Genomic DNA, 54,977 nt, shown 5'->3' with positions numbered 1-54,977 from the left:
GGCCATCAGTGCCTTGCGGTCGTCCGGGGGGATGGCGCGGCCCGTCTCCTCGCTGCGGGTGAGCAGTTCGATGTTGGTCCGCATCGAGGTGAGCGGTGTCCGCAGCTCGTGACCCGCGTCGGCGATCAGCTGCTGTTGCAGCTCGCGGGAGGACGCCAAGGACGCCGTCATCGAGTTGAACGACTCGGACAGCCGGGCGATCTCGTCGTCCCCCTCGACGGGGATCCGGACGGTGAGATCCTCGGTTCTCGCCACGTGCTCGACGGTCTCGGTGAGCTGGTCGACGGGGCGCAGCCCGGTGCGGGCGATCCACAGGCCGGCGGCCGTCGCGCCGAGTACGCCGATGCCGCCCACGGCGAGGAGGACCCAGGCCAGGGTGGTGAGGGGGTCGGTGACTTCGGCCATCGGGCTGGCGATCGACACAGCGGTGTTCTCGTACCGGGCCCCGGGTTCCCGGAAGATCTGGACGGTGAACACGCGCATGGCCTTGCCGCTCGTGTCGTCCGTGGTGTGCAGGGCCGAGGCCCGGGTGCCCGCGGCGACCGCCCGGTCCGCGGTCTGGACCGGGATCGCGGTGTCGCCCGGCGACGTACACACCTGGCCGTCGGTGGTGATGACCTGGATCGTCGGGCCCGGCAGGCTGTGCTCGTTCGCGGGCCCGCCGCTCTGGCAGTTGCCGGCGATGGAGAGCACCTGGCTCGGCTTCACAGAGCTGACCTGCTGCTTCAGGTTGTCGTTCAACTGCGTCATCAGCTGCGTGCGCGTGAGGAACCAACAAGTAACCGCCACCGCCGCCACCGCCACTGCCACCGCCACCGCCACAAGCAACGCCAGCCGCGACCGCAGAGGCAACCCGCGCAACCTGCGGAGCACCCCGTTCATTCGGCCCCGCCGGAGCGCAACACGTACCCCACACCCCGCACCGTGTGGACGAGCCGCGGCTCGCCCCCGCCCTCGGTCTTCCGCCGGAGGTACATCACGTACACGTCCAGCGAGTTGGACGACGGCTCGAAGTCGAAGCCCCACACCGCCTTGAGGATCTGTTCGCGCGTGAGGACCTGGCGCGGGTGGGCCAGGAACATCTCCAGGAGCGTGAACTCGGTACGGGTCAGCTCGACCGTACGGTCGCCGCGTGTGACCTCGCGGGTCGCCAGATCCATCCGCAGGTCGGCGAAGGACAGCACGTCCGAGTCGTCCACGGAACCGGCGGCGGCAGCGTAGGAGCTGCGCCGCAGCAGCGCGCGGACCCGCGCGAACAGCTCGTCGAGTTCGAACGGCTTGACCAGGTAGTCGTCGGCGCCCGCGTCGAGCCCGGTGACCCGGTCGCCCACGGTGTCGCGCGCGGTGAGCATCAGGATCGGGGTCGTGGAGCCGGTCGCGCGGAGCCGGCGTGCGGCTGTCAGGCCGTCCATGCGGGGCATCTGGATGTCCAGGACGACCAGGTCCGGGTGGTAGGCGGCCGCCTTCTCCAGCGCGTCGGCGCCGTCGACGGCGACCTCGGTGCCGTAGCCCTCGAAGGCGAGGGAGCGCTGGAGTGCCTCCCGCACCGCCGGCTCGTCGTCGACGATGAGAATGCGGTGCGGGTCGCGGTCGCCTTCGGCGGGGCTCATGGGCTGCGCTTCCTTAACGATGGGTGCGGGCAGGGCCGGTTCTCAGCCTCGCACGGCCGTGCGGCGGCCGCGTACGGCACGGCGCGTCGCCGTCGGCACCACCTCGGGGGCGCGGGTGGCGGCCGGGTGCAGGGCCGAGGCGACGGCGAGGGCGAGGCCCAGGTCGGCCGGGCCCGTGCGGGCTTCGGGATGGCGTGCGGTGCGGATCATGACGGGTCCTCCTGGTCTTCCCCGGAACGGGGACGGTCAGTTGTCGGCGCCTCCGGCGCGCAGCGTGTCGAGGTCGGCCTTGACGGTGTTGATCGGGATGGCGAAGCCGAGGCCGACACTGCCCGCGCTCGACGAGTCGCCCGACGAACCAGAGGATCCCGAACTGGCGGAGTACATCGCCGAGTTGATGCCGATGATGTTGCCGTTCATGTCGATGAGGGCGCCGCCGGAGTTGCCGGGGTTGAGGGACGCGTCGGTCTGCAGCGCCTTGTACGTCGTCGTGGACGAGCCGGTGTCGCCGTTGAACTCCTGGCCGCCGAACTCGAACGGCCACTCGCCGTTGCCGCCGCCCTGCTGCTGTTGCTGCTCCTGGCCGCCCTCGTCGGTGGAGACGGTGACGTCGCGGTCGAGCGCGGAGACGATGCCGCTGGTGACGGTGCCGGTCAGGCCTTCGGGGGAGCCGATGGCGACGACCTGGTCGCCGACCTTGACGCCGGAGGAGTCGCCGAGGGTGGCAGGGGTGAGGCCCGAGGCGTTCTTCAGCTTGATGAGCGCCAGGTCCTTCTTGGCGTCGGTGCCGACGACCTCGGCGGTGTACGACTTGCCGTCGTGCGTCTGCACCTTGATGGAGGAGGCGCCGGAGATGACGTGGTTGTTGGTGAGGATCTCGCCGGAGCTGGTCGTGATGACGCCGGAGCCCGTGGAGGAGCCGGACGACAGCGTCGCGTTGACCTCGACGATCGACGGGCTGACCGCTGTGGCGACGCCGGAGACGGTGCCCTTCTGGCTGCTGGGCACGACGTTGGTGCTGGTGGAGCTGGAGGCGGTGGTGTCCGAGCCGCTCAGTTCCTGGAAGGCGTAGGCGGTGCCGCCGCCGACGGCCGCCGCCGCGACCGCCACGGCCGCGAGCAGCCCGAGCGGGCCGCGCAGCCGCTTCCTCTTTTTCGGGGTGACGGGCTGTTCGGGCCCGTACGCGGCGAACTGGACGGTGTGCCCGTCGCCGTGGCCACCGTTGCCGGAGTCACCGCCGCCCGGCCACACCGTCGTACCCGGAGCGACGCTCACGGGCTGGTACGGCGGCGGGGGCGGGAACGCGCTCTCGGCATACGCGGACCGCTGCTGGGCGGTGCCGCCCGTGTAGCCCGCGCCGTCCGTGCCGTCCGTGCCGTCCGTGCCGTCCGTGCCGTACTGGGGATACTCGCCGCTTCGGCGGTAGCTCTCGGTCATGGCACCCAGCGTGTGTCGCGTACATGAGAGCCACCTGAGCGTGCCCTGAGAGTCCCGGCAGAACCCTGTTTGCCCGAAATAAAGAAGCTCCGGCCGGGCGGGTGGGAGGCGAACGGCGGGTGGCCGCCGGATGTTGTCGCGGAGGGTCCAGGACCAACACTTTTCGGACTCCTGTGAACACCGTGTGCGCAGTGACTCCTGATGCCTACGATCCCCGCCTCGAAGCCCACCGACTCATACCGACTCATCAGGAGACCCGAGTGATACGTGCCCATCGCGGCCGCTGGAGACGCACCGCCACGGCGTTGCCCACAGCCGCTCTCGCGCTGGCGCTGACCTGCGCCGGCGTCCTCACCGCACAGCCCGCGGGCGCGGCGGACACCCCGCCCGGACTGCCCGACGCGAGCACCGTCGCCGGATCCGTGAACCCGGCGCCCGCCGCCTCCGACCCGGAACTGCGCAAGCGGGTCGTCGAGGCCGCGAAGAGCCAGGCGACGCCGGAGTCGAAGCCCAAGAAGACACCGTTCATCATCGGCGGCAGCGAGACGTCGATCGCGTCCGCGCCCTGGATGGTGCAGCTCTCGTACTACGACGAGGCGGCCGGCGAAGGCTACTTCTGCGGGGGCACCCTCGTAGCCCCGAACAAGGTCCTCACCGCGGCCCACTGCGTCGCAGGTCTGGACTGGACGGCGAACGGCGCTGTCGTGGCCGGTGCCACCGGCCTGCTCGACGACACCAACGGCACTGTCGCGGGCGTCTGGCGTCAGTGGAACCACCCGAGGTACAACGCCGACACCACACAGAACGACATCGCGGTCCTCACCCTGGACCGCCCCCTCGAAGAGCAGTGGACGAAGCTGGTCCAGAGCAACGACAGCGCCTCCTACCAGGACGGCACCACCGCCACCGTCTACGGCTGGGGCCTGACCTCCGGCGCCGACGACGCCGACCTCTCGGCGACCTTGCGCAAGGCGACGCTGCCGATGGTCGCCGACGCCACCTGCGACAGCGCGATGGGGTCGGTCCTCGGCGAGGACGACTTCATCGCGGGCTCGATGTTCTGCGCCGGCACCCCGGCGAGCGGCACCGACGAGGGCACGCAGAGCCCCTGCAACGGTGACTCCGGCGGCCCGGTGATCGTCGGCGGCAAGGTCGTCGGCATCGTCTCGTGGGGCGTCGCCGGCTGCACCGCGAAGGGCGCCTACCCGGTCTTCACCAAGGTGTCCTCGTACGTGTGGGCGGCCCAGCCGCGCATCGACGACACCGACATGTCCTTCGACGGCAGGGCCGACCTGCTCGGACGCACGCCCTCCGGCGGCCTCTTCGAGCAGGACAGCAAGGGCACCTCGCTCGCCACCCGCGCCTACCAGGGCAGCGGCTGGCAGGGCTCCACCTGGGCCCTCCAGGCCGACCTGGACCGGGACTTCTACCAGGACGTGATCGTCCGCGAAAGCGCCGACGGCAAGCTCTACCGCAGCTACTACGACCACGCCACCACCGCTTACGAGTGGATGCAGATCAGCTCGGTATGGGGCGGCTACAAGTCGTACGCCATCCCCGGCGACATGACCGGTGACTCCCGCCCCGACCTGGTCGCGGTCGACGCGGACGGTTCGACCTACCTCTACCCGGGCAAGGGCAACGGCGAGTTCTACGGCAAGGTCAAGGTCGTCGACAAGTCCTGGAAGGGTGTCAGCGTCTTCGGCCGCGGCGACCTGACCGGCGACGGCAAGGCCGACCTGCTGGTGCGCAACAGCTCCGGCGTGCTCTACCTCTACCGGGGCACGCAGGTCGAGCACACCCCGTTCGCGGCCCGCGTCCAGGCGCGTACCGGCTGGAACTTCACCGCGAACGTGACCAACGGCGACGTGACCGGCGACGGCATCGCCGACGTCATGGCCCGCGACTCGGGCGGCACGCTGTGGCTCTACCCCGGCACCAACAAGGCGTCCAGCGACGTCTTCGGGGCGCGCACGAGCCTGGGCACCGGGTTCAACCAGTACAACCTGCTCTTCTAGAGCGGCCGGTCCCGCGGCTGTGCCCCGCCGATGGTCAGGCGCAGCCGCAGGACTGGCGGACGACCAGGCGCGAGGGGAACAGCTTCAGCCGCTCGCGCCGCGACCCCGCGACCCGCAGCGAATCGTCGAGCACCAGATCCACCGCGGCCCGCGCCATCGCCGAGCGGTCCGAGGCGACCGTCGTCATCGGCGGATCCGTCAGACCCGCCTCCTTCACGTCGTCGAACCCGGCCACGGCCAGCTCGCCCGGCACGTCGATGCGCAGCTCGCGCGCGGCCCGCAGCACGCCGATGGCCTGGTCGTCGGTGGAGCAGAAGATCGCGGGCGGCCGGTGCGGCCCGGCCAGCAGACCGAGCGCCACCTGGTACGCGTCGTAGCGGTTGTACGGCGCCTCGAACAGCCGGCCCTCCGTGGAGCGGCCCGCTTCCTGCATCGCGCGGCGCCAGCCCTCGACGTGGTCGGAGACCGGGTCGCCGACGGACGGGGTCTCGGCGGTGCCGCCCAGGCACGCCACGTACTCGTTGCCGTGTTCCAGGAGGTGGCGGGTGGCGAGCTGGGCGCCGCCCACGTCGTCGGTGACGACGGCGACGTCGTCGATCGACTCGGGCCGCTCGTGCAGCAGCACGACCCGCGCGTCCCATGCCTCGATCTCGGCGGCCGCCAGATCGTTGAACCCGTGGCTGACGAGGATCAGGCCCGAGACCCGCATGCCGAGGAACGCGCGCAGATAGTGGACCTCGCGGTCACCGACGTAGTCGGAGTTGCCGACGAGGACCATTTTTCCGCGCTCGGACGCGGCCTGCTCCACCGCGTGCGCCATCTCCGCGAAGAACGGCTGGCGCGCGTCCGGCACGATCATTCCTATGAGGTCGGTACGCCGCGACGCCATCGCCTGGGCGACCCGGTCGGGCCGGTACCCCAGCTCCTTGATCGCGGCCTGCACGCGCTCGCGCGTGGCCGGGGCGACCGGCCGGGGTCCGTTGTTGATCACGTAGGACACGACGGCGGTCGAAGTACCCGCAAGTCGCGCAACGTCGTCCCGAGTCACCTTGGCCACGCGCGGAGTCTACGCGGATGGACCTGCTTGTGGGCAGGGAGTGAGGCCCTTCCTAGGGCTCTGCCGTGACCGCCTCGACGCGCGCCCCGGCCGGCCTGTCCGCTTCGTCCGCGTTGGCGCTCTTCTCGGCCCTCCCCGCGGCCTCCTTCTCGGCCTTCTCCGCCCTGTCCGCGGCGTTCTTCTCGGCCTTCTTCTCCGGCTTCTCCGGGGTGACGAAGCGGTAGCCCACGTTGCGCACGGTGCCGATGAGCGACTCGTGCTCGGGGCCGAGCTTGGCGCGCAGCCGTCGGACGTGGACGTCCACGGTCCGGGTGCCGCCGAAGTAGTCGTAGCCCCAGACCTCCTGGAGCAGCTGGGCGCGCGTGAAGACGCGGCCGGGGTGCTGAGCCAGGTACTTGAGGAGCTCGAACTCCTTGAAGGTCAGGTCGAGGATGCGGCCCTTGAGCTTCGCGCTGTACGTCGCCTCGTCCACGGAGAGGTCGCCGTTGCGGATCTCCATGGGGGAGTCGTCGGCGACGATCTGCTGGCGGCCCATCGCGAGGCGGAGCCGCGCCTCGACCTCGGCCGGTCCCGCGGTGTCGAGAAGTACGTCGTCGATGCCCCAGTCGGCGGTGACGGCGGCGAGGCCGCCCTCCGTCACGACGAGCACCAGCGGACAGCCGGGCCCGGTGGAGCGGAGCAGCTGACAGAGGCTGCGGACCTGCGGGAGGTCGCGGCGTCCGTCGATGAGGATCACGTCGGCACCGGGGGTGTCGACGAGAGCGGGTCCCTCGGCGGGGGCCACCCGCACGTTGTGCAGGAGCAGGCCGAGAGCGGGGAGCACCTCCGTCGACGGCTGAAGGGCATTGGTGAGGAGCAGCAATGAACTCATCGCGCCCCACCTGCCTGGGTCGTCCTGCGTTCGTGCACGGTTCGCTCGCCCATAACGTCTGGTTCCTCCTCGGTCCCTGCGAGGACGTTTGCGGCACTGCTTCGTGGTGCTGGTGGTGCTCTTGTGCTGCCTGGTGGTGCTTGTGAGCTGCCTGGTGGTGCTTGTGGTGGGGCCCGCGCCCGGGGCCCCGCGCTTTCGTATACAACGCGCTTGAAAGCACAAAAGGACCCGGGGGCTGCATTGCCCGAGTCCTCTTCCCAGCAGAATAGCCCACATGACTTGGGGTCCGGCAGGTGACGAGAGCGGATCTTCTGTGCGGCGTATCACTGAACGGACACGGCGCGTGATGCTCCGTACGCAGGACGGAATCGCCATCGACGCGGCGTACCACCCGGGCGACGTGCCGGGTGAGGGCCCCGTGATCGTGCTCGCGCACGGTTTCTCCGGCGATCTGGACCGGCCGCACGTACTGCGCGCGGCATCGGTGTTCGCGCAGCGTGCGGCCGTGATCACGTTCTCTTTCCGGGGGCACGGGCGCTCCGGCGGGCGCTCGACGGTCGGCGACCGTGAGGTGCTCGATCTCGCGGCGGCCGTCGAGTGGGCGCGGGTCCTCGGGCACGCGCGCGTGGTGACGGTCGGATTTTCGATGGGTGGTTCCGTTGTGCTCCGGCACGCCGCGTCGCACAGGGGGCGCACGGAAGCGCGCACGGACGCGGTCGTCGCCGTCAGCGCCCCGGCACGGTGGTTCTACCGGGGTACGGCTCCGATGCGGCGGCTGCACTGGGTGGTGACCCGTCCGACGGGCCGGATGGTCGGCCGGGTCGGGCTGCGCACGCGCATCCACCCCCTGTCAGGAGGCGCCTGGGACCCGGTACCCCTGTCGCCGGTCGAGTCGGTTCCGTTGATCGCGCCGACGCCGCTGCTCGTGGTGCACGGCGACCGCGACCCGTACTTTCCCGTCGACCACCCCCGGATGCTGGCCGAAGCGGCGGACGGCGGCGCCGAGTTGTGGCTGGAGCCGGGCATGGGGCACGCGGAGCACGCGGCGAGCGACGCGCTGCTCGACCGGATCGGTACGTGGGCCGCCGCCGCGGGTGCCGCACAATAGGACGCCGACCGAACACGAGGAGAGGAGCCGCCGCTATGGCTCAGGGCACGATCCGCTACTGGGCGGCAGCCAAGGCGGCCGCCGGCGTCGCGGAGGAACCGTACGACGCCGACACCCTGGCCGCGGCTCTGACGACGGCCCGCGAGCGACACCCCGGTGAGCTCGTGCGGGTGCTGCGGCGTTCCTCGTTCCTGATCGACGGGGACCCCGTGGGGACCCGCGGTCATGAGACGGTACGGCTTGCCGAGGGCGGCACGGTCGAGGTGCTCCCGCCGTTCGCAGGAGGGTGACACCCGATGAGCAACGACCAGCAGTATCCGCAGTATCCGCAGCGGTCCCAGCCCAACGGGGCCAACGGGGCCAACGGGTCCCAGGGGTCCCAGGGGTCCCAGGGGTCCAATGGGTATGACCAGTACGGACAGCCGTACAGCGGGCCGCAGCACGGGCAGGAGCCCGACGCTCAGCATCAGTCCTACGCCCAGCAGCAGTACGGCCAGCATCAGTCCTACGCCCAGCAGCCTTATGCCCAGCAGCAGTACGGACAGCAGTACGGCCAGCAGCAGTACGACGAGGCGCCGCTGACGCAGCAGTGGCAGGCGCAGACCTGGGACACGCAGATGCAGCCCGCCCCGCAGCCGTACCTGCCGCCGCAGGGGTACGAGTACGAGCACGGGGACCAGGGCGCGCCGCTGCCGCCCCAGCAGCAGGAGTGGTCGGCGTACGACGCGACGCGCACCCCGGCGCCCGCTCCGGCGCAGGCGCCCGCCCCGGCACCGGCGGCCGAGCCCGAGCCGCCCGCCCCCGCGACGGCCGCGCCCACGACCGGTGAACCCACCTACGGGGCCGCCACCACCACCGGCAACGCCCGCGTCACCGACGCCCAGCGCGCCCGCGCCGAGGGCCGCTCGCCGGTCATCGAACCGGGCATCCAGCCCGCCGCGCTCACCGCCGTTCTCGGCCTGCTGCTCGCGGGCGGCGCCGCCGTCGGCCCGTACGCGCTGCTCGTCCCGCTGGTGCTGCTGCAGGCCGTCACGGCCGCGGGCTGGTTCCGGCTCAACGGCATGTGGCCCGCCCGCCAGGGCATCGCCCTCGCCTTCCTGGGTGGCGTCGTCGCCGACATCGCGCTGCTCGCGGCCGGCCGGGAGCACGGGCCCGCCGCGATCCTGGGCACGCTCGGCGTCTGGGTCCTGCTCACGCTCGTACTCCAGTTGCGCTCGCACGCCTCGCCGGACGAGCGGATGTACGGCCTGATGGCGACCGTCACCTCGGCGGCGCTCGCGATCGTCGCCACCGGTCACCTCGCGGCCGAGCCGGACGCGGTCACCGTCGGCGCGATCGCCGTGGCCGTCGCGGTCGTGGCCCGCGCCCTGCCGCTGCCGACCCCCGCTTCCGTGGTGGTCGCGCTGCTGGCGTCCGCGGGTGCGGGGATCGCCGTCGGCGGGATGACGGATCTCGGTGCGGGTGGGGCGCTGCTCGGCCTCGGCGCGGGTGTCTGCGCGCTCATCGGCCACCGCGTCGCGTCGTACGACTACCCGTCGCGCTTCGTCCACATGACGGCGGGCGTCGCGCTTCCGCTGGCCGCGGCGGCCCCGGCGGTCTACCTGCTGGGCCGCGCGCTGGCCTAGCCGGCTCATTGTCGCCGACCGCCGGCCGGTGGGGGCTGGTCGCGCAGTTCCCCGCGCCCCTGGAGCATGCGGCTTCGCCGCAGCCCCATTGGGGCGCGAGATGCGCGCGCCTATGAAATGGCGCACGCAGTGCGCATTTCAGGGGCGCGGGGAACGGCGCGAGAAGTCCCCACCGGGCCGCGGACGGAGAACCGGCCTCACCGGGGCAGCGCCCGCACCGAAACCGGCCCGCGCTGATCGACAACTTGGGAACAACCCCGCCCACCCCCGCCCCCCGCGGACGCGGCCACGTACTCTCGCCGCAGGAATCACCCCCGGCGGGGGGACGTGGAGCGCCGGGGGCATACAGACGTGGGGGAGCCTCAAGGCCATGCGCGCACTGCGAATACTGCTGATCTTCGTCGTCATCGTCGGCGGCCTCTTCGTGATCGCCGACCGGGTCGCGGTCAACTTCGCCGAGGGCAAGGCCGCGGACAAGCTGCGCACGAGCGAGGGTCTGGCGCAGACGCCCGATGTGAACATCAAGGGTTTCCCGTTCCTCACCCAGGTCGTGGGCGGCAGCCTGGACGACGTCGAGATCGGCATCCAGGACTACGACGCGAAGAGCGGCGGCGACAGCATCCGCATCGCCGACCTGAACGCCGAGATGCACGGCGTGAAGTTCAACAGCAGCTACAGCAGCGCCACCGCCGACTCGGCCACCGGCACCGCCCGGATCTCCTACGACGAGCTCCTGAAGGCCGTGAAGAAGCAGGACGTGGCGCAGGTGGCGCCGGGTGTGACCGCCGAGATCGTCGGCCTCTCGTACGGCGGCGGCGACAAGGTCAAGGTGGCGGTCACCGTGAAGACGCCGGTGCTCACCCTGCACCCGACCGTGCTCAGCGCCGTCAAGGTCACCGACGGCAAGGTCTCGGCGCGCGCCGACAACCTGCCCAAGACCGGCGCGCTCGACCTGGCCGAGGGCCGGATCCGCGCCGTCACCGACTTCCAGCAGGCGATCGACAACCTGCCCGCCGGCATCAAGCTGGACAAGGTGCAGGCCGTCAAGGACGGCGTCGAGATCACCGTGAAGGGTTCGAACCTCGACCTCGTCGGGTAGGACCCGGGGGACGGCGTGTCCGCACTGCGAGACGGCGCTGTCCGCACAGCAGAGATCAGCGGAGAGCGACGGAGCCCGTGCGGCCCCGGGGCCCGGCGGGAGCGGCTCCGGGGCGCGATCATTCTCATATAGTGGACGATTACGTCTCAGCATTCGACATGCCGGTGACACGGCCACCGATGCGTCCTTACGATCGGACGCATGAAGCGACAGGCGGACCTCACGAAGCGGCGGGCAGTAGACCTGTGCCGCGTCGCCGCCATGCTCTGTCGCACTGTCTGAGCGGGCCCCGGCCGTCCGGTCGACCCCCGCCTTCCTCGGACCCCTTGAGTCGATCGATTCGCATCCGACCGAGTCGACTCGGGGTCACCCCGCGCCCTTTCCGCGCACTGATTTCTGCATGCACCGCCGCAACTGCCCCGGAGGAAGACAGCATGAGCCGCAGCGACGTCCTGGTCGATGCCGACTGGGTCGAGGCCAACCTCGACAACGAGAACGTGGCAATCGTCGAGGTCGACGAGGACACGGCCGCGTACGACAAGAACCACATCAAGAACGCGATCCGCATCGACTGGACCAAGGACCTCCAGGACCCGGTCCGGCGTGACTTCATCGACCAGGCCGGCTTCGAGGAGCTGCTGTCGAAGAAGGGCATCGCCAACGACACGACCGTCGTCCTCTACGGCGGCAACAACAACTGGTTCGCCTCCTACGCGTACTGGTACTTCAAGCTCTACGGCCACCAGGACGTCAAGCTCCTCGACGGCGGCCGCAAGAAGTGGGAGCTCGACTCCCGCGACCTGGTCGACGGCGCGCAGGTCCCGGACCGCGCGGCCACGCAGTACAAGGCCAAGCCGCAGGACACCTCGATCCGCGCCTTCCGCGACGACGTCGTGAACGCGATCGGCTCGCAGAACCTGGTCGACGTGCGCTCCCCCGACGAGTTCAGCGGCAAGCTGCTCGCCCCGGCGCACCTGCCGCAGGAGCAGTCGCAGCGTCCGGGCCACATCCCGTCCGCGCGCAACATCCCGTGGTCGAAGAACGCCAACGACGACGGCACCTTCAAGTCGGACGACGACCTCAAGGCGCTCTACGCCGACGAGCAGGTCGACCTGGCCAAGGACTCCATCGCGTACTGCCGCATCGGCGAGCGTTCCGCGCTGACCTGGTTCGTGCTGCACGAGCTGCTCGGCCAGGAGAACGTCAAGAACTACGACGGCTCGTGGACCGAGTACGGCTCGCTGGTCGGCGTGCCGATCGAGCTCGGCGCCAACAAGTAAGCAACTGACCTTTCCTTCCTAGGAGTTACGTATGTGTGGAGCGAAGGCCGGCGGCCCCGACGCCTCGACGATCAAGCCCGGTGAGACCACGATCCAGGGCCAGGTGACCCGCGACGGCGAGCCGGTGACGGGCTACGTCCGCCTCCTGGACTCGACCGGCGAGTTCACCGCCGAGGTCCCCACCTCGGCCACGGGCCAGTTCCGCTTCTACGCGGCCGAGGGCACGTGGACGCTGCGCGCACTGGTCCCGGGCGGCACGGCGGACCGCACGGTCGTCGCCCAGACCGGCGGACTCGCGGAGGTCGCCATCGCCGTGTGACGGCGGCGCGGCGACGCGCATTGAACGGCTGAAGGGCCGCACCCCCGGGGGTTGGACGCCACTGGTACGGGGTGCGGTCCTTCGGCTTGCGCGGAGGCGTTCGGGCGGGCTTACGCTGGACTCATGTTGGCGCGGCGGAAGCATCTGTACTTCGCCATGATGGGCCTGTGCATCGGCCTCTTCGTCCTGGCCTGGGGCGTCGTGCGCCTCTGGTCCGTGCCCGCCGCCGTCGCCATGTGCGTGGTCGCCATGGTGATCCCCCCGGTCGCCGCCATCACCGCGAACCGGCGCGGCCCCGACGACCGCTGGTGGGACGATCCGTCGGGCGACGCGCGTTCCGACGAGTGGTGGGACGAACTGGACGGCAAGAAGCGCCGCCGCCAGTGATCCGGAGCTAAGCACCCGGGCGGCGGGACAGCACCGCGGGAAGCGTGGCCGCTCCCACCGCGAGCAGCGCGCACACGGTCGTCGCCGCGCCCGCCTCCACCCACGGGATGTGCGGCGCCGTCGGACCCACAAGCCGTAGCACCGACCACCACTGGCCGGCCAGGCTCAGGGCCGCCGCGCCTGCCCCGAGCAGCGTGCCGATGGCCACCACGAGCAGGGCCTCGGCCGCCACGAACGCGGTGACCTGGCGGCGCCGCGCCCCGAGCAGGGCCAGCGCGCGGCGTTCGGGAGCGCGGTCGGCCGCCGCCATCAGCAAAGTGTTGACCAGGGACAACACTGTGTACGCGAGGATGATCGCGAGGACTGCGAGGAGGCCGGTGCGGCTCGCCGAGCGGGGCTCCGCGCTCGTCCGCGCGATCCACTTGGCCTTCGTCACGGCCACCGCGCCGTGGCCCGCGGTGGCCTTCGCCAGCGCCGTGCGCACCGCGCCGGGCGAGGTCCCGCGGCGCAGTTTCACGTACGCGAGGGCCGGGCGGGCGGAGAAGGCCTGGCCAGGGGTGACGTAGGCGTCGGCCTGGGCGCCGTCGGCGAGCAGGCCGACCACTTTCAGCGCGGTACGGCTGCCGTCAGCGCGCCACACCGGGACCGTGTCGCCGAGCCCCCGCTCCCAGGTGGGCGCCACCACGATGGAGTCGGACGTGAGGGACGACAGGGAGCCGGCCGACAGGGGGACGTCGACCGCGGCGTCCAGGGCCTTCGGGTCGACCGCCTCCACCGGGCGCCGGATCAGCGCCGTCTCACCCTCCAGGGTGTAAAGGCTGGTGGACGCCGGTGCCGCCACGTCCACGCCAGGAAGGGCCCGCAGCCGGGCGACCAGGTCGCGATCGAGGCCCCCGTCGCCGCGCGCCGCGACGACGAATTCCGCGCGCACGGGGAGTGTGCGCAGCTCCTCCTTCGCGGCGTCGCCCGTCGCCGCCCCGCCGAGCAGCGCCGCCGTCAGACCGATCGTGACGAGGACCGGCGCCGCCGTCGCCGCGGTCTGGCGGGCCGACGCGAGCACGGTGGACGCGGCGACCTCGCCGGCCGCGCCGGGCAGCCTGGACAGGGGTGCGGCGAGGAGGCGGGCGACGGGGGCGGTGACGGCGGGGGCGAGTAGCGCCGCCGCGGCGAGCAGCAGCATGACCAGCGGCATCGCCGTCTTGTTGTGGGTGGCGGAGGCGGGGTCGGTGAGGGCGTTCACCGCCATGCAGATCAGGGCGGTGGCCAGGCAGCCGAGACCCAGGGCCCAGCGCAGCGGCGTCATCGCCCGGCTCTCGACCGCCGCCTCGCGCAGCGCCTCGGCGGGACCCGTGCGGCCGGCCCGCAGCGCCGGGGCCGCGGCCCCAGTGAGTGCGACGACGAGCCCGACCGGGAAGGCGATCAGGGACGGCACGGGCGAGCCGCTGCCCACCGTCCAGTCGGGGGCGAGGCCGAGCGCGATCAGCCGGTCGAGGAGCAGCGGTGCGGCCAGGGGGCCGAGCACCGCGCCGAGCCCGGACGCGCCGAGCGCGAGCAGCCATGCCTCGGCCCGCACCATGCGGCGCAGTTGGCGGCCGGTGGCGCCGACCGTGGCGAGCAGCGCGAACTCCCGGCGGCGCCGCGCGGTGGCGTACGCGAACGTCGACGACACCACGAAGACGCTGACGAACGTGGCGAAGCCACCGGCGATGCCGACGACCGTGTTGGCGTCGTTGCGGGCCTTCGCGTCGACGGCCCGCGCCGGGTCGGGTTCGGCCCGGTCCGCGCCACTGAGGACGCGCAGGTCCGTGCCGCGGACGGCTTCCCGCACCTGCTTCGGCGGCTGCCAGACCGCCAACGCGTCGATGCGCGGGGACAGTTGTGCCGCGCGGGTGTTCGTGTAGAAGACGGTCGGCTCGGGGCCGGACGCGGTGATGCCGACGACCTCGTACGTGGCCGGGCCCACCGCCGTCACGACGGTGACGCGCTCGCCGATGCGGGCCGCAGGAGCGCTGAGGGCGACTTCGGTGGCGGTGCGCGGCGCGCGGCCCGACATCAGGTTCTGCGGCGCCGCGCGGTGGGCCGGCCAGGGCCGGCCGGTCAGGGAGGCGCCGGACGCGAGCCGTCCCGGGATGATCCGGTCGACGACCGCGCCGGGCAGCCGGGCGGTGAGGGAGGCGGGTAGTGAGCGCGGTTCGGCGAGCGGGGCGTGGGCTCTGCCGACGTGCGCGGCGCGGACGGTGAGTTCGGCGTCGGGCAGGACGACGGTCGGTGCGGCGGCGTACCGCATCGGCCCGCGTTCGGGCGAGGTGATCGTGGACGCGAGTACCTGTCCCGCCGCGGCCATCAGGAACGTACCGAGGGCTAGCGCGACGAAGCAGCCGGCGAGCGAGGCCCAGCGGGTACGGAGGGTGCTCAGGGCGAGAGTCAGCATGCCGCCTCCAGGTGCAGCATGCGGGCCGTCACCGTGTCCGGGGTCGGGTCCGTGATTTCTCCGCTCAGACGGCCGTCCGCAAGGAACAGGACCCGGTCGGCGCAGGCCGCCGCGAGCGGATCGTGCGTGACCATGACGAGGGTCTGGGCGTACCGGTCGACGAGGGTGCGCATCAACCGGAGGATCTCCCGGCTCGTCGAGGCGTCGAGCGCGCCGGTCGGCTCGTCCGCGAACAGCACGGCGGGCCGGGTCACCAGGGCGCGGGCCAGGGCCACGCGTTGTTGCTGACCGCCCGAGAGCTGGGACGGCCGGTGCCCCGCCCGGTCTGCGAGGCCTACGGCGGCCAGGCCCTGGCGGACCAGGACCGCGTCGGGGCGGCGGCCCGCGAGCCGTAGCGGCAGCGCGACGTTCTGCGCGGCGGTCAGCGACGGCAGCAGGTTGAAGGACTGGAAGACGAACCCGATGCGGTCGCGGCGCAGCAGTGTGCGCCTGCGCTCGCTGAGCCGTGCCAGATCATGCCCCGCTACCAACACCCGTCCGGTCGCCGGGCGTTCGAGTCCGGCCGCGCACTGCAACAGCGTCGTCTTGCCGGACCCGGACGGGCCCATGACGGCGGTGAACGTGCCGTGTCCGAAGGTGACCGACACGTCGTCGAGCGCGGTCACCGGGATGTCACCGCCGGGATGGCGGTGCGTGACGTGGTCGAGGACGACGGACGCGCCCGCTGAGGTTTCCATGCCCGAGAGCTTCGTGCGCCGGGCCCGGCACGGGTATCGGACATGTGCCTAGGATCTGCCGCATGAGCAGTGGGGGCGGGGAGTTGTACGGGCGCGGCGTGGAACAAGAGCGGCTCGACGGGCTGCTCGGCGACGCGGTCGGCGGGCGCAGCGGGGTGCTCGTGATGCGGGGCGACCCGGGTATCGGCAAGACGGCTCTCCTCGACTATGCGGCCGAGCGCGCCCGGGGTACGTACGGCATGCGCGTGGTGCGGGCCACCGGTATCGAGACGGAGGCGGAGATCCCGTTCGCCTCGCTGCATCTGCTGCTGAGCCCGGTGCTCGACCGGATCGCGGCGCTGCCCGTACGGCAGGCGGACGCGCTGCGCGGGGCCTTCGGCCTCCATGCGGACGGAGGTGACGACCGGCTGCTCACCGGTCTCGCCACCCTGTCGCTGCTCGCGGAACTCGCCGCGGAACGGCCGGTGTTGTGTGTCGTGGACGACGCCCATTGGCTCGACCACGCCTCCGCGCAGGCATTGTTGTTCGCGGCCCGCAGACTCGCCGCCGAGGGGGTCGTACTGCTTCTCGGCGCACGGCTCGGACACGGCTTCAATCCGCCGGGGCTGCCCTCGCTGCGCTTGGCCGCACTGGACGGGGCGAGCGCCGGGCGGCTCCTGGACCGGTCCGCACCGGATCTGCCCCGCGCGGTCCGCGGCAGGGTGGTCGCCGAGTGCGCGGGAAATCCGCTGGCCTTACGCGAACTGCCCGCACGAATAGGCGAGCTGGCCTCGGAGGAGGCGCCGGTGCCGTTGCCGCGCCGCCTGGAAGACGCGTACGCGGCGCGCGTCACCGGCCTGTCGGTCATCGCACGCCGGGCTCTGCTCGTCGCGGCGGCGGAGGGCAGCGGGGACCTTGCCGTGATCGAGAGGGTGGCCGGGCGTGCCCCGCTCCAGGAGGCCGAGCGGGCACGCCTGGTGTGGCTTCGGGGTGTCACGGGGCGCCTGGAGTTCGGGCACCCGCTGATGCGCAGCGCCATTCTGCACACCGCGGCCTACGGTGAACTGGTCCAAGTGCACAGCGAGTTGGCCGACGCGCTGACCAGCGACCCGGACCGGCAGGCCTGGCACCGGGCGCTGGCCGCGACGGGGCCCGATGACGAGACCGCCGAGGCGCTGGCACGGGCAGCGGTCCGGGCCCACGCCCAGGGCGGCCACGCGGGCACCAGCGCCGCCCTCGCCCGCGCCGCCGCCCTCACCACCGACCCGGCGCTGAAGGCCCGCCGGTTCGTCGACGCCGCGCAGGCCGCCGCCGACGCGGGCCTGCCCGAGCGGGCCCGCGCCCTCACCCGGGAGGCAGGGCCCGCCATCGGCGAGCCGCACACCCGGGCCCGGCTGTACGCACTGCGGGCCCGCGCCGCGTTCGACGAGGGAGAGCCGGGCCAGGCGCATGACCTGCTGGTGCGGGGCGCGGACACGCTGGACGGTGGACCGGAGGCCGGCATGCTGCTCGTTGACGCCGCCCGCAACGCCTGGCAGCTCGGTGACCCCGAGCGGCTGCGCGGCTGCGCCGACCGGCTCACGGCGCTCGCCCGCACGCCCGCCGACGGGCTCGGCCCGGCCGTCGCCGCGGTGCAGGGCGCCGCCGTCTTCTTGGAACAGGGGCCCGCACGGGCCGTGCCGGTGATGCGGCCGCTGGTCGCGCACGGCCGGGCCGAGGTGACGGCGCCGCGCGCCCTGCGCATCAACGCGGCGTTCGTCGCGGGCCTGATCGGCGACTTCGAGGCGGGCCGCGAGATCGCCGCCGACGTGGCGGACCAGTGCCGGGCCCAGGGAGACCTGGGCTGGCTGCCGCTCGCCCACCTCCCGCTGGCGGCAAGCGAGTTGTACCTGGGTCGGTTCCGGGCGTCGGCGGCCACCGCCACCGAGGGACTGCGCCTGGCGGCGGACACCGGGCAACCGCACCGCGGCGGCTACCTGCACGGCATGCTCGCCTGGCTCGCGGCCGTCCGCGGCGACCTCGACGAGGCCCGGCGCCGCGCCGCCCACTGCCACGATCACTACGACTCCACCGGCATCGTCAACAGCCTCGCCTGGGCCGGCTGGGCCCTCGCCCTCGCCGACCTGGGGCGTGGCGACGCCGCGGGCGCCCTGCAGCGCCTCGCCTCGGCACAGGCGGGTCCGGCCCGCCGCCAGATCCAGAGCGTGTACGCGGCGCCCGACTGGATCGAGGCCGCTGCCCGCACCGGCGACCCGACGCAGGAGCCGCTCGCCCGCTTCGCGTCCTGGGCCGAGGCGGCCGGTCAGGTCTGGGCGGACGCCGTGCTGCACCGCTGCCGCGCACTCGTGGAGGACGACTGGGGCCGCGCGCACGCCCTGTTCACCGCCGCCGTGCGGCTGCACGCCGACAGCGGACGGCCCTGGGAAGCGGCCCGCACCCGGCTTCTGTTCGGCGAACGGCTGCGCCGCGAACGGCACAAGACGGAGGCCCGGGCTCATCTGCGGTCCGCCGCAGAGGCGTTCGAGCGGCTCGGCGGCAGGCCCTGGGCCGAGCGGGCCCGCGCCGAGCTGCGCGCCACCGGCGATCCGGGGACGTCCGGCGAGGCGACGTCGGCGCTGGACGCGCTCTCCCCGCAAGAACTGCAGATCGTGCGGCTCGCGGCGACCGGCATGACCAACAAGGAGATCGGCGCGCGGTTGTTCCTCAGCCCGAAGACGGTCGGCTACCACCTGTACCGGGCGTTCCCCAAACTCGGGGTGGCGAGCCGGGCCCAGTTGGCGGGACTCGACCTGGCGGAGATCTGAGCTCGGCGATCCGACCGCCGCGACGACCCGGTCGAAGCGCTTTCGTTACCGGATTCCATGCAACCACCACGGGTCCTCATGGGTCTCTTGTGCGCGCGGATATGGAATTCGCGCGTCGAGTTCCGTGGGGGGACCCGTTGGATCACGTACAAACTCCGCAAACGGCGCCAGAGGCGCCGCCTGTGGAGCCGCAGTCGGTGCCCGAGGCGCCGGAACTGTCGCCCGAGGCGCCACAATTGATACCCGGGATGCCCGAGGCATCACAGGCGGCACCCGAAACAGTCCGCCCGGCACGCCGCCGGGGCCGCACCACCCTGCTCATCGCCTGCGCCGCCGTGCTCGGTGTCGTTGCCGGGGTGTGCACGGGGTACGTCGTGCAGGCCGGCCGCGACCCCGATCCGCTGCCGCCACTCGCCCAGCAGTCCCTGTCGCAGGCCAAGGGCGGCAAGGCCGTCGAGCCGCTCTCCGTCGCCCGGGACCACCGTGTCAAGACGGACGGCGACCTGCGCAAGCTGCTCGTGCCGCGCCCCGCGGGCGCCCAGAAGTCGGACTCCGTGCAGGGCTGGATGGACCAGTACGGCTACGCCAACCACTTCGAAGAGCCGGACGAGATGTTCACCGACCTCTCCGGTTCGTCCTTCCGAAGGGCCGCGCTGACCGCCTGGAAGAAGGGGCAGTCGTCCGGCGAGTCCCACCTCATCCAGTTCCGGGACGCCGAGGAGCTGGGCTCCCGGGACTTCCTCAGCGGCCAGCAGAGCTATATGCAGCTGGACAGCTGGGCGGGCAACGACGGTGAGCCCATCCCGGGCAGTTCCATGGGCCGGGTCTACGTCTTCGACCACCCGAAGACCAAGGCCGGCTATCTGCCGCTGTACGAGGCCAGGGCGCTCGCCGCACGCGGCGACATCGTCATGGACATCTGGCTCTACGACACCAAGCCGATCTCGAAGAAGACCGCGATGGACCTCGCCAAGCGGCAGCTGGAGCGCCTGTGAGCGACGAGACCCCGCGGATGCCTGAGACCCCGCAGACGCCTGAGACCCCGCAGACGCCTGAGACCCCGCAGACGCCTGAGACTCCGCAGACGTCCGAGACTCCGCAGACGCCTGAGACTCCGCAGACACCCAAGCCGCCCACCCACGCACCGGACCCCGCGGCCCCCGAGCTCCCGCCGATGCCGCAGCTCCCGCCGACGCCCGAGTTCCAGCAGACAGCCCGTCGTCGGCGGCGGTGGCCCGCTGTTGTCGTCGCCTGCACTGTCGTCCTCGCCGTCGCGGGCGGTACCGGTTTCACCGTCACGAAGGTGCGGGACGCCGACCGTACGGTCTCCACGAAGGTGTGGGGCCGGCCGAAGGCGCACAAGCAGAGCGCGGGCGGCGACGCCAAGGAGTCCGACCTGCGCTCGCGGCTGCTCCCGATGCCCGACCGCTACATGCCGGGCCCCGACATCGACGAGTTCGGCAACGACAAGGCGATCGGCGCCAAGGAGGCGGTGGCCCGGCTCAAGAAGGGCGCCGATGATCTCCCGGCCCGCCAGCGCGACGCCCAGCGCCGGTCCATCGACAAGCTCCGGCTCAAGGGGCTCGCGATGCGCAGTTACTCCGCGCAGGACGTCGACCTCGTCGTCGAGGTCCAGCTCGCCCAGATGCAGAACCGCCAGGCCGGCCGGAACCTGAAGTCGTTCCAGTCCGAGTTCCTGCGTGCGCTGGGCGTCTTCACCAAGGGCCCGAAGATCAAGGGGCACCGCAACGCGGACTGCTTCCGCGCGCCTCGGGACAAGGACACCAAGCTCGATCTGCTGATGTGCAGCGCGTACGAGGACGACCTGCTGGTGTCCGTCACCGCGTACGGCCCGAGGTCCATCGACAGCGGGGCCGTCGCCACGCTCCTCGCCCAGCAGCTCGACCACATCTCGTCGCGGGGAGAATCCGTATGACCCAGGTGACCCAGGTGCCGGAGCAGGCCGACGCGGCGCTCCAGCCGCAGCCCCTGACCGTGCCCGCGCCCGTACCGGTGAAGAGGGACCGCCGGGTGCTGCGGGCCGTGCTGCGCTGGACCGCCGCCGTCGTCGTGTTCGGGGCCGTCGGCGCCGGTGCCGCGTACGGCGTCACGCAGCAGACCCGCGGTGATCTGCCGGGTCTGGCCACGCAGGAGGACGGCCGCTGGGAGTACCCGGCGCTCGCGCTGCCGCCGCTGCCCTCGGGCGCCCCGGCCGCGTTCGCCGACAGCAACGCCCGCGAGGAGCACTTCGCCGACCTGCGCCAACTGGTGCTGCCCGCCCCGAAGGGCGCGACGGAGGACAAGGCGCTCGCCGGCCAGGACGGCTGGCTGTCCACCTCCGCGTATCTCGCGGCGTACGCCGAGGACGGCCGCTCCGACCTGGGCCTGTCCGCCAAGGAGGGGGGACTGCGGCAGGTCACCGCCCGCGGCTGGACCATGCCCGACGGCACCCGAACCCGTGTCTACCTGCTGCGGTTCGACACCGCCGCGTTCGCCCGCGAGCACGAGAACGCCGTCTCCGACAACGGGGCCACTCTCGTCGACGCCGCCGACGTGGAGGAGAACTACGAGTGGACGGGCGAGGGCACCGAGGTGCCCTTCACCTCGCTGCACGTCTACGACGAGCAGAAGCCGTACGGCAAGGAGCAGGTCCGCGAGGCCTACATCCAGTCCGGTGACGTGCTCGCCCTCGTCGTGCAGTCCGGCCGGGGCGGGGTGGCCGAAATCCCCTTCCGGCAGACGGTCGTCCTGCAGAACCAGCTGCTCGGCTGAGACGTGTGACCCCACCGGCGGACCTCGCCGAGAGCACCGGGCCCCACCCGACTAGAGTGGGGCCCGGCTCTGTAACCGCATCGATCCGCCAGTACCGCTTAGTACCGCTCACCGAGGAGCATCCGTGCTTGAGGCCTTCTTCTCCGCTCTCCTTGTCCTGGTCTGCGTCGGCGTTCTCGCCTTCGCCGGTCTGACCGTGAAGAAGCTGTACCAGGGCCAGCGCTGACCCCCGTACGACCGTCCCGACCGTCCACCGAGAGACGTCTGAACCGCTCATGATCCAGATCCCGTCCGACCTGCACCCCGATCTCGTCCCGCTCGCGTTCCTCCTGGGCGACTGGGCGGGCGCCGGCGTCACCGACTTCCCGGGCGCCGAGAAGGCCAATTTCGGCCAAGAGGTCTCCTTCACCCACGACGGGCGGGACTTCCTCGAGTTCCACTCGCACAGCTGGGTCCTCGACAGCGACGGCAACAAGGTCAGGCCGCTGGAGTCCGAGGCCGGATTCTGGCGGATCGACAAAGACCGCAAGGTCGAGGTCGTCATGGTCCGTGACGACGGCGTCGTCGAGGTCTGGTACGGCGAGCTGGCCGACAAGAAGCCGCAGATCGACCTGGCCACCGACGCGATCGCCCGTACCGCGGCCTCCGGCCCGTACAGCGGCGGCAAGCGTCTGTACGGCTACGTGAAGGGCGACCTCATGTGGGTCGGCGAGAAGCAGACCCCCGAGGTTCCGCTGCGCCCCTACATGTCGGCCCAGCTCAAGAAGGTCGTCTCCCCGGAGGACGTCGCCGAGATGGCGCGCAACCTCCCGGACATGCCCGACGACGGCATCGCCTTCTTCAAGTAGTCCCGGAGCTTCCTCAGGCAGGCCCGGAACTTTCTTCCGGTAGGCCCTGGGCCCGGTCGGTAGACTCGTCGGTGTGGTGAGCACCGAGGGAATCGACTGGAAGAGCGATCTGCGGCAGCGCGGCTACCGGCTGACGCCGCAGCGCCAGCTTGTTCTCGAGGCCGTGGACACCCTGGAGCACGCGACCCCCGACGACATCCTGTGCGAAGTGCGCAGGACCGCGTCGGGGGTCAACATTTCCACGGTGTACCGGACCCTTGAGCTCCTGGAGGAGCTCGGGCTCGTCTCGCACGCGCATCTGGGCCACGGCGCGCCCACGTACCACCTGGCCGACCGGCACCACCACATCCACATGGTCTGCCGGGACTGTACGAACGTGATCGAGGCCGATGTCGACGTGGCGGCCGAGTTCACCGCCAAGCTGCGTGCCCAGTTCGGCTTCGACACCGACCTGAAGCACTTCGCGATCTTCGGCCGGTGCGAGAAGTGCACCGAGGAGAAGGAACACGAGGCCGCGCAGGAATAAGCGGGTCCGGCCGCTCGTCGTAGTGTGGGTGAACATGCAGCGACATTCAACGAGCAGCCCCCTGCTGACCCTGCCCGGCGCCGTCCCCGGTGAGGGCGTGGACGAAGGCGTCGCCGCGCACTACGGCGACCTGTTCCGCGAGCAGCGTGCCCTCGCCGACGGTGCGGGCGTCGTCGACCTCTCGCACCGCGGCGTGCTCACGGTCACCGGCGACGACCGTCTGGCCTGGCTGCACCTGCTGCTGACCCAGCACGTCACCGACCTGCCCCCGGGGCAGTCGACCGAGGCGCTGATCCTCTCCGCCAACGGCCACATCGAGCACGCCCTCTACCTCGTCGACGACGGTACGACGACGTGGGCGCACGTGGAGCCGGGTACGCAGGACGCCCTCGTCGCGTACCTGGAGTCGATGAAGTTCTTCTACCGGGTCGAAGTCGCCGACGCCACCGGCGAGTTCGGCGTCGTGCACCTGCCCGCCGGGTCCATCGCGCCGGTGCCCGACGGGGTGACCGTGCGCGAGACCGCGTACGGGCGTGACCTCTTCCTGCCGCGCGGCGACCTGGAGTCGTACGCGAAGGAGAACGGTCCGGCGGTCGGGCTGCTCGCCTACGAGGCGCTGCGGGTCGAGCGGCACCTGCCGCGTCTCGGCTTCGAGACCGACCACCGCACCATTCCGCACGAGCTGGGCTGGCTCGGCTCGGCCGTCCACCTGCAGAAGGGCTGCTACCGCGGGCAGGAGACCGTCGCCCGCGTGCAGAACCTGGGCAAGCCGCCGCGCCGCCTCGTCTTCCTGCACCTGGACGGCAGCGAGGTGCACCTGCCGCCGCACGGCGCCGAGGTGCGGCTCGCGGCGGATGGTTCCGACGGCCGGAAGATCGGCTTCGTGACGACGTCCGTACGCCACCACGAGCTCGGCCCGATCGCCCTCGCGCTGGTGAAGCGGAACGTGCCGCTGGACGCCGAGCTGATGGCGGAGACCACGGCGGCGGCACAGGAAGTGGTCGTCGAGCCGTAAGGCCCGGGCCAGAAAATTCCGGGGCTACATCTCCAGCAGCACCGTGAACGGGCCGTCGTTCGTCAGGGACACCCGCATCTGCGCCCCGAACCGGCCCGTCGCCACGGTCGCGCCGAGCGCCCGCAACTGCGCCACGACCTCGTCGACCAGCGGTTCGGCGAGGTCACCCGGCGCCGCCGCGTTCCACGTGGGGCGGCGGCCCTTGCGGGCGTCGCCGTAGAGCGTGAACTGGCTGATCACGAGCAGCGGCGCGGCGATGTCGCTGCACGACTTCTCGTCGGCGAGCATCCGCACCGACCAGAGTTTGCGGGCCAGTTGGGCCGCCTTCTCCTTGGTGTCCTCGTGCGTGACCCCGACGAGGACGCACAGGCCCTCGCCCTTGATCTCGCCGACCACGTCGCCGTCCACGACGACGCTCGCGCCGTCCACTCGCTGTACCACTGCTCGCATACGGCCATCATGCCGTGCTCCCCGGCCGGTTCCCGAACCCCCCATCAACCCCCCATCCGGGGCGGATATGGGGTACTCGCGCACAGAGCGGGCACCAGGAGTGGCACCATGCTCACACGTGGTGCGCCGGTGGCGCGCGGCGTCAGTCCGGCCGAGGGGACGGTAAGCAGACCATGGATGCTCACGCCATGAGCCACACATCGAGTACGGGCCGGCCCGGGGATCCTGTCTCCCTGACGCACACCGGCCGGGTCGCTTCGATGGCCCGGCCGCCCGCGCAGCGCATCGGCGGCCCCGCGCTGCCGGCCGTCCCCGAGCACGACCTGTCGGGCCTGCGCCTGCCCGAGCTGCGCCGGGTGCGCCGCGACGCGCAGCAGGACGAGGCGGACCTGAGTTACGTGCGCCGGCTGCTCCAGGGCCGTATCGACATCCTGCGGGCCGAGCTGGGCGGGCGCCGTGACCCGGAGTCGCCCGTCGTGGACCGGCTCTCGGAGATTCTGCGCGACCAGCCGACGCGGCAGCGGTCGTCGGCCCGGCACGTCACGCTGGGCACCCCGCACAGCGAGGAGTTCCGGCGCCTCGCCGCCGAGATGCTCTCCGAGGTCGAGCTCTCGGACCTGGCGGCCCGTACGGACGGTGAGTTGCACGCGGCCATGGGGCGCCTCGTCCGCTACGAGCGGCAGGTCTCGCGGCGCCGGCAGCTCCTGCAGCGCACGGCGGACGACTGCAGCGCGGAGATCGCGCGCCGCTACCGGGAGGGCGAGGCACAGGTCGCCGACCTGCTGAACGGCTGACACCGGGCCCCGGTGGTGGGGGCGGCCGCACCCGGCGAGAATCCGGGCGACAACCCCCGCCGCCAGGCCTAGCGTGGGTTCATGACCAGCCGCGCCACCGAAGACATCGACGTACGGTCCGAAGACATGGACGTACGGTCCGGAAACATCGACGTACGGTCCATCACCGAGGACGAGCTGCCCGCGTGGTGCCGTGCTCTCAATACCGGGTTTCTGCGCTCTCCGGCCGAGTCGCCGGAGACGGCTGCCAAGCGCCTCGCCCATTTCGACCTCGCCCGCACCCGGGCGGCCTTCGCCCCGGCGGGCGGTGGCGACGGTATGCGGCAGGTCGCCACCTTCCGTTCCTTCGCGCAGGAGCTCAGCGTCCCCGGCGGCGCCACGGTCCCCACCGACGCCGTCACGAACGTCACGGTCAGCCCGACGCACCGCCGCCGCGGCCTGCTCAGCCGCATGATGGCCGCGGACCTCGCCGAGGCGAAGGAGCGCGGGGACGTCGCGGCGACGCTGATCGCCGCCGAGTACCGGATCTACGGGCGGTACGGGTTCGGGCCCGCCGCCACCAGTACGGAGTGGGAGATCGACGTGGTGCGGGCCGGTCTCGACCCGCGGTGGTCGGGCCCGGACGACGGCGGCCGGATCGACCTGGCCGACGCCGAAGAGGTGCGCAAGATCGGGCCCGAGCTGCACGAGCGGCTGCGCGCCCGGGTCGCCGGTGTCGTCTCCCGTGACGATTTCTGGTGGGAGTACGAGACGGGCCTGTGGCAGACGCCCGAGGACACCTGGGCCGAGCCCTTCCACGCCGTGTACCGCAATGCGCGGGGCGAGGTGGAGGGGCTGGTCGTGTACCGGTTCGACGGCCACTGGAGCGAGCGCAAGATGCCGGGGAACACGGCGCAGGTGCTGAGGCTGACGGGGGTCACCCCGGCGGCCGAGCGGGCGTTGTGGACCTACGTCTGCTCGGTCGACTGGGTCACGGCCGTCAGGACCGGCGGCCGCGCCACCGACGACCTGGTGCCGCACCTGCTGCCCGACCCGCGCGCCGCCCGCATCGTGACGCAGGCCGACTTCCTGTGGGTGCGGATCCTGGATGTCGTACGGGCCCTGGAGGCGCGGTCGTACACGGCGAGCGGGGAGTTGGTCCTGGAGGTACGGGACCCGGCGGGGCTCGCCGGAGGGCGGTTCCGGCTGGCGGCCGCACCCGAGGGGGCGGTCTGTGAGCCGAGCGATGCCGCACCCCAACTCACTGTCGGCGTAAGCGAGTTGGGGGCGCTCTGGCTGGGCGACGCGTCCGCGGTGCGGCTGGCCGCCCTGGGGCGGTTGGTGGAGGAGGAGGCGGGCGCCGCCGCCGTTGCCGACGCCCTGTTGCGTACGCCGCGGCGGCCGTGGTGCCCCGACATCTTCTGATCGCGGCGTGCTCATGTACGTGGCGCGGGACGTACGTAGGAGGTGCTCGACCGACCGGGCTCCCGGCTCCCCTCCGGAGGAGAGCCCGGTCAGCCGCTCTGGGCCAGCAGCATGACGAGGACGACCGCCCCGACGCCGCTGAGCATGGTGTTCTTGGCTTTGAGTCCGATGGAGAGCACGACGAAGGCGAGAATGCCCATCGGGCCGTACTTCCACTGGACGAGCTGCTCGAATCCGATGGCGAGAGCGGCGATGAGGATGGCGAGGACCGGCATGAGGACGTACCTCCTTCGGGTTCGAGCGGTGACCAACTCATCCGACATTTCGGTGACGTAGACCAACCTGTGTGACCGACGCCAACCCCCGAGGTTGTCCGCCATGTCGCTCAAGTTGGTCACCAACTCACAGATACTTATCTCCGCTAACGCGACTCATAACCACCTTCTCCTCAACTCCCCAAAGATGGCGGGAAGTTGTAGTGTTCGGCTGTGAACGGGGAGCATGCCGCCGTCAATGGACGGAGCCGGCCGCAGCGGGCGCAGTGGACGTACCGCGAAGTGGCTGATGAGCTGCGCGCCCGGATTCGGTCCGGGCTCCTTCGTCCCGGCCAGCGCATGCCCACGCAGGCGCAGTTGGCGGACGACTTCGGGGTGGAGCGCTCCGCCGTACGTCAGGCGCTGGGCATTCTGCAGTCCGAACACCTGCTGGCCAACGTCTCGAAGGGCAGCCCGGCCACCGTCGTGGAGAACACGCGGGCCGCGTTCGACGGGCCGGGCGCGCCCCCGCAGCCGACGATGGTGGCGCTGTCCCAGAAGGTCTCGGCCGCCTTCCGGCGGCAGGAGGTGGAGATCGACGCTCTGTGTCTGACAGCGGTCTCGCTGACGCTCGCCATGGGCGAGCCCCTTCGCCTCATCCACGCGGGCCGTATAAAACCGGCCACGGTGCGGGTGCGGGTGCTGCTGCCCAGCCGGGACATCGACCTGGCCTTCCCCGCGCCGGCGGACGCGGCGGTGGGGGCGGACGGCGTGACGGGCGGCAGGCTGCGGCGCAACTGGCTGGAGCAGCGCAACGCGCAGGGGCAGGTGCTGCGGCACAACCTGCTGGCCCTGCGCGCCACGCACGGCATCGACGTACAGGTGTCGTTCCGCGCGCTGCCGTTCACGCCGCCGGTCAAGCTGTACCTGCTCAACAACGCCCAGGCGCTGTTCGCTTACTACACGCTGACCCGGCGCGGCGAGCAGCTCGACCACGAGCAGGTGGACGTCTACGACGCGCAGGGCCTGCGGCAGACGCTGTTCGCGTTCGAGCACGGGTCGGGGCTGCGCGACACGACGTTCGTGGAGCAGTCCCACCTCTGGTTCAACAGCCTCTGGAACACGATCAGTACGGACCTGAACCTGAATTCGTAACGGCCCGGCGGAAGCTGTCGCCCGCGGTTCTCAGTGCAGCGCCGGACCGGCCACCATGATCGCGAGCAGGACGCCGCCGATGGAACTGCACGTGGCGTTTCTGGCCTTGGCGCCGATGGTCAGCAGGAGCAGACCGGCGATGCCGGCCGGCCCGTAATGCCATTGGACGAGCTGCTCCAGGGTGATCACGAACACCGCGGAGAGGAGGCTCAGGAAGGCCATGACGTTTCCTCCTGCATCGGCCACGGCTGCGGCTGTGGCGTCGGTGGAACTGGTCAGTACTGGCCGTGCTGGTTGGTCCGCCGGGTCGCCATCCTTGGCCACCTTGCGCCAAGTTGGTCACCAACTGCACTATGGTTGTCCCCACTTGGTCGCCAGAAATAAACAAGCCAACGACAACTGCCGCCAAATGAACGGGAGTTGTAGCGTTTGGTTGTGACCCAGGAGAGCGTGGCAGACATGGCTGACATGGCAGACGCGACGTTGAACGGCCGCAGAAGGCTCTCGTCTCAGGAGATCGCCGACGACCTGAGGGAGCGGATCAGGGCCGGCCGGCTCAAGGCCGGCGACCGGCTGCCCACCCAGGCCACACTCGCCGACGAGTTCGGCGTGGAGCGCGGCACAGTCCGCCAAGCCCTGCAACTCCTGCAGTCCGACGGCCTGTTGAGCAACGTAAGCAAGGGCAGCCCACCGCGCATCGCCACGTCGAACCCGGGCCGCGACGAACCACAGCCCACCATGGTCGCGCTGGCCCCCCGCCTGGTGGAGGCGTTCACCTCGCCCAAGGTGCGCATCGACGCCGTCTGCATGACCTCCGAGACCCTGATGCTGGCCCTCGGCGAGCCGCTGCGCCTCATTCATGAGGGCCGGATGCGCCCCGAGTCCATCGACGTACGCATCCTGCTGCCGGGGCGCGACATCAGCCTGGCCTTCCCGGTCCCGGTCCCCGACGACACGGACAGCACCGACCGGGCCGACGACGCGGCGGTCCACCAGCGGTGGCTCTCCACCCGCAACGCACAGGGCCAGGTCCTGCGGCACAACCTCCGCTCCCTGCGCTCCTCCCACGGCATCGACGTCCAGGTCACCTTCCGCGCCCTGCCGTTCACGCCCCCGGTCAAGCTCTACCTGCTCAACGACGCGGAGGCGCTCCTCTCGTACTACATGGTCACGCGCCGCGAGGAGGAGATCGACAGCGGCACCAAGCTGGAGATGTACGCCGCCACCGGGTCCCAGGCCCTCCTGTTCTCCTTCGAGAGGCGCGCGGGCCACCGGGACCGGGCGTTCGTGGAGGAGTCGCAGAAGTGGTTCACCGCCCTCTGGGAAACCATCACGTCCGACCTCACACTCTCCTAGTGACTTCAGACGCGACGAAGCAGACCGATTCGGTGGCCGAAGAGAGCGTGACTGAGCGGGAGTTGAGCGAGTCGGACCGGTTGGCCGAGCTGGTCGGGGGAGTACGGCATGTGCTCTTCGACTTCGACGGGCCGATCTGCCGGCTGTTCGCGGGGTGGCCGGCGCCGATGATCGCGCGCGAGCAGGTCCACTGGCTGGACGCGCAGGGCCTGGGCGAGACACTGACCCCGGCGGAGCGCACCGACGAGGACCCGCACATCGCGCTGCGCAGCCTCGGGAACCAGCGTCCGGAGAGCGACCTCGTCATCGAGATGGAGAAACGTCTCACCGCGCAGGAGCTGCGGGCCGTCCGCTCGGCCTGGCCCACCGAGTACGCGGACCCGCTGATCCGCACCTGGACCGCGGTCGGCGCGCGGCTCGCCATCACCACCAACAACTCGCCCGAGGCGGCGCGGCGCTACATCGAGAGCCGCGGCCTCTCCGCGTGCTTCGAGCCGCACATCTACGGCCGCGGCCAGAACCTCAGGCTCCTCAAACCGGATCCGTACTGCCTCAACCGCGCGCTGCGGGCCATGGGCGCGGCTCCGAGCGGCGCTCTCATGATCGGGGACACCCCCACGGACCTCTACGCGGCGCAGGCCGCGGGCGTCGCCTTCCTGGGCTACGCGCGTCATGAACGCAAGGCGGGGCTGCTGCGGGACGCCGGGGCACAGCATGTGATCGGTTCCCTGGAGCTGATCCTGACCGCCCTCCGGGCCCCCTCCTGACCTGCGGCTCTTCAGTTCCCGAGCGCAGGCCGGGTGGAGTTGGCAGCCAACTGCCGTAGGGTTGACGGAACTTGGCATGGCGGGACGGGAGAGCGTCGCGGTGAACCACAAAGAACCCCCCACCTCCAAGGCCAACCCCAAGGCCAACCCCAAGGCCACTGCCGCCGAGATCGCCGGCGCCCTGCGGGAGCGCATCAGCGCCGGTCTGCTCAAGGCGGGCGACCGGTTGCCCACGCAGGCCGCGCTCTCCGAGGAGTTCGGTGTGGAGCGCGGCGCGGTCCGGCACGCGCTGCAGCGCCTCCAGGCGGACGGCCTGCTGACCAACGTGAGCAAGGGCAGCCCGCCCGTGGTGGCGGCGGCGCCGACCACCCCGCACGCCGGCGGCTCCCGCGCGGCCCGGAGCATTCTCGGACCGCGGCTCGTGGCGGCGTTCGGGGAGCCGCGGGTGCGGGTGGATGTGGCCTGTCTGACGGCGGAGACGCTGATGACGGCGCTGGGGGAGCCCCTGCGCCGGGTCTACGAGGGTGACGAGCGGCCGGAGTCGGTGCGTCTGCGGGTGCTGCTGCCCCGCCTCGACCAGGACTTCGACTACCCCTCGCCCGACCAGGGCTGGGGCCACGACGAGCAGCTGGACGCGGCGGTCAAGGAGCGCAGCCGCGCCCAGCGGGAGGCCCAGACCACCGTCCTCGCGAGCAACATCGCGGGTCTGCGCCGCACCGGCATCGACGCCCGGGTCGACTTCCGCTACACCCTCGGCACGCCGAGCCGGAAGGCGTACCTCCTCAACCGGCGGGAGGCGCTCGTCGGCCACTACATTCCGGGAAGATTCCTGCGGGAGATCGACGAGTACAAGGGCGCGAACCCGGTGCCGCTGTGCGACGTGGAGGGGTTCGACACGCCCATGTTCGTCTTCGACGCGCAGAACCGGGGCTACGAGGCGGCCTTCGTCAAGGCCGAGCAGCTGATGTTCGACGGCATCTGGGATCACGTGGCCAGGGATCAGGCCTGAGCGACGAGTGCTGCGTACGGAGAGCGTGGGAACGGGGCCGCGAACCACTCGCACACACGGCCCATTCGTCACCTCGTCAGAGCTGTCCCCGACGCCTGGGCAGGTGTTCGTGCCTGTGAGGCCGGTGCCAGGGGGTAGCGTGCTCCAGCATCGATGTGGCACGGGTACAGGTTCAGTTGGAAGAAACCGCGATGGCATGGGAAGTGACCTCGGAGGCCCGGCGCAGAGCCGGGGCGCTGAGTTGGAGCGAGCCGGAGAGCGAGCCGGAGATCGAAGGCCCGCTCAAGGGCTATCACCATGAGACCTACGTCATCTCCCTGGCCGCCCCCGACCCGAACGCCGAGCGGATCCGCTGGAAGTGCCGGGAGCCGCGGGAGGGCCTCTTCTGGTTCGACCGGCGGTGCTTCGAATCGGAAGAGGAACTCGTCGGCTCCCTGCGCGGGCGTGTCACCCGCGTACCGGAACTCATCAAGGCCAAGGGCGTTCGGCTGCAGCGCTTCGTCGAAGGGGAGACCCTGGGCTCGCGCCACGGCGCCGGAACGGCGGTGCCGGGGGCCATGGTCGAGCAGATCATGGAGGTCTTCCGGGAGCTGGCGGCGATCCGGCCGTGGACGCTGGCTCTGAAACGCAGGTGCGAACCGAAGGACAGGCCGGACGACGGGGACTCGGCCGAGTTCCTGGAGCGGCTCATCCGGTTCACCGAGGTGGACGTCTATCAGTGCCACCACGACGAGTACGGCGGGCTGTTCGAAGACCTCGGAGTCACCGAGATGGCCTTCAAGCACCTGCGGGAGCGGGTGAAAGGGGTCCACGAGCGCCCTTTCTGCCTGCTCCACGCGGATCTGCACCGGGAGAACCTGATCCTCGACCCCACCGGCGAACTGTGGGTGATCGACTGGGAGCTGGCCATGTTCGGCGACCCCCTCTACGACCTGGCCACGCATCTGTACCTGATGCGGTACCCGGAGCGGCAGCAGCGGAGGGTCACCGATCTGTGGCGCGAGACGATGCGGGGCGCCCAGAAGCGTGCCGTGGCGGGTATCGAGCGGGACCTTCCCCTGCTGCTCGACTACAAGCGGGCCCAGTCGGTGTTCACCGATGTCATCAGGTCGGCGCTCACGCTGCGGGAGGCGGGGGCGCGGGCGGAGGCGGCCGTACGCCAGGACGTGCTTCTGGCGGCGACGGCGCGGAAGCTGCACTCCGTTCTCCGGCGGGCGGCGGCCCCGCTGGGCCTCGGCGCCGTTCCGTCCGCCCGGGAGGTGGCAGCCGCGCTGGACAAGTGGCTGCCCGTCGGCCGCCCGCCGGATCGAGAACCCGGAACTCCCCCCGGTCGGGCCGACGCGCATCACCGGGTCTGCGTACCCTCCTCCCCATGACCAAGCCCGACCCCGCGCCCGCCTCCGATCCCGTCCCCGGTCCCGTCCCCGATTCCGCTCCTGGCCTCCGTGAACGCAAGAAGCAGCGGACCCGTCAGACCCTCTCCGACACCGCCGTCCGGCTGTTTCTGGAGAAGGGGTACGACCGGGTGTCCGTCGCGGAGGTCGCCGCCGCGGCCGAGGTGTCCAAGCCGACGTTGTTCCGGTACTTCGCGGCCAAGGAGGACCTGGTCCTGCACCGGTTCGCCGATCACGAGGACGAGGCGGCCCGGACCGTCGCGGGGCGGGCGCAGGGGGAGGCTCCGCTCGGGGCGTTGCGGCGGCGTTTTCTGGCGGGTCTCGAGCAGCGCGATCCTGTGACGGGACTGTGTGATCACCCGGCGGTGCTCGCGTATCAGCGGCTGCTGTACGGGACGCCGTCCCTGGTCGCGCGGTTGTACGGCTATCAGGAGCGGTCGGAGCGGGCGCTGGCCGACGCGCTGGGCGGGGCGGCGGTCGAGGCGCGGCTCGCCGCCGGACAGATCGTGGCGGTGCAGCGGATTCTGGCCGAGGAGAACGTGCGGCGGATCCGGGGCGGGGAGTCGGCCGACGAGATCGAGGCCGACGCGGTGCGCGCCGCCGAGCTGGGGTTCCGGCAGCTGGCGGGCGGGTTGCCGAGCAGGCTTCGGGCCGACGGGCGGTCCACGCGTCGCTGAGTCAGTCACGGAATACGTCACGGAGTGCGTTACTGGGCGCGTCACAGAGTGCGTCACTGAGTGCGTTACTTTGCGCGCCGTCGGGTTCGTTACTGAGTAAAAAACGTAACCCGGTCACGTTTTCTACGTTATCTTGGGTGGATGAGTCGCGCCTCCCTCGATGCCGAACGCCGCTTCCACGACGCCTGCCGCGCCGCCCTGGCCGTCATGGTCGAGGGCGCCGACGAGCAGGTCGTCATCGGGGAGAACGCCTCGGCGTCCGGCGCCGACGCCGAGGTGCTCGGGTATCAACTGCGCAGCCGCGCCAAGGGGCTTCGGGAGCTGCCGCAGGCGCCGCTGTTCTTCGGCCGGCTCGACTTCGGGGCGTCCGGCGAGCACGCCGGCCAGAGCTATCACGTAGGCCGGCTGCGGATCACCGAGCACCCGGCCGCGCCGCCCCTCGTGGTCGACTGGCGGGCGCCGGTCTCGCGAGCCTTCTACCAGGCCGGCGCGGACGATCCACAGGGTGTGGATATCCGGCGGCGGTTCGGCTGGGCGCCGGGGAGCCTCGGCGAATCCGCCGACCTGACCAGCATGGAGGACGAACGGCTCGGAGCCGGGGAGGCGGGTTCAGGGGAGATCGGGACCGGGATCGGGGCCGGCAGCCGGATACTCGCCGGGGAGATCGAGCGGCCCCGTGTCGGGCCCATGCGCGACATCGCCGCCACCATCCAGCCGGAGCAGGACGCCCTGGTGCGCGAAGGGCTCGCCACGTCGCTGTGCGTGCAGGGCGCGCCCGGCACCGGGAAGACCGCCGTCGGCCTGCACCGGGCGGCGTATCTGCTCTATACGTTCCCGCAGCGGATCGAGCGCGCCGGCCTCCTGGTCCTCGGACCCAACCGGACCTTCCTCTCCTACATCTCCGCCGTGCTGCCCGCGCTCGGCGAGAGCGGGGTGCGCAGGTCGACCGTCGAGGAGCTCGTCGCGCACGGCGAGGTGCGGGGGTACGACGACGAGGCCGCGGCCGTCGTCAAGCACGACGTCCGGATGGCCGGCGTGCTGCGGCGCGCGCTGTACGCGCGGGTCTCGGCGGACGGGGTCACCGAAGAATTGGCCGTGCCGGACGGTTCGTACCGGTGGCGGGTGCCGGTCGCGGAGCTCCGGCGGATCGTGGGGAGCGCACGGGACGAGAACCCGCCGTACGCCGTCGGGCGGGAGCGCGTGCGCAGCCGGGCCGTGCGGTACATCCAGGAGCGGGCCGAGCGGCGGGGCGTGGCGGTGAACAACGTCTGGCTGCAGAAGATCGGGCGTTCGCGGGCGATGAGCGCGTACGTGGATGCCGTCTGGCCCCGGGTCAGGCCCGAAGAGGTGCTGTGTCAACTGCTCTCGGCTGAAGGGGAGTTGGCGTCGGCTGCGGAGGGACTGTTGGGCGGTGCGGAGCAGCGGGCCGTTCTCTGGGGGCGCCCGCCGCGCTCGTACAAGTCCGCCAAGTGGTCCGCGGCCGACCTCGTGCTGCTCGACGAGATCGCCGGGATGCTCGACCATCCCGAGGGGTACGGGCACATCGTCGTCGACGAAGCCCAGGACCTGTCGCCGATGCAGGCGCGGTCCGTCGCGCGGCGCGCGGCCTTCGGTTCGCTGACCGTGCTCGGTGACCTGGCGCAGGGCACCACGCCCTGGGCGGCGCGGAGTTGGCGCGAGCTGCTCGGACACCTGGGCAAGCCAAACGCGCCGGTGGTGCCGCTGACGACCGGGTTCCGGGTGCCGGCCGCCGTCGTCGCGCTGGCCAACCGGGTGCTGGAGCGGATCGAAGTCGACGTCCCGGCCGCGCGATCCCTGCGCCGCGACGGGGAGTTGCGGGTCGAATCGGTGCCGGACGCGGTGGACGGGGCCGTCGGGGCGGTGCGGCGGGCGCTCGCGTACGAGGGGTCGATCGGGGTGATCGCCGCCGAGCGGGACGTGGCGCGGGTACGGGACGCGTTGGGTGCGGCGGGTGTGGGGGCGGCCGGGCCCGAGGAGCTCGGGGCCCGGGTCACCGTGCTCGGCGCGGGTGACGCCCAGGGGCTCGAGTACGACCATGTCGTCGCGGTCGAGCCGGCTGCCGTCGTGGAGGCGGAGGAGCGGGGTATGGAGCGGTTGTACGTCGTGCTGACCCGGGCCGTGTCACGGCTGGACGTGGTGCACAGCCGGCCACTGCCGTTCGCTGCCGCGTAGCTCCGGCGGACGGGAGTTTGAAGACAGGTCCTAAGAACCGTCTTCACAGGCTCCGACCTGCCCGAACACGGCCCTGTGCAACACCCTTTAGCCCCGCTGCCTCGGGCGTCGTGCCGGGGTGGGGCTCGGGGACGGGGTGGCCAGGTGGCCCGTTGCCAGGTGGTCCATCAGGCGGAGGAACGTCTCCCGGTCGCCCTTGGGGAACGCGGCCAGCGCCTCCTCATGCACCCGGTCCGCGATCTCCTGGCTGCGCGCCGCCGTCCGCGCGCCCTTCTCCGTCACCGCGATGATCCGCGCCCGCCGGTCCGTGCTGGACGGCCTGCGCTCGGCGAGGCCCGACTTCTCCAGGGCGTCGACGGTCACCACCATCGTCGTCTTGTCCATGTCGCCGATCTCGGCCAGCTGGTTCTGCGTGCGCTCCTCCTCCAGCGCGTGCACGAGCACGCAGTGCATGCGCGCGGTCAGCCCGATCTCGGCGAGCGCCGCCGCCATCTGCGTCCGCAGCACGTGGCTGGTGTGGTCCAGGAGGTAGGAGAGGTCGGGCCTGGTCCGGGTGGGCGCGGGAGTCATGGCGGTCATGGCGTCCAGGGTAGTCCACGACTGGTTCCGATAAATATAGTCTGCAACAAAACTATCTGCTACGGTCATGCTGTCGTCGTCACCCGGTGGGGGTGGTGGCCCGACCCGGAAGGACCACCGTGTCCGCCGTGCCCGCAGAACGCGTAGCTCCTGTCGCACCTATCGAGCCCCGGGTCCGCTCCCGCTGGCTCGCCCTCGGTGTCATCGCCACCGGAACCCTGATGATCATCCTCGACGGATCCATCGTCACCGTCGCCATGCCGGCCGTCCAAAAGGACCTCAACTTCACACCGACCGGCCTGAGTTGGGTGGTGAACGCCTACCTCATCGCCTTCGGCAGCCTGTTGCTCCTCGCCGGGCGGCTCGGCGACCTTCTCGGACGCAAGCGGATGTTCCTCGCGGGCACCGCCGTGTTCACCGCCGCCTCGCTCCTCGCGGGGCTCGCCACCGGCCCCGGCGTGCTGCTCGCCGCCCGTTTCCTGCAAGGTGTCGGCAGCGCCATGGCCGCCGCGGTCGGGCTCGGCATCCTCGTCACCCTCTTCGCCGACCCGCGTGAACGGGCCCGCGCCATCGGGGTGTTCAGCTTCACCGGAGCCGCCGGAGCTTCCATCGGGCAGGTGCTGGGCGGCGTACTGACCGACGCCCTCGACTGGCACTGGATCTTCTTCATCAACCTGCCCATCGGCGCCGCCGTCCTCGCCCTCGCGGTGCCCGTGCTCCCCGCCGACCGTGGACGCGGACTGCGCGCCGGGGCCGACGCGTGGGGCGCGCTGCTGATCACCGGCGGCCTGATGCTCGGCATCTACGGCGTGGTCAAGATCGAGGAGTACGGGGCGGGTTCGGCCCGCACGGTCGGGCTGATCGGCGGCTCGCTCATCCTGGTGGCCGGGTTCGTCGTGCGGCAGGCCAAGGCGCGTACCCCGCTCATGCCCCTGCGCATCCTGCGCTCGCGCACCGTCGCCGGTGCCAACGTCACCCAGGTCCTCACCCTCGCCGCGATGTTCGCCTTCCAGGTGCTCGCCGCGCTCTACATGCAGCAGGTGCTCCACTACGGCGCCGCCGGGACCGGCCTGGCGATGCTGCCCGCCGCCATCATGATCGGGGCGGTCTCGCTCGGGGCGTCCGCGCGGCTCGTGGCCCGGTTCGGGGAGCGGCGGGTGCTCCTCGCGGGGCTCGTACTGCTCGCGGCCGCCCTCGGATATCTCGCCCGGGTGCCCGTGCAGGGGTCGTACGTGCCCGATCTGCTGCCCGTGATGCTGCTGATCTCCGGCGGCGGGCTCGTGCTGCCGGCGCTCGCGGGGCTCGGCATGTCCGCCGCGGGCGAGGAGGACGCGGGGCTCGCCTCCGGCCTGTTCAACACCACCCAGCAGATCGGCATGGCCCTCGGCGTCGCCGTCCTGTCCACACTTGCCGCATCCCGCACCGATTCGCTGCTGGCCGACGGGAGTTCACGGGCCGTCGCGCTCACCGACGGGTACCGGCTGGCGTTCGCCGTCGGGGCCGCACTGATCGGAGCGGCGTTCGTGGTCGCGCTGCTGGTGCTGCGACGGCCCGCGCCGACGAAGCCCGGACCGGCACTGTCGGCCTGACCGCAAGACAAGACCAACAGAAATCGATAGAAGGAGAACCCTGATGTCCGGTCCCGCGCCCCGCCCCCTCACCCAGCCCGAACTCCAACAGATCCTCGAAGAAGGGAAGTTCGGCATCCTGGCCAGTGTGCGCAGCACCGGGCACCCGCACCTCGCCACGGTCCTCTACGACTGGAGCCCGGACCGGCGCGTCCTGCGGATCTCCACGACCGAGGGGCGGCTCAAACCGCGCCAGTACCGCGCCGACCCGCATGCCGCGCTGCACGTCAGGCGCGACGACTTCGCCTTCGCCGTCGCCGAGGGGGAGGCCGAGGTGGTCGGCCCCAGCGTCGAGCCCGGCGACGCGGCGGGACGCGAACTCCTCGACGTGGCACGGGAGTTCGTCGATGAGGGCGCCGAGGACGCGTTCTTCGCGGAGATGGTCGCCGAGCGGCGCGTCGTCATCAGGATCAACGTGGCACGCCTGTACGGCACCGTGCTCGACGTGGGATAGGGCCCTTCTGACGCAGCGCCGAAAATCCGGTGGACCGGGCCGGGCCCTCGTCCCTACGGTGCCGCGCATGACCCCTTGTTTCCCGACTCTGCGCGCCGCCCGGCCCGACGACGCCGAGCGCGTGGCCCGCCTGCACGCCGACAGTTGGCGGCGGCACTACCGGGGCGCGTACGCCGACGCGTTCCTCGACGGTGATGTCGTCGCCGACCGCCGGGAGGTGTGGGAGCGGCGGCTCGGGACGGTTCCCGCGCACGGGGTCACCCTCCTCGCGGAGGGAGAGGGGCGCGATCTCGTCGGGTTCGTGCACGTCGTCCTCGACGACGACGCCCGCTGGGGCAGCCTCGTCGACAACCTGCATGTCACCCAGGGCCGGCGGCGCACAGGAGTCGGCCGGACCCTGCTGACCCGGGCGGCCGAGGTCGTCGCCGAGCGGGCGGCCGGGGCGGCCCTCCATCTGTGGGTGCAGGAGCAGAACACGGCCGCGCAGGGCTTCTACCGGGCGATGGGCGGCCGGGATGTCGAGGTCGCGCCGGTCGCGCCGCCGGGTGGGGTGCCGGAGTGGTTGAACGGGGCGCCGAGGAAGCTGCGGATGGTGTGGGACGACGCCAAGTCGGTGGGCGCTCCGGTGAGTTGACGGCCGCCGGGGTCATACCGTCCGGGGCATGAGCCCTGGGTCATGCCGCCCGGGTCATGCCGCTTGAGTCATGGCGCCGGGGCCGTGCAAAAGGTGTGGCACCCGGCCTCGATCAGTGCATACCTTTGCTCCCCGTGACGCGCCCCGATCCCGCCCCGCCCTCGTCCCCGCCCCCACCCTCGTCCCCGTCCCCGCCTTCGCCCACGGGTCCGTCCTCCGATGGGCTCTTCTCCCGTACGTATCTGCCCGCAACGGCCAGCTTCGCGGCGGTGATGTTCCTGACCGGGTTCGCCGCGCTGGCCGTGATGCCGCTGCTTCCGGTGGCCGCGCGCGACCTCGGCGGGGTCGGCCTCTATCCGCTGGTGGCGGGCTCGTTCGTCGCCGCGAGCCTGCTCGGCGGGGTGCTCGGCGGGTCCTGGGCGGACCGGAAGGGGGCGCGGCATCCGCTGACCGCGGGCGTCGTCCTCACGGTTGTCACGCTGCTCATCTCGGCGACCAGCACCGGCATCTGGCAACTGGCCATCGGGCGGTTCACGGACGGCATCGCCGCGGGACTGGTCGCGGTCTCCGTCAACGCGGCCATCGGCCAGTCCTACCCCGACCACGTACGCGCCAGGGCCCTCGCCCTCATGAGCGCCTGCTGGATCGTCCCGTCGCTGGTCGGACCGCCGCTCTCGGGCCTGGTCGCCGGGTGGGCGTCCTGGCGGACGGTGTTCTTCGGCCTCGCGGCGCTGACCGTGATCCCCGCGGTGGCGGCGGTCCTGCTGCTGCGCGGGCGGGCGCCGCGGGCCGACGCGGTCTCCGAGACGCCGGCGCCGCGGCCCGCCCTGCCGGCCGCGGTGGCGGTGAGCGTGGCGGCGGCACTCACCCAGTACGGCGTCACCGCATGGGACGTACGGCACCTGCTGTGCACCGGGGCGGGCATCGCGCTGCTCGTGGCGTTCGCGCCGCGCCTGCTGCCCCCGCGCACCGGGCGGGCCGCGCCCGGCCTGCCCGCGACGGTACTGCTGCGCGCCCTGACCTCCGGCGCCTACTTCACCCTTGAGGCGTTCGTGCCGCTGATGCTCACCACGGCGCGCCGGGTGCCCGGGGTGGTGACCGGGCTCGCCTTCACCGGCGCCGCGATCGCCTGGGCGGGGGCGTCGTGGCTGCAGGGGCGGCTGCAGGGGCGGGTCTCGCGCCATCAAATGGTGCGCGGCGGCGCGATGGTGATGGCGGTGGCGGTCGCTCTGGCCGCGCTCTGCACTCTGCCCGCCGTGCCCGCGGCGACGGCGGTGGCGCCGATGATCCTGGCCGCCGTCGGCATGGGCCTGGCGGCGCCCTCCCTGACCCTGCTGTCCCTGACGCACGCCCCGGCCGACCGGCAGGGATACGCCAGCAGCGCGATGCAGACCTCGCAGAACCTCGGCCAGACGCTCGTACTGGCACTGGCCTCGGCCCTGTTCAGCGCACTGTCGGCGCTCACGACCGGCCAACTCCCGCCCTTCGCCGCCGCGTTCGCGTTGTTGCTGCTGCCGGTCGCATGGGCGTGCGTGACGGCGGGGCGGGCCGGGGAGGCTCCTCGGGCCGGGGGAGGGGTGCGGCGCGTCGTCCCGGATGAGGAGCCCCGCCCGATGTCGTAGGGCCCTACGGCCGCCCGAGCTCCACGACGTCGGCCACCACACAGCTGATGTTGTCCGGGCCGCCCGACTCGTTGGCGAGGGCGACGAGTTCGCGGGCCGCCCGATCGGGCTCGGCGGCGGTCCCCGCGAGCACCCGGTGGATCTCGTCCGCCGGCACGACGGACGACAGGCCGTCGGAGCAGAGCAGATAGCGGTCCCCCGCGCGGGCGTCGTGCAGGCGCAGGTCGGGAGTGGCGTCGGCAGGCCGGCCCAGGGCGCGGACCAGGAGGGACCGCTGGGGGTGGGAGGCCGCCTCCTCGGGGGTCAGCCGGCCCTCGTCGACCATCGACTGCACCATCGTGTGGTCGTGGGTGATCTGGAACAGGTCGCCGTCGCGCAGGAGGCGGACACTGGTGTCCCCGATGTGGACGAGGGCGAGCCGGGACCCCGAACCGGCCCTGAGTATCGCGGTCAGCGTCGTACCGGCGGCTTCGGCTTCGGCTCCGGCATCCGCATCCGCTTCCCCATCTGCTTCTGCTTCTGCGTCCGCGCCCGCTGGTGCTCGCGTGGCGTCGCCTGTTCCGGCGACGGCGCGCCCAGCCCGTTCCACGGCGTCCTCAAGCGCGCCGATGAGGTCGCCCGCCGAAATGTCGGCCGTGTCGAGGTGGGTGAGGGCGTCGACAGCAGCCGCGCTCGCGGGAGCCCCCGTGGGGCCGAACCCGTCGGCGACGGCGAGCAGATGGGGCCCGGCGTACACGCTGTCCTGGTTGCTCTCGCGGACCAGCCCCCGGTCGGAGAGAGCGGCGTAGCGCAGGCCCAGGGATACGACGTTCGACGTCATGGCGGAGTCCTTCCGGTGCAGGGACGAGGACGAAAAAGGGGACGAGGACAGGGACAGGTGGTCGACGAGGAAGGCGGCCAGGTCGCGCCGCGCGGCGGTGTCGGCCTCGACCTCCGCCCAGAACGCGCGGACCTCCTGGGACGCCGCGTCCGACGGCATCGCGCAGACCTGCCGGATCCGGGCGAGCGGCATCCCCAGGCGGCGCAGCCAGGCCACCAGGCGGGCCTGTTCCAGCTGTTCCGGGGCGTACATCCGGTAGCCGGTCGCGGGGTCGACGCGGGCGGGGGGCAGCAGCCCGAGTTCGTCGTAGAGCCGCAGCGCTTTCGGCGACAGCCGGGATGCCCGTGCGAACGCCCCGATGGTCAGCAGCCCCATGACGCCTCCTCCCCTCCTCCTCGTGCCGGGCGGGTCGCCCGGCCCCCTGAGCCTGTGGCTTTCCCCAAGGTGAAGGTCAACCCGTCGTGGAGTCCTCGTCGACTCGACCGGGTCAGTGGGGCAGCAACCGGATCGTCGTGGAGGCGGCCGAGTCGCTGGTGATGTGGGCCAGGACGCGGGCGGCGTAAGCGCTGTACTTGCGGTGGTACGCCGCGTCGATCGCGTCGTTCAGGCCCGGATCGGCGACGGTCTGGAAGGTGACCTCGCGGGTGACGCCGCCCGCCGAGACCCGGCCGGCCTCGCGGACGCGGCTCGCGCGGTACCAGTCGGAGCCGGGGCCGTTGACGGAGCGGACATAGAGGTCGTCGCCCTCGCGGACCACCCAGATCGTGCGGCTGCTGCCGAGGGTGGCCCCGTCGGAGTGCAGCGAGGCGATCTCCAGCTCCTCGGCCGAGCCGATCGCGTCGAGTTCGGCCTCCGTCCAGGCGGCGACCGGTCGGGGAGTGGTGTCGGAGGGCTCGGTGGGTCCGGTGGGTCCGGTGGGTCCGGTGAGTCCGGTGGAGCCGGCGGTGTCAGCGGGGTCGACCGGGTGGGGCGGGTCAACCGGGCCGGTGGGGTCGGTGCTCATGGCCGTACGTCTCCTTGGAGGCCTCGAAGTCGGCTGCGCTCATGCTTGCGCTTTCATGCTCGCGCTTTCATGCTCGCGCTTTCATGCTGCGCCGGTGGGCGACGCGTGGCAGGACAGGGCGGCAAGCGGGCTACCGAGTGAATTGCCGGGCGCGTCCGTCACGACCGTGCGGCCGTGGCCCGTCGCGTGGCGGATCCGCCGGACCGGTTCGTCGAGCCGAAGCCGCCGTCGCGGGCCGTGCGCGTCGCGGGGTGAGCAGTGGCTTGGAACACTTTTGCAAGCAGCCGCTTGCAATAGTTAGCAAGGGTGCGGCAGTATCGACGCATGGCATCGCTCAACGTCGGAAGTCTCGGCGAGTACCTGCGCGAGCAGCGGCGCACCGCGCAGCTGTCGCTCCGTCAGCTCGCCGATGCCGCCGGGGTGTCCAACCCGTATCTGAGCCAGATCGAGCGCGGGCTGCGCAAGCCGAGCGCGGAGGTGCTGCAGCAGGTCGCCAAGGCGCTGCGGATCTCCGCCGAGACGCTGTACGTGCGCGCGGGCATCCTCGACGCGGAGCGGGAGCGGGACGAGGTGGAGACGCGTGCGGTGATCCTCGCCGACCCCTCCCTCAACGAGCGCCAGAAGCAAGTCCTGTTGCAGATCTACGAGTCATTCAGGCACGAGAACGGGACCAGTACCAGCACCAGTACCGGCGACGGTGACGGTGACGGTACCGACGGCGATGCCGAGCCCTCGAGCAAGTAGTAGATGTGATCCGGGAGGACCACGCCATGGCCATCAAGGACGACCTGCGCAAGACCTTCTCCGACCCGACCCCGCTCTACTTCGCCGCGGGTACCGCCGACTTGGCGTACCAGCAGGCCAAGAAGGTGCCCGGTCTGGTCGAGCAGCTGCGCGCCGAGGCGCCCGCGCGTTTCGACGCCGTGCGCAACACCGACCCCAAGGAAGTGCAGGACAAGGCGGCGGCCGCGGCCAAGGAGGCCCAGGCGACCGTCAGCGCGAAGGTGACCGAGTTCGTCGCCGGTCTCGACACCGACCTGAAGAAGTTCGGCGAGAGCGCCCAGGGCCTCGCCCTGCGCGGTGTCGGCCTCGCGGCCGAAGCCGCCGTCAAGGCGCGTGAGGCGTACGAGAAGGTCGCCGAGCACGGCGAGGAGACCGTGAAGGCGTGGCGCGGCGAGGCGGCCGAGGAGATCAACGAGATCGCCGTCGCCGTCGAGCCGGACCCGGAGCCCAAGCCCCAGCCGGAGGCCCCCGCCTCCGCCTCGAAGGACGCGCCCGCGAAGAAGCCCGCCGCCAAGAAGGCGCCGGTCAAGAAGACGACCACCGCCAAGAACAGCACGGACCCGACGCCGCCCATCAAGTAACGGGGTGCGTCACGAGCCGGGCACGCAGCGCGTGCCCGGCTCGTTGTGCGGGTACGGTGGCCGCAGTCTCGTAGGACTGTCCAGGAAGACGAATTTGGTGGTGGCGTTGTGTTGATGCAGGGGTTCGCCAATGTGATGTCGCTGCTGAGCCTTGCGCTGGTCGTCTTCAGCGGCTTCGCGTTCATCGACGCCGCCATCCGCCGTGAGGACGCCTACCGAGCGGCGGACAAGAAGACCAAGCCGTTCTGGCTGATCATCCTCGGGCTCGCGTTCGCCGCGAACCTGCTGTTCCCGATCCTGTCGTTCCTGCCGATCATCGGGCTCGTCGCGACCATCGTGTACATGGTGGACGTGCGGCCCGCCGTCCGGCAGATCACCGGTGGCGGGGGCCGCAAGGGACGCGGTTCCAGCAGCGACGGGCCGTACGGCCCGTACAACGGCGGGCGCTGAGCTCCCGGCCCGGCGACGGTAGATGTCGGGCCCGGGTGCGGGCCCCGGACCGTCAGCGGTCGAGCAGCAGTACCGCCACGTCGTCCGTCAGGTCGCCGCCGTTGAGGTCGCGGACCTCGTTCATGGCCGCTTCCAGGAGCTCCTCGCCGCCGAGACCGTCGGCGCGCCTGCGCCGGATCAGCTCCACCATGCCCTCCTGGCCGAGACGCTGGTTGCCCTCGCCGATCCGGCCCTCGATGAGGCCGTCCGTGTAGAGCATGAGGCTCCAGGACGCCCCCAACTCCACCTGCATACGCGGCCAGCGGGCCTTCGGCAGCAGTCCGAGGGCCGGACCGCTGTTCTCGTACGGGAGCAGCGAGGCCGGGCGGCCCGGGCTCGCGATCAGCGGGGACGGGTGGCCCGCCAGGCAGAGGCCGGCACGGCGGCCGTCCGGCGATATGTCCACCGTGCACAGGGTCGCGAAGATCTCGTCGCTCTCCCGCTCGTGCTCCAGGACCTGCTGGAGCGTGGAGAGCAGCTCGTCGCCGCACAGGCCCGCGAACGTCAACGCCCGCCAGGCGATGCGCAGTTCGACGCCGAGTGCCGCCTCGTCGGGGCCGTGCCCGCAGACGTCGCCGATCATCGCGTGGACCGTGCCGTCGGACGTGCGCACCGTGTCGTAGAAGTCGCCGCCGAGCAGCGCGCGGGAGCGGCCGGGCCGGTAGCGCGCCGCGAAGCGCAGCGGCGATCCTTCGAGCAGCGGGGTCGGCAGCAGGCCGCGCTCCAGGCGGGCGTTCTCCTGCGCGCGCATGCGGGACTCGGTGAGCTTGCGCTGGGCGATGTCGGCCCGCTTGCGCTCCACGGCGTAGCGGACGGCCCGGCCGAGCAGGCGCGCGTCCAGCTCGTCGCGGAACAGATAGTCCTGGGCGCCCACGCGGACCGCCTCGGCGGCGCGCTCGGCGTCGCCCGACGTGGTCAGGGCGAGCACGGCGTGCCGGGGCGCGAGGCGCAGCACGCGACGGAGTGTCTCCAGCGCGTCGGTGTCGGCGTCCGCGTCGGCCTTCGCGCCGGGCAGCGCGAGGTCGAGCAGGACGCAGTTGACGTCATGGGTGAGCAGCCGCTCGGCCTCGGTGAGGTTGCGGGCGGTGCGCACCCGGATCGGCCGGCCCGCGGCGTCGGGCATCTCCGGGATGCTGAGGGACCCGGCCGGGTCGTCCTCGATCACCAGGAGCGTCAGTGTGGTCGTGGCCGGGGACGCGGACGTGGGTGTGGGCACGGCCGGCCCCGGGGCCGGTGTGTCGTGGGCGGTCTTCTGCCGGGGCAGCTCCGCGGCCTGCGTGGTCGCTGTAGTCGGCGCAGCGTGAGCCTGACCACCTTCCACGGCGGGGATCGCTCTCTGCCGCGGTACGGGTACGGGCATCGCTCGGTTTCCTTCCCTCCCCCGAGGGCGCGGTGGGACGAAGGTCGTCGCCCACCAGACGGGGACCTTAGCGGTACCCGGCGCTTCAACGGAATGGTGAAGGGCGAACAGCCAGCGTCATATGCCGCGAGCGGTACCGGAATTGAGCAGGTCCCGGCGGTGGGCGGGTTCGAAGGGGATGACGAACATCACGCCGACCCGCCGGAACCGCGACGGCGCGAGTGCGGTGGGTCACGTGCCCCAGGTCACCGCCGTGCGCGGGCCCTTCATCCACGCGGAGGCCGCGCGGGGGCGCTCCGGCGGCACCCGGGATGCGGCCAGGGAGGCGGGGATGCGGCCGGGGGCGCCCGGGGGGCGGCCAGGGGTGTCCGGGCGGTGGCTGGGGGCGGCTGGGTGGCGGTCATGGGTATCCGGGCGGTGGCCGGGGTGCCCGGTTGGCGGTCAGGGGCGTCCGGGTGACGGCCGGGGCCGCCGGGTGACGGGGCAGGGCCGCCGGGTGACGGGCAGGGACATTTCCGTGGCGGCTGGGGACACCCGGGTGACGGCCAGGGTTGTCCGAGCGGTGGCCGGGAGCGCCCGGGTGGCGGCCAGGGTTGTCCGGGTGGCGGCCGGGAGCGCCCGGGTGGCGGCCAGGGTTGTCCGGGTGGTGGCCGGGGGGCGATCACGGACATCCGGGTGGCACGCCGGGGGCGCCTGGTGGCGGCCGGGACGGCCTACGCGTCGGGGCGTACGACCCCGAGTATCGCCATCGAGCCGGCGCCCGCCATCGTCACGGTCCGCCCCGGGCGGGGCGCGTGGATGATCGCCCCGTCGCCGATGTACATCCCGACGTGGCTGGCGTCGTCGAAGTAGATGATCAGGTCGCCGGGGCGCATGTCCTCGATGTCGACGTGCTTGAGCTGCTTCCACTGCTCCTGCGATGTCCGCGGGATCAGCGTGCCCGCCGCCGCCCACGCCTGTGAGGTCAGCCCCGAGCAGTCGTACGACTTCGGGCCCTCGGCGCCCCAGACGTACGGCTTGCCCATCTGCGCGGTGGCGAACTGCACGGCTTCCTTGCCGGCCTTCGACGCCTTGCCGTCGATCTCCTTGAGGACGCCCGAGGAGAGCCAGGCCGTCTGCGCTTTCCGCTCGGCGTCCTCCTCCAGCTTCTTCAGCCGCTCGCGCTCCTTCTTCTCGAGCTTGCCCTCCAGCGCCTGCGCTTCCTTGATCTGCTTTTCGACCTTCTTCTTCGAGGCGGCCTTCTTTTTGCGGCCCTCCTCCAGGTCCTTCCACTTGGCGGAGGCGTCCTCGGCGTATCCCGCCAGATCCTTCTGCGTCCGCGTCAGCTCGGAGAGGAGGTTCTTCGTGGCCTGCTGGCCCTGGTACGCCCGGCCCGCGTTGTCGAGGAACTGCTGCGGGTCGCCGGAGAGCATGAACTGCGCCTCGCGAGGGATACCGCCCGTGCGGTACTGCTCGCGGGCCGCCGCGCCCGCGCTGCTCTCCAGGCGGTCCAGCTTCTTCTGGCCCGCCGCGATCTTCTGGGCCAGCTTCACGATCTCGACGGACTGCTTGTCGGCCTTCTCCTCCGCCGCGTTGTACTCATCGGTGGCGACCGCCGCGTCGTGGTACAGCTTGTCGATCTTCTTGCGCACGGCCTCAAGATCCGCGTTCTTCAGGGCGCTTGAGGGGGTGCTCGATGAGGTGCCCGAAGGGTTTCTCGAAGGTGAGCCCGATGGGGACGGCGTGGGCGAAGGGGCCGCGAAGGCCGCTCCTGGTGCCGTCAGTACGGTCACGGCACACACCAGTGCCACAGCCGCCATCGTCGTCGTGCTCCGCTTGCTCATCCGCCCCGCCCCACAGCCGAGTCACATCTGATTTACCGTCAGTAACATGCGTGCGCTCCGGGGATGGTGCCATGCGAGCGCGGAATACGACAGACCCCGCACGGTGTGACGAACGGCGCGCGGTGATCGTTCCCGTCCGGCGACGAGCGGCAGCCGTCCAGTCGGTGAACTACGCCCGCGGCGCCAAAGCTCCCCAGGTCACGGTCAGTTCACCCTGTCGCCACCTGGCGGGCCCGTCCACCACCGGCCAGTCGCCCGACAGGGCCCGCGCCGTACGGATCCAGCGCTGCCGTGCCCCGTACGAGGCGTAGGGCGCGGCCGCCGCCCAGGCCCGGTCGAAGTCCCGTAGGAAGGCGTGCACCGGCTCGCCCGGGACGTTGCGGTGGATCAGCGCCTTGGGCAGCCGCTCGGCCAGGTCGGAGGGGGTGCGCAGGGAGCCGAGGCGCGTCGCGAAGGTCACCGTGCGCGGCCCCTGCGGATCGAGCGCCACCCACACGTGCCGCCGGCCGATCTCGTCGCAGGTGCCCTCGACCAGGAGGCCGCCAGGGGCGAGCCGCCCGCACAGCCGCTCCCAGACCCCGGCGACCTGCTCCTCGTCGTACTGGCGCAGCACGTTCGCGGCGCGGATCAGCAGGGGCGGCGCCGCCAGGGGCAGCTCGAAGCCGCCGTGCCGGAAGGTGAGGCCTTCCCTCTCGTACGGCTTCGCGGCCGCGACCCGCGCCGGTTCGATCTCGATGCCGACCACGCGCGCGCGGGGCGCGGTTTCACGCAACCGGGTGAGCAGCTCCACGGCGGTCCAGGGCGCCGCCCCGTAACCGAGATCGACCGCCACCGGGTCGTCGGCGCGGCGCAGCGCGGCCCCGTGCGCGGCCGCGATCCAGCGGTCCATGCGGCGGAGGCGATTGGGGTTGGTGGTACCCCGCGTCACTGTTCCCACGGGGCGGGAGGGGGGACGCGGGCTCATGGTCACGAGGGTATGCGCTGCGCGAGGGGTGACTTTGGTTGAGGCCCGAACGGTAATGATTCGGCAAACTGGAAATGGAGCAGCGTGCTCCGGCGTTGCCGCCCTTGGAGTGGGGCGACCGCCCTCTCCGAGCCGTGCCCGCTGTACCGCTTGAAGCCGCTTGAACGCCCCACCTAGGAGGGCCCGCCACGTGAGCCAGTACGTGACCAGGTTCCGCCGTCCCGGGGCTCCGCCCGCCCGGCTGCGGTTTCCCGGCGGTGCCCGGCGCCCCCGCCGGATCGCCATGCTCAGCGTGCACACCTCACCGCTGCACCAGCCCGGGACGGGCGACGCGGGCGGCATGAACGTCTACATCGTGGAGCTGGCCAAGCGCCTCGCCGCGATCAACATCGACGTCGAGATCTTCACGCGTGCCACCACCGGCGGCCTGCCGCCCGAGGTCGAGCTCGCCCCCGGCGTCCTGGTCCGCCACGTGGACGCGGGCCCCTACGAAGGCCTCGCCAAGGAGGAGCTGCCGGCCCAGCTGTGCGCCTTCACCCATGGCGTGATGCAGGCGTGGGCGGGCCACCGCCCCGGCTACTACGACCTCGTGCACTCGCACTACTGGCTCTCCGGGCACGTCGGCTGGCTGGCCGCCGAGCGCTGGGGCGTGCCCCTCGTGCACGCCATGCACACCATGGCCAAGGTGAAGAACGCGTCACTGGCCGCGGGCGACACCGCCGAGCCCGCCGCCCGCGTCATCGGCGAGACCCAGATCGTGAGCGCCGCCGACCGGCTCATCGCGAACACCTCCGAAGAGGCCGACGAACTGGTCCGCCACTACGAGGCCGATCCCGGCAAGGTCGCCGTCGTCCACCCCGGCGTGAACCTGGAGCGCTTTTGCCCCGGCGACGGACGAGCCGCGGCCCGCGCCCGCCTCGGCCTGCCGCAGGACGCCCTCGTCCCCCTCTTCGCCGGCCGCATCCAGCCGCTCAAGGCCCCCGACATCCTGCTCAGGGCCGTCGCCGTACTGCTGGACGAGCGGCCCGAGCTGCGCGCGCGGATCGTCGTGCCCGTGGTCGGCGGCCCCAGCGGCAGCGGCCTCGCCAAGCCCGCCGCCCTGCAGAAGCTCGCCGCCCGGCTCGGCATCGCGGACGTCGTCCGTTTCCACCCGCCGGTCGGCCAGGACCAGCTCGCGGACTGGTTCCGCGCCGCGTCCCTCCTGGTGATGCCGTCCTACAGCGAGTCCTTCGGCCTCGTCGCCATAGAGGCGCAGGCCGCCGGGACGCCCGTCCTCGCCGCGTCCGTGGGCGGCCTCCCTGTAGCCGTACGGCACGAGGAGACCGGCTTCCTTGTCGAGAGTCACGAACCTGCCCACTACGCGCGCGTGCTGCGGGAGTTCGCCGACCATCCCCACCTTGTGGACAGCATGGGTGCCGCGGCGGCCCGGCACGCCCAGTCCTTCGGCTGGGACACGGCGGCCTCGGCGACGGCCGACGTGTACACAGCGGCCATGCAGGAATACCGCCGTCGCGTACCCTCGCACCATGGCTGACCACTCCACGTCCGACGACTTCAAGGCTGCGGAGATCGTCGAAGCGACCCTCAAGGACGCCGAGCTGGAGTGGGAGTGCCCCGAGCCGGGCTCGTACGTGGTCACACTGCCCGGCACCCGCAAGCTGTCCACGACGCTCTCGCTGCGCCTGGGGCAGCACAGCCTGTCCCTGAACGCGTTCGTGATCCGGCACCCGGACGAGAACGAGGGCGGGGTCCACCGCTGGCTCCTGGAGCGCAACCTGCGCCTGTACGGCGTGAGTTACGCGGTCGACCGGCTCGGCGACATCTACCTCACCGGCAAACTGCCGCTCGCCGCCGTCACGCCCGACGCGCTCGACCGGTTGCTCGGCTCGGTCCTGGAGGCGGCCGACGGCGCGTTCAACACCCTCCTCGAGCTCGGTTTCGCGAGCGCGATCCGCAAGGAGCACGCGTGGCGCGTCGCCCGCGGCGAATCCACGCGCAACCTGGATGCGTTCACGCATCTGATCGAGCGCCCTTCTGAGTAGCTCGACGTAGCCCCGCCCCTCCGTTAGTTGACTGCTTGTCGCCTGCAGTTGACTGCTGCGCGACCTCTTCCGCGCCCGCGGTCTCCGTGGCATGCTCGCGCCCGGCACTCACGTGAACATCATTCATGTATGTAAACGGCGACGGAGGGTGGCAGCGGTGCGGGATCTCAGCAGGCGCGGTGTGTTGGGCGGGGCGATCGCGGTGACGGCCGCGGCGGTCACCGGAATCGGCGCCGGAACGGGAGCCGCGGCCGCGAGTACGGGTCAAGTCCCCAAGATCTGGCGGGAGTTCACCAAGAACCCCTTCACGCACCCGCAGATCCCCTACGTCGGCCGCGCCGGACACCGCACAGGCCGCCCCCGCTCCGGCCGCCCGGGACGGGTCTTCCGGGCCGAGTACTACGGCGCGGTCGCCGACGGCACGACCGACAGCGCCCCCGCGATCAACCGTGCCCTCGCCGCTGCCGGAAGGGCCGGCGGGGGCACGGTGCGGCTGCGTCCGGGCACGTACCGCATCGACGACCTGATCCACATCGGGTACGACGACGTCGTGCTCAAGGGCGCGGGCAGCGGCCGCACCAAGCTGTACGCCACCAAGAACCTCACCGAACTCATCGGCGTCTACGGCTCCCGCTACGGCGGCGACAAATCGTCCTGGTCCTGGGCGGGCGGCCTGATCTGGCTCTGCCCCGAGAACCGGTTCCGGACGCTCACCGACGCGATCAGGGCGAAGGCCTGGCCCTTCGAGGGCTGGACCGGCAACAAACGCGACGAGTGGCAGACCCTGACCACGGTCGAACCGGCCGAGCGCGGCTCCTGGTCCGTCGAGGTCGCCGACCCCACCGGCCTGCGCAAGGGCGACCTGGTCCTGCTGCGCCTCGCCGACGACGCCGACCACACGCTCCTGGAGCACATGGCGGGCGGCGGGCCAGGCCCCGAGGCCTACTTCTGGGACGACAAGACCAAGCTGACCTCGTACGTCCCCTATGAATGGCCGGTGCGCATCGCCTCGGTGCAGCGGAACCGGGTCACCTTCGAGCGCCCGCTGCCCCTCGACATCCGCCCCGAATGGGACCCGCGGCTCGTCACTCACGTCACCGCCCTGACCGGCGCGGGAGTGGAAGGCCTGACCCTCGAAGCCGTCGAGACTCCGCAGTCGCAGCACCTGCTCGACAAGGGCTACAACGGCGTCGCGCTGCAGTGCGCGTACGACTGTTGGGTCGACGACGTCACGGTGTGGAACGTCGACAACGGCTTCGGGTTCGTCGCCGCGTCGGCCTCAACTCTGCGCCGCACCAGGGTCGGTGGGCGCGGCGCGCACCACCCCTACTTCTGCCGCGAGGGCTCGCACGACAACCTGGTCGAGGATTTCGCGATCGAGCAGCGCACGGTCGCGGTGCCCGCGGGCACGCAACTGCACGGCATCAACGTGGAGGGGCTCTCCTCGTGCAACGTCTGGTCGCGCGGCCGGATGGAGATGGGCACGTTCGACTCGCACCGCGGCATGCCGTTCGCGAACGTCCGCACGGACATCACGGTGAACAACAACGGGCAGCACGGCGGCGACGCCTCCGCAGGGCCCCTGTTCGGTGCGCGCTTCACCCACTGGAACATCAGGGTCACCAATGAGCGGGCGGGCCTGATGAAGATCGACGGGCTCGCGCCATGGAGCGCGACGGTCGGTGTCAACACGGTCCGCGAGTTCGGCCAGACAGACGTACCGGACTTCACGGGATCGCTCAACTCCCGTCTGGAGCTGTACGGAACGACGGACGCGGTACGCCCGCGGAACCTGTACGAGGCCCAACGGGCCCTATGAATAAGGCAGTTCCGGGCTACCCGAGCGCGACCATCCGCACGACGGTCACGGTGAGCACCGTCCCCGAGACGTAGTAGAGGACGATCGCCCCGCCGATCGTCGCCTCGCGCCGGTCGCGCTCGCCGGACACCGAGCTGGAGCCGTGCCCGTAGGGGTCGTGGCCGACGGTGCGGGTCATCTCGGCGCGGAACGCCTCGCCGTCGGTCATCTTGGCCAGAGTGTCGTCGGCGGGCGGGGCGTACGCGATACGGCAGGCACTGCGCCTGCGGCGACGGCTCAAGCCGGGCCCCGCCTCTCCGCCTCGTCCCGGGCGAGCCGGGCGAGGATCGCGTCGGCCTCCGGGTCGGGCACGGCCTCCAGCATCCAGTGCCGCATGACGGCGTGGATCTCGCCGACCCCGGCCGCGTTGATGGCCTTGTCGAACTCGGTGCGGCGCCGCAGCGGAAGCGCCGCACGGATCGCGGGAATGCTGTTGGGCACGTCGACTTCGACACCGCCCACCAGGGTTCTGGGCGCCTCGTCGGTCCTGAAGACTTCGGACATGTACGGTTCCGTACCCGCCGGGGCGTCCCGTCAAGCCGGGGGTATCCAGTCAAGCCGGGGCGTTCTCCACAGTCCCGGCGGCCTTGGACGCGGCCACGACCGGCAGGGCAGGCTCCCGTCCGGGCAGCCCGCGCATCAGCAGCCAGTATCCGGCCGCCGTCACCGTGCCGAGCACCGCGCACCCCGCCCACAGCCACCCCGCGCCCGCGGAGTCGAGCACCCAGCCACCGGCCAGCGGGGCGACCAGGGCCGCGGCGGACCAGGAGGTCGTGTAGACGCCCTGGTAGCGGCCGCGGCCCTCGGCGGGGGCGAGGCGGGCGACGAGGCCGGACTGGGTCGGCGCGTTGACCATCTCGCCCAGCGTCCACACCACGACCGTCAGCGCGTACGTGGCGAGCGACCCGGCGAACGCGGTGAGCGCGAAGCCGTAACCGATGAGGAGCGAGGAGACGGTCAGCAGGCGGCCCGGGTCCCGGCGTTCGATGAAGCGGGTCAGCGGGATCTGCAGGGCGACGATGATCGCGCCGTTGACGGCGGCGACGAGCCCCACGTCCGCGCTGGTGAACCCCTCCGAGCCCATGACGATCGGCAGACCGACCGAGCTCTGCGTGAACACGACCGCGACGAGGAACGACAGCCCGACCATGAGCATGAAACGCCGGTCGCGCAGCACGGTCCCCATGGTGACCGGCTTCGGCAGCGCGCCGCCGGTGACGGGCACGGGCCGCTCGGGCCGCGACTCCTTCACCTTTACGAAGACGACGCAGGCGCAGGCGAACGTCATACCGGCCTCGACGAGGAAGCCGAGCGTGTAGCTCTGGGCGACAAGGAAGCCCGCGTACACGGACGAGACGGCGAAACCCAGGTTGATCGCCCAGTAGTTCAACGAGAAGGCCCGCACCCGGTCCTCGGGGCGCACGATGTCGGCCATCATCGCCTGGATGGCGGGCCGCGACGCGTTCGAGGCGAGACCGAGCGCGAAGCCGGTGACGGCGATCCACACCGGGTCACGCACGAAGGCCAGGACGGCGACGGTCGCGGAGGTGGCGAGCTGCGCGCCGAGCAGCGTCGGCCGGCGCCCGAGCCGGTCCGCGAGCACGCCGCCGAGCATCGAGGCGATCACCCCGCCGAACCCGATCAGCGACGCGACGAGACCGGCGTACGCCGCCGAGAAGTCGCGCTGGGCCGTCAGGTACAGCGCGAGGAACGTGAAGACGAACGCACCGAGCCGGTTCACCAGGGTGCTGGTCCACAGCCACCAGAACGCGCGGGGGAGTCCGGCGACCGACTCCGTGGCGGCACGTCTGAGCGCGGCGACTGACATGAGTGCATCCCCCGGAAACGATGTGAACGGCTGTACGCGGCTGTACGGCTGTACCGGCTGTAAGCAGCGACGATGGTTTGCGTAACTTACGACCCGGGTAGCGGTGAGGGCCAACGAATTGACGACCACCGTCAATCGGCACGGACCATGCGGGCCGATTAGTCTTGGCCCCATGGCCGACGCACCGTACAAGCTGATCCTCCTCCGCCACGGCGAGAGCGAATGGAACGCGAAGAACCTGTTCACCGGTTGGGTGGACGTCAACCTGAACGAGAAGGGCGAGAAGGAGGCGATCCGCGGCGGTGAGCTGCTGAAAGACGCCGGCCTGCTCCCCGACGTGGTCCACACCTCGCTCCAGAAGCGCGCGATCCGCACGGCGCAGCTCGCCCTGGAGTCCGCCGACCGCCTTTGGATCCCCGTCCACCGCTCGTGGCGCCTGAACGAGCGTCACTACGGCGCCCTGCAGGGCAAGGACAAGGCGCAGACCCTCGCGGAGTTCGGCGAGGAGCAGTTCATGCTGTGGCGCCGCTCCTACGACACCCCGCCGCCGCCCCTCGACCGCGACGCCGAGTACTCGCAGTTCTCCGACCCGCGCTACGCGACGCTCCCCCCGGAGCTGCGCCCGCAGACGGAGTGCCTGAAGGACGTCGTCGTCCGCATGCTCCCGTACTGGTTCGACGGCATCGTCCCCGACCTGCTCACGGGTAAGACGGTCCTGGTCGCGGCGCACGGCAACTCGCTCCGCGCCCTGGTCAAGCACCTGGACGGCATCTCCGACGCCGACATCGCGGGCCTGAACATCCCGACGGGCATCCCGCTCTCCTACGAACTGGACGCCGACTTCAAGCCGCTGAAGCCGGGCGGCACGTACCTGGACCCGGACGCGGCCGCGGCGGCCATCGAAGCGGTCAAGAACCAGGGCAAGAAGAAGTAGCAGCCCCTGAGATCAACCGTGATCATGCCTCCCACCTGCGCACACGGCGCGGATGGGAGGCATTTTCGTTAAGTGTCAGGTTCGGGCGGTCATACCCGCGCACAAGCCCTAGGTGTTCTGTCCGGGGAGGTTGTGGACGGGTGAGGCAGATCTCGGCTGAGGGATCTTGAACAGGTGAGGGCCTTCCGGTTCGGTGTGG

Annotated in this window: 56 protein-coding genes (1 of these 56 running past the window's edge); 36 read left to right on the top strand and 20 right to left on the bottom strand. The window is 71.6% G+C overall.

The genetic code is table 11. The features are described 5' to 3' along the window. The 4 genes in view from ACIREE_RS37230 to ACIREE_RS37215 are tightly spaced (at most 42 nt apart) and all read right to left on the bottom strand, a layout consistent with a single transcriptional unit that may run on beyond the window. Positions 1–882: the 5' portion of an ATP-binding protein gene (locus ACIREE_RS37230; RefSeq protein ID WP_404162702.1), read on the bottom strand. It extends 546 nt beyond the left edge of the window; the window shows 882 of its 1,428 coding nt (coding positions 1–882); it begins with the start codon at positions 880–882; the stop codon falls past the left edge of the window. Continuing rightward, on the bottom strand, positions 879–1,610 hold the full coding sequence (locus tag ACIREE_RS37225; protein ID WP_404162699.1) for a response regulator transcription factor: 732 nt from the start codon (positions 1,608–1,610) through the stop codon (positions 879–881). The genes ACIREE_RS37230 and ACIREE_RS37225 overlap by 4 nt, the downstream gene beginning before the upstream one ends. 42 nt (positions 1,611–1,652) lie before the next feature. Then, the gene (locus ACIREE_RS37220) at positions 1,653–1,820 is read right to left on the bottom strand and encodes a hypothetical protein (protein WP_404162696.1); all 168 of its coding nucleotides are present in this window, start codon (positions 1,818–1,820) and stop codon (positions 1,653–1,655) included. A gap of 36 nt (positions 1,821–1,856) precedes the next feature. Next, positions 1,857–3,047, bottom strand: coding sequence for a S1C family serine protease (locus ACIREE_RS37215; protein WP_404162694.1), 1,191 nt, complete (start codon positions 3,045–3,047; stop codon positions 1,857–1,859). Between the two features lie 260 nt (positions 3,048–3,307). Here ACIREE_RS37215 and ACIREE_RS37210 point away from each other — a divergent pair, with 260 nt between their 5' ends. After that, positions 3,308–5,065, top strand: a complete 1,758-nt coding sequence (locus tag ACIREE_RS37210) for a trypsin-like serine protease (protein WP_404162691.1) — start codon at positions 3,308–3,310, stop codon at positions 5,063–5,065. A gap of 34 nt (positions 5,066–5,099) precedes the next feature. On the opposite strand, the gene ACIREE_RS37205 is transcribed toward ACIREE_RS37210, so the two are convergent. Together ACIREE_RS37205 and ACIREE_RS37200 are read right to left on the bottom strand one after the other, a co-directional pair. Next, complete coding sequence (locus ACIREE_RS37205) at positions 5,100–6,122, bottom strand: LacI family DNA-binding transcriptional regulator (RefSeq protein ID WP_404162688.1); 1,023 nt, start codon at positions 6,120–6,122, stop codon at positions 5,100–5,102. Between the two features lie 52 nt (positions 6,123–6,174). Continuing rightward, entirely contained in the window at positions 6,175–6,993 is an 819-nt protein-coding gene (locus ACIREE_RS37200) for a winged helix-turn-helix domain-containing protein (protein WP_404162686.1), read from the bottom strand. A 274-nt stretch (positions 6,994–7,267) separates the two neighbouring features. On the opposite strand from ACIREE_RS37200, the gene ACIREE_RS37195 reads away from it, so the two are divergent. The 8 genes from ACIREE_RS37195 (at position 7,268) to ACIREE_RS37160 (ending at position 12,811) form a co-directional block, all read left to right on the top strand. After that, entirely contained in the window at positions 7,268–8,101 is an 834-nt protein-coding gene (locus tag ACIREE_RS37195) for an alpha/beta hydrolase (RefSeq protein WP_404162683.1), read from the top strand. A gap of 35 nt (positions 8,102–8,136) precedes the next feature. Further along, the gene (locus tag ACIREE_RS37190; RefSeq protein ID WP_404162680.1) at positions 8,137–8,391 is read left to right on the top strand and encodes a MoaD/ThiS family protein; all 255 of its coding nucleotides are present in this window, start codon (positions 8,137–8,139) and stop codon (positions 8,389–8,391) included. 6 nt (positions 8,392–8,397) lie between these two features. Further along, entirely contained in the window at positions 8,398–9,726 is a 1,329-nt protein-coding gene (locus ACIREE_RS37185; RefSeq protein WP_404162678.1) for a hypothetical protein, read from the top strand. A 370-nt stretch (positions 9,727–10,096) separates the two neighbouring features. Beyond that, positions 10,097–10,825, top strand: coding sequence for a DUF2993 domain-containing protein (locus tag ACIREE_RS37180; protein ID WP_404162675.1), 729 nt, complete (start codon positions 10,097–10,099; stop codon positions 10,823–10,825). A 201-nt stretch (positions 10,826–11,026) separates the two neighbouring features. Then, complete coding sequence (locus ACIREE_RS37175; RefSeq protein ID WP_350203226.1) at positions 11,027–11,107, top strand: putative leader peptide; 81 nt, start codon at positions 11,027–11,029, stop codon at positions 11,105–11,107. Between the two features lie 152 nt (positions 11,108–11,259). Then, positions 11,260–12,105: a sulfurtransferase gene (locus ACIREE_RS37170; RefSeq protein WP_404162672.1), complete on the top strand. Its 846-nt coding sequence runs from the start codon at positions 11,260–11,262 to the stop codon at positions 12,103–12,105. A 31-nt stretch (positions 12,106–12,136) separates the two neighbouring features. Continuing rightward, the gene (locus tag ACIREE_RS37165) at positions 12,137–12,424 is read left to right on the top strand and encodes a DUF1416 domain-containing protein (protein WP_127832476.1); all 288 of its coding nucleotides are present in this window, start codon (positions 12,137–12,139) and stop codon (positions 12,422–12,424) included. 123 nt (positions 12,425–12,547) lie between these two features. Next, positions 12,548–12,811: a DUF3099 domain-containing protein gene (locus tag ACIREE_RS37160; protein WP_404162668.1), complete on the top strand. Its 264-nt coding sequence runs from the start codon at positions 12,548–12,550 to the stop codon at positions 12,809–12,811. A 7-nt stretch (positions 12,812–12,818) separates the two neighbouring features. Here the strand turns inward: ACIREE_RS37160 and ACIREE_RS37155 are convergent, their stop codons facing one another. Next, positions 12,819–15,242: an FtsX-like permease family protein gene (locus tag ACIREE_RS37155; protein ID WP_404162666.1), complete on the bottom strand. Its 2,424-nt coding sequence runs from the start codon at positions 15,240–15,242 to the stop codon at positions 12,819–12,821. Next, positions 15,236–15,979, bottom strand: a complete 744-nt coding sequence (locus ACIREE_RS37150) for an ABC transporter ATP-binding protein (RefSeq protein ID WP_404162663.1) — start codon at positions 15,977–15,979, stop codon at positions 15,236–15,238. The genes ACIREE_RS37155 and ACIREE_RS37150 overlap by 7 nt, the downstream gene beginning before the upstream one ends. 62 nt (positions 15,980–16,041) lie before the next feature. Between ACIREE_RS37150 and ACIREE_RS37145 the strand changes: the two genes are divergently transcribed. The 7 genes from ACIREE_RS37145 (at position 16,042) to ACIREE_RS37115 (ending at position 23,923) form a co-directional block, all read left to right on the top strand. Next, positions 16,042–18,762 carry an AAA family ATPase gene (locus tag ACIREE_RS37145; protein WP_404162660.1) on the top strand — a complete coding sequence of 907 codons (2,721 nt, stop codon included), beginning with the start codon at positions 16,042–16,044 and terminating at the stop codon, positions 18,760–18,762. Positions 18,763–19,010: 248 nt separating this feature from the next. Then, a complete protein-coding gene (locus ACIREE_RS37140) occupies positions 19,011–19,757 on the top strand; it encodes a hypothetical protein (protein WP_404162657.1) in 747 nt (248 codons plus the stop codon). Between the two features lie 179 nt (positions 19,758–19,936). Beyond that, positions 19,937–20,698 (top strand): hypothetical protein, encoded by a 762-nt coding sequence (locus ACIREE_RS37135; RefSeq protein ID WP_404162654.1) that lies wholly within the window; start codon positions 19,937–19,939, stop codon positions 20,696–20,698. Next, positions 20,695–21,534: a hypothetical protein gene (locus ACIREE_RS37130; RefSeq protein WP_404162651.1), complete on the top strand. Its 840-nt coding sequence runs from the start codon at positions 20,695–20,697 to the stop codon at positions 21,532–21,534. The genes ACIREE_RS37135 and ACIREE_RS37130 overlap by 4 nt, the downstream gene beginning before the upstream one ends. Before the next feature lie 275 nt (positions 21,535–21,809). After that, positions 21,810–22,382, top strand: a complete 573-nt coding sequence (locus ACIREE_RS37125) for an FABP family protein (protein WP_404162649.1) — start codon at positions 21,810–21,812, stop codon at positions 22,380–22,382. Positions 22,383–22,455: 73 nt separating this feature from the next. After that, positions 22,456–22,908, top strand: coding sequence for a Fur family transcriptional regulator (locus ACIREE_RS37120; protein ID WP_404162646.1), 453 nt, complete (start codon positions 22,456–22,458; stop codon positions 22,906–22,908). Positions 22,909–22,942: 34 nt separating this feature from the next. After that, positions 22,943–23,923 (top strand): YgfZ/GcvT domain-containing protein, encoded by a 981-nt coding sequence (locus ACIREE_RS37115; RefSeq protein WP_404162643.1) that lies wholly within the window; start codon positions 22,943–22,945, stop codon positions 23,921–23,923. A gap of 24 nt (positions 23,924–23,947) precedes the next feature. On the opposite strand, the gene dtd is transcribed toward ACIREE_RS37115, so the two are convergent. After that, positions 23,948–24,373 carry a D-aminoacyl-tRNA deacylase gene (gene dtd, locus ACIREE_RS37110; protein WP_404162640.1) on the bottom strand — a complete coding sequence of 142 codons (426 nt, stop codon included), beginning with the start codon at positions 24,371–24,373 and terminating at the stop codon, positions 23,948–23,950. 188 nt (positions 24,374–24,561) lie between these two features. Between dtd and ACIREE_RS37105 the strand changes: the two genes are divergently transcribed. Both ACIREE_RS37105 and ACIREE_RS37100 read left to right on the top strand, forming a co-directional pair. Next, the gene (locus ACIREE_RS37105) at positions 24,562–25,167 is read left to right on the top strand and encodes an ABC transporter substrate-binding protein (RefSeq protein WP_404162638.1); all 606 of its coding nucleotides are present in this window, start codon (positions 24,562–24,564) and stop codon (positions 25,165–25,167) included. Positions 25,168–25,293: 126 nt separating this feature from the next. Continuing rightward, complete coding sequence (locus ACIREE_RS37100; protein WP_404162814.1) at positions 25,294–26,571, top strand: GNAT family N-acetyltransferase; 1,278 nt, start codon at positions 25,294–25,296, stop codon at positions 26,569–26,571. Positions 26,572–26,660: 89 nt separating this feature from the next. Here the strand turns inward: ACIREE_RS37100 and ACIREE_RS37095 are convergent, their stop codons facing one another. After that, positions 26,661–26,846, bottom strand: a complete 186-nt coding sequence (locus ACIREE_RS37095) for a hypothetical protein (protein WP_404162636.1) — start codon at positions 26,844–26,846, stop codon at positions 26,661–26,663. Between the two features lie 213 nt (positions 26,847–27,059). On the opposite strand from ACIREE_RS37095, the gene ACIREE_RS37090 reads away from it, so the two are divergent. Next, positions 27,060–27,980: a winged helix-turn-helix domain-containing protein gene (locus ACIREE_RS37090; RefSeq protein ID WP_404162633.1), complete on the top strand. Its 921-nt coding sequence runs from the start codon at positions 27,060–27,062 to the stop codon at positions 27,978–27,980. A gap of 30 nt (positions 27,981–28,010) precedes the next feature. On the opposite strand, the gene ACIREE_RS37085 is transcribed toward ACIREE_RS37090, so the two are convergent. Further along, entirely contained in the window at positions 28,011–28,202 is a 192-nt protein-coding gene (locus tag ACIREE_RS37085; protein WP_404162632.1) for a hypothetical protein, read from the bottom strand. Positions 28,203–28,409: 207 nt separating this feature from the next. Here ACIREE_RS37085 and ACIREE_RS37080 point away from each other — a divergent pair, with 207 nt between their 5' ends. The 6 genes from ACIREE_RS37080 (at position 28,410) to ACIREE_RS37055 (ending at position 35,376) form a co-directional block, all read left to right on the top strand. Next, complete coding sequence (locus ACIREE_RS37080) at positions 28,410–29,336, top strand: GntR family transcriptional regulator (protein ID WP_404162629.1); 927 nt, start codon at positions 28,410–28,412, stop codon at positions 29,334–29,336. Continuing rightward, positions 29,336–30,103, top strand: a complete 768-nt coding sequence (locus ACIREE_RS37075; protein ID WP_404162626.1) for an HAD family hydrolase — start codon at positions 29,336–29,338, stop codon at positions 30,101–30,103. Before ACIREE_RS37080 ends, ACIREE_RS37075 begins: the two co-directional genes overlap by 1 nt. A gap of 76 nt (positions 30,104–30,179) precedes the next feature. Then, entirely contained in the window at positions 30,180–31,112 is a 933-nt protein-coding gene (locus ACIREE_RS37070; protein WP_404162624.1) for a winged helix-turn-helix domain-containing protein, read from the top strand. 191 nt (positions 31,113–31,303) lie between these two features. Next, a complete protein-coding gene (locus tag ACIREE_RS37065) occupies positions 31,304–32,488 on the top strand; it encodes a phosphotransferase (protein WP_404162622.1) in 1,185 nt (394 codons plus the stop codon). Then, positions 32,485–33,183, top strand: a complete 699-nt coding sequence (locus ACIREE_RS37060; protein WP_404162619.1) for a TetR/AcrR family transcriptional regulator — start codon at positions 32,485–32,487, stop codon at positions 33,181–33,183. Before ACIREE_RS37065 ends, ACIREE_RS37060 begins: the two co-directional genes overlap by 4 nt. Positions 33,184–33,324: 141 nt before the next feature. After that, on the top strand, positions 33,325–35,376 hold the full coding sequence (locus tag ACIREE_RS37055; protein WP_404162616.1) for a HelD family protein: 2,052 nt from the start codon (positions 33,325–33,327) through the stop codon (positions 35,374–35,376). Between the two features lie 87 nt (positions 35,377–35,463). Here ACIREE_RS37055 and ACIREE_RS37050 read toward each other — a convergent pair whose 3' ends face one another. Next, complete coding sequence (locus tag ACIREE_RS37050) at positions 35,464–35,955, bottom strand: MarR family winged helix-turn-helix transcriptional regulator (protein WP_404162614.1); 492 nt, start codon at positions 35,953–35,955, stop codon at positions 35,464–35,466. Between the two features lie 119 nt (positions 35,956–36,074). Between ACIREE_RS37050 and ACIREE_RS37045 the strand changes: the two genes are divergently transcribed. From ACIREE_RS37045 to ACIREE_RS37030, 4 genes are all read left to right on the top strand, one after another. Further along, positions 36,075–37,544 (top strand): MFS transporter, encoded by a 1,470-nt coding sequence (locus tag ACIREE_RS37045; protein WP_404162611.1) that lies wholly within the window; start codon positions 36,075–36,077, stop codon positions 37,542–37,544. Between the two features lie 43 nt (positions 37,545–37,587). Continuing rightward, positions 37,588–38,037 carry a TIGR03618 family F420-dependent PPOX class oxidoreductase gene (locus ACIREE_RS37040; protein ID WP_404162608.1) on the top strand — a complete coding sequence of 150 codons (450 nt, stop codon included), beginning with the start codon at positions 37,588–37,590 and terminating at the stop codon, positions 38,035–38,037. 67 nt (positions 38,038–38,104) lie between these two features. Next, complete coding sequence (locus ACIREE_RS37035) at positions 38,105–38,671, top strand: GNAT family N-acetyltransferase (RefSeq protein WP_404162605.1); 567 nt, start codon at positions 38,105–38,107, stop codon at positions 38,669–38,671. A gap of 272 nt (positions 38,672–38,943) precedes the next feature. Continuing rightward, a complete protein-coding gene (locus tag ACIREE_RS37030; protein ID WP_404162811.1) occupies positions 38,944–40,293 on the top strand; it encodes an MFS transporter in 1,350 nt (449 codons plus the stop codon). Between the two features lie 4 nt (positions 40,294–40,297). Here ACIREE_RS37030 and ACIREE_RS37025 read toward each other — a convergent pair whose 3' ends face one another. Next, positions 40,298–41,488, bottom strand: a complete 1,191-nt coding sequence (locus ACIREE_RS37025; protein ID WP_404162602.1) for a MerR family transcriptional regulator — start codon at positions 41,486–41,488, stop codon at positions 40,298–40,300. Between the two features lie 112 nt (positions 41,489–41,600). Beyond that, a complete protein-coding gene (locus ACIREE_RS37020) occupies positions 41,601–42,116 on the bottom strand; it encodes a DUF2255 family protein (RefSeq protein WP_404162599.1) in 516 nt (171 codons plus the stop codon). Positions 42,117–42,440: 324 nt separating this feature from the next. Between ACIREE_RS37020 and ACIREE_RS37015 the strand changes: the two genes are divergently transcribed. From ACIREE_RS37015 to ACIREE_RS37005, 3 genes are all read left to right on the top strand, one after another. After that, positions 42,441–42,860, top strand: coding sequence for a helix-turn-helix domain-containing protein (locus tag ACIREE_RS37015; protein WP_404162596.1), 420 nt, complete (start codon positions 42,441–42,443; stop codon positions 42,858–42,860). Positions 42,861–42,886: 26 nt separating this feature from the next. Further along, a complete protein-coding gene (locus ACIREE_RS37010; protein WP_404162594.1) occupies positions 42,887–43,480 on the top strand; it encodes a hypothetical protein in 594 nt (197 codons plus the stop codon). A 114-nt stretch (positions 43,481–43,594) separates the two neighbouring features. Then, positions 43,595–43,930, top strand: a complete 336-nt coding sequence (locus ACIREE_RS37005; protein WP_404162809.1) for a DUF2516 family protein — start codon at positions 43,595–43,597, stop codon at positions 43,928–43,930. Positions 43,931–43,982: 52 nt separating this feature from the next. On the opposite strand, the gene ACIREE_RS37000 is transcribed toward ACIREE_RS37005, so the two are convergent. The 3 genes from ACIREE_RS37000 to ACIREE_RS36990 all read right to left on the bottom strand — a co-directional run bounded on the left by ACIREE_RS37000 (position 43,983) and on the right by ACIREE_RS36990 (position 48,116). Further along, on the bottom strand, positions 43,983–45,329 hold the full coding sequence (locus ACIREE_RS37000; RefSeq protein ID WP_404162591.1) for a PP2C family protein-serine/threonine phosphatase: 1,347 nt from the start codon (positions 45,327–45,329) through the stop codon (positions 43,983–43,985). 713 nt (positions 45,330–46,042) lie between these two features. Further along, a complete protein-coding gene (locus tag ACIREE_RS36995; protein ID WP_404162588.1) occupies positions 46,043–47,152 on the bottom strand; it encodes an NlpC/P60 family protein in 1,110 nt (369 codons plus the stop codon). 169 nt (positions 47,153–47,321) lie between these two features. Then, the gene (locus tag ACIREE_RS36990; RefSeq protein ID WP_404162585.1) at positions 47,322–48,116 is read right to left on the bottom strand and encodes a class I SAM-dependent methyltransferase; all 795 of its coding nucleotides are present in this window, start codon (positions 48,114–48,116) and stop codon (positions 47,322–47,324) included. 190 nt (positions 48,117–48,306) lie between these two features. Between ACIREE_RS36990 and mshA the strand changes: the two genes are divergently transcribed. The 3 genes from mshA to ACIREE_RS36975 all read left to right on the top strand — a co-directional run bounded on the left by mshA (position 48,307) and on the right by ACIREE_RS36975 (position 51,977). Then, a complete protein-coding gene (mshA, locus tag ACIREE_RS36985) occupies positions 48,307–49,650 on the top strand; it encodes a D-inositol-3-phosphate glycosyltransferase (RefSeq protein ID WP_404162583.1) in 1,344 nt (447 codons plus the stop codon). Next, the gene (locus ACIREE_RS36980; RefSeq protein ID WP_404162580.1) at positions 49,643–50,158 is read left to right on the top strand and encodes a YbjN domain-containing protein; all 516 of its coding nucleotides are present in this window, start codon (positions 49,643–49,645) and stop codon (positions 50,156–50,158) included. Before mshA ends, ACIREE_RS36980 begins: the two co-directional genes overlap by 8 nt. Before the next feature lie 91 nt (positions 50,159–50,249). Next, a complete protein-coding gene (locus tag ACIREE_RS36975) occupies positions 50,250–51,977 on the top strand; it encodes a glycosyl hydrolase family 28-related protein (RefSeq protein WP_404162577.1) in 1,728 nt (575 codons plus the stop codon). 16 nt (positions 51,978–51,993) lie between these two features. Here the strand turns inward: ACIREE_RS36975 and ACIREE_RS36970 are convergent, their stop codons facing one another. The 3 genes from ACIREE_RS36970 to ACIREE_RS36960 form a co-directional block, all read right to left on the bottom strand. Further along, positions 51,994–52,185 carry a hypothetical protein gene (locus tag ACIREE_RS36970; protein ID WP_404162806.1) on the bottom strand — a complete coding sequence of 64 codons (192 nt, stop codon included), beginning with the start codon at positions 52,183–52,185 and terminating at the stop codon, positions 51,994–51,996. A gap of 68 nt (positions 52,186–52,253) precedes the next feature. Further along, on the bottom strand, positions 52,254–52,520 hold the full coding sequence (locus ACIREE_RS36965; protein ID WP_363192948.1) for a hypothetical protein: 267 nt from the start codon (positions 52,518–52,520) through the stop codon (positions 52,254–52,256). Between the two features lie 49 nt (positions 52,521–52,569). Then, entirely contained in the window at positions 52,570–53,844 is a 1,275-nt protein-coding gene (locus tag ACIREE_RS36960) for an MDR family MFS transporter (RefSeq protein WP_404162574.1), read from the bottom strand. A gap of 172 nt (positions 53,845–54,016) precedes the next feature. On the opposite strand from ACIREE_RS36960, the gene ACIREE_RS36955 reads away from it, so the two are divergent. After that, complete coding sequence (locus tag ACIREE_RS36955; protein WP_404162571.1) at positions 54,017–54,778, top strand: phosphoglyceromutase; 762 nt, start codon at positions 54,017–54,019, stop codon at positions 54,776–54,778. Positions 54,779–54,977 lie beyond the last annotated feature (199 nt).

The sequence above is a fragment of the Streptomyces sp. NPDC102467 genome (assembly GCF_044765445.1).
Lineage (GTDB): Bacteria > Actinomycetota > Actinomycetes > Streptomycetales > Streptomycetaceae > Streptomyces.
The sequence above is the reverse complement of the archived record's forward strand: the minus strand, read 5'-3'. Positions and strand labels throughout refer to the sequence as shown.

Coding starts and splice junctions, on each gene's coding strand:
- ACIREE_RS37225 (WP_404162699.1), bottom strand. CDS start 1,610: ATGAGCCCCGCCGAAGGCGACCGCGACCCGCACCGCATTCTCATCGTC.
- ACIREE_RS37220 (WP_404162696.1), bottom strand. CDS start 1,820: ATGATCCGCACCGCACGCCATCCCGAAGCCCGCACGGGCCCGGCCGAC.
- ACIREE_RS37215 (WP_404162694.1), bottom strand. CDS start 3,047: ATGACCGAGAGCTACCGCCGAAGCGGCGAGTATCCCCAGTACGGCACG.
- ACIREE_RS37200 (WP_404162686.1), bottom strand. CDS start 6,993: ATGAGTTCATTGCTGCTCCTCACCAATGCCCTTCAGCCGTCGACGGAG.
- ACIREE_RS37195 (WP_404162683.1), top strand. CDS start 7,268: ATGACTTGGGGTCCGGCAGGTGACGAGAGCGGATCTTCTGTGCGGCGT.
- ACIREE_RS37190 (WP_404162680.1), top strand. CDS start 8,137: ATGGCTCAGGGCACGATCCGCTACTGGGCGGCAGCCAAGGCGGCCGCC.
- ACIREE_RS37185 (WP_404162678.1), top strand. CDS start 8,398: ATGAGCAACGACCAGCAGTATCCGCAGTATCCGCAGCGGTCCCAGCCC.
- ACIREE_RS37180 (WP_404162675.1), top strand. CDS start 10,097: ATGCGCGCACTGCGAATACTGCTGATCTTCGTCGTCATCGTCGGCGGC.
- ACIREE_RS37175 (WP_350203226.1), top strand. CDS start 11,027: ATGAAGCGACAGGCGGACCTCACGAAGCGGCGGGCAGTAGACCTGTGC.
- ACIREE_RS37170 (WP_404162672.1), top strand. CDS start 11,260: ATGAGCCGCAGCGACGTCCTGGTCGATGCCGACTGGGTCGAGGCCAAC.
- ACIREE_RS37165 (WP_127832476.1), top strand. CDS start 12,137: ATGTGTGGAGCGAAGGCCGGCGGCCCCGACGCCTCGACGATCAAGCCC.
- ACIREE_RS37160 (WP_404162668.1), top strand. CDS start 12,548: ATGTTGGCGCGGCGGAAGCATCTGTACTTCGCCATGATGGGCCTGTGC.
- ACIREE_RS37155 (WP_404162666.1), bottom strand. CDS start 15,242: ATGCTGACTCTCGCCCTGAGCACCCTCCGTACCCGCTGGGCCTCGCTC.
- ACIREE_RS37150 (WP_404162663.1), bottom strand. CDS start 15,979: ATGGAAACCTCAGCGGGCGCGTCCGTCGTCCTCGACCACGTCACGCAC.
- ACIREE_RS37145 (WP_404162660.1), top strand. CDS start 16,042: ATGAGCAGTGGGGGCGGGGAGTTGTACGGGCGCGGCGTGGAACAAGAG.
- ACIREE_RS37140 (WP_404162657.1), top strand. CDS start 19,011: ATGCCCGAGGCATCACAGGCGGCACCCGAAACAGTCCGCCCGGCACGC.
- ACIREE_RS37135 (WP_404162654.1), top strand. CDS start 19,937: ATGCCGCAGCTCCCGCCGACGCCCGAGTTCCAGCAGACAGCCCGTCGT.
- ACIREE_RS37130 (WP_404162651.1), top strand. CDS start 20,695: ATGACCCAGGTGACCCAGGTGCCGGAGCAGGCCGACGCGGCGCTCCAG.
- ACIREE_RS37125 (WP_404162649.1), top strand. CDS start 21,810: ATGATCCAGATCCCGTCCGACCTGCACCCCGATCTCGTCCCGCTCGCG.
- ACIREE_RS37115 (WP_404162643.1), top strand. CDS start 22,943: ATGCAGCGACATTCAACGAGCAGCCCCCTGCTGACCCTGCCCGGCGCC.
- dtd (WP_404162640.1), bottom strand. CDS start 24,373: ATGCGAGCAGTGGTACAGCGAGTGGACGGCGCGAGCGTCGTCGTGGAC.
- ACIREE_RS37105 (WP_404162638.1), top strand. CDS start 24,562: ATGAGCCACACATCGAGTACGGGCCGGCCCGGGGATCCTGTCTCCCTG.
- ACIREE_RS37100 (WP_404162814.1), top strand. CDS start 25,294: ATGGACGTACGGTCCGGAAACATCGACGTACGGTCCATCACCGAGGAC.
- ACIREE_RS37095 (WP_404162636.1), bottom strand. CDS start 26,846: ATGCCGGTCCTCGCCATCCTCATCGCCGCTCTCGCCATCGGATTCGAG.
- ACIREE_RS37085 (WP_404162632.1), bottom strand. CDS start 28,202: ATGGCCTTCCTGAGCCTCCTCTCCGCGGTGTTCGTGATCACCCTGGAG.
- ACIREE_RS37070 (WP_404162624.1), top strand. CDS start 30,180: ATGGCGGGACGGGAGAGCGTCGCGGTGAACCACAAAGAACCCCCCACC.
- ACIREE_RS37065 (WP_404162622.1), top strand. CDS start 31,304: ATGGCATGGGAAGTGACCTCGGAGGCCCGGCGCAGAGCCGGGGCGCTG.
- ACIREE_RS37060 (WP_404162619.1), top strand. CDS start 32,485: ATGACCAAGCCCGACCCCGCGCCCGCCTCCGATCCCGTCCCCGGTCCC.
- ACIREE_RS37055 (WP_404162616.1), top strand. CDS start 33,325: ATGAGTCGCGCCTCCCTCGATGCCGAACGCCGCTTCCACGACGCCTGC.
- ACIREE_RS37050 (WP_404162614.1), bottom strand. CDS start 35,955: ATGACCGCCATGACTCCCGCGCCCACCCGGACCAGGCCCGACCTCTCC.
- ACIREE_RS37040 (WP_404162608.1), top strand. CDS start 37,588: ATGTCCGGTCCCGCGCCCCGCCCCCTCACCCAGCCCGAACTCCAACAG.
- ACIREE_RS37035 (WP_404162605.1), top strand. CDS start 38,105: ATGACCCCTTGTTTCCCGACTCTGCGCGCCGCCCGGCCCGACGACGCC.
- ACIREE_RS37030 (WP_404162811.1), top strand. CDS start 38,944: ATGTTCCTGACCGGGTTCGCCGCGCTGGCCGTGATGCCGCTGCTTCCG.
- ACIREE_RS37025 (WP_404162602.1), bottom strand. CDS start 41,488: ATGGGGCTGCTGACCATCGGGGCGTTCGCACGGGCATCCCGGCTGTCG.
- ACIREE_RS37020 (WP_404162599.1), bottom strand. CDS start 42,116: ATGAGCACCGACCCCACCGGCCCGGTTGACCCGCCCCACCCGGTCGAC.
- ACIREE_RS37015 (WP_404162596.1), top strand. CDS start 42,441: ATGGCATCGCTCAACGTCGGAAGTCTCGGCGAGTACCTGCGCGAGCAG.
- ACIREE_RS37010 (WP_404162594.1), top strand. CDS start 42,887: ATGGCCATCAAGGACGACCTGCGCAAGACCTTCTCCGACCCGACCCCG.
- ACIREE_RS37005 (WP_404162809.1), top strand. CDS start 43,595: ATGCAGGGGTTCGCCAATGTGATGTCGCTGCTGAGCCTTGCGCTGGTC.
- ACIREE_RS37000 (WP_404162591.1), bottom strand. CDS start 45,329: ATGCCCGTACCCGTACCGCGGCAGAGAGCGATCCCCGCCGTGGAAGGT.
- ACIREE_RS36995 (WP_404162588.1), bottom strand. CDS start 47,152: ATGAGCAAGCGGAGCACGACGACGATGGCGGCTGTGGCACTGGTGTGT.
- ACIREE_RS36990 (WP_404162585.1), bottom strand. CDS start 48,116: ATGAGCCCGCGTCCCCCCTCCCGCCCCGTGGGAACAGTGACGCGGGGT.
- ACIREE_RS36980 (WP_404162580.1), top strand. CDS start 49,643: ATGGCTGACCACTCCACGTCCGACGACTTCAAGGCTGCGGAGATCGTC.
- ACIREE_RS36975 (WP_404162577.1), top strand. CDS start 50,250: ATGCTCGCGCCCGGCACTCACGTGAACATCATTCATGTATGTAAACGG.
- ACIREE_RS36970 (WP_404162806.1), bottom strand. CDS start 52,185: ATGACCGACGGCGAGGCGTTCCGCGCCGAGATGACCCGCACCGTCGGC.
- ACIREE_RS36965 (WP_363192948.1), bottom strand. CDS start 52,520: ATGTCCGAAGTCTTCAGGACCGACGAGGCGCCCAGAACCCTGGTGGGC.
- ACIREE_RS36960 (WP_404162574.1), bottom strand. CDS start 53,844: ATGTCAGTCGCCGCGCTCAGACGTGCCGCCACGGAGTCGGTCGCCGGA.
- ACIREE_RS36955 (WP_404162571.1), top strand. CDS start 54,017: ATGGCCGACGCACCGTACAAGCTGATCCTCCTCCGCCACGGCGAGAGC.